Here is a 56,948-nt window from a genome sequence, read left to right as displayed (position 1 = left end):
GAAGATCGCACCGCATGTTTTTGTGCGCCCCGGCGAGCTTCGCCACGGCGAGTGGCACGAGATTGACTGGGACAAAGCCACCTGGACAATTCCGGAAGGCAAGATGAAGGCGCGCCGGGCCCATGTAGTGCCGCTATCACGCCAGGTGTTGGAACTGTTTCGCGAGCTGAGATCGATTACCGGCAGCAAGGGCTACATCTTCCCAGCGTTCCATACGAGCCAACGTCCCATGAGCGAGAACACGGTCAATGCAGCATTTCGTCGCATGGGCTTCACCAAGGACGAAGTGACAGCACATGGTCTGCGTTCGACTGCATCGACCATGCTCAACGAGAGCGGACTTTGGCACCCCGACGCGATCGAGCGCGCTTTGGCTCACGGAGATAGCAACGCGATTCGAGGGGTCTACAATCGCGGGAACTACTGGGATGAACGCGTAAAGATGGCTCAGTGGTGGAGCGACTACCTCGATGCACTTCGGCAAGGTCGTACGCTTTATGTCTCACCATCGGCTTGAGGAATTCCGGTAATGCTACGGCGATCAACCTCTATGACCTTCTTCAAATCGGCCAGATGGGTCTTTGTGAAATAGATCGTTTCGTCATTTTGCGCCAAGATTACCTCAAGCTCTTCGCCATCCAGATTGACGTGACCCCCTGATTTTCCTCCAATTTGGATTAGAGTCCGGCCCTTACAGAAGGACGGACGAGATGAAGAGAACGAGGTTTTCCGAAGAGCAGATCATCGGTGTGCTGAAGGAGGCTGAGGCGGGTGCGAAGACCGCTGACCTGGCCCGGCGACACGGAGTGTCGGAAGCGACGATCTACAACTGGAAGTCGAAGTATGGCGGGCTGGAGGTGTCCGATGCCCGCCGACTGAAGGAGCTCGAGAGCGAGAACGCGAAGCTGAAGCGGTTGCTCGCCGATGCCATGTTGGACCAGGCCGCGTTGAAGGATCTTCTGGCAAAAAAGTTCTGACGCCCGCCGCCAAGCGGGAAGCTGTCGCTCATCTCCAGGCCTGCCACGGGATGAGCGAGCGGCGGGCGTGCCGTGTCATCGATGCTGATCGCAAGAGCGTGCGTTACCGTTCCACCCGGGACGATGACGCCGATCTGCGTGAGAAGCTGCGCGAGCTGGCCAACCAGCGTCGGCGGTTCGGCTATCGCCGTCTGCACATCCTGCTGCGCCGGGAGGGGATCATGATCAACCGGAAGAAGACCCAGAGGCTCTACCGTGAGGAAGGGTTGGCGGTCAGACGACGACGCAGTCGCAGGCGTGCTGTGGGCACGAGAGCACCTGCTCCGGTGCTGGCGCTGCCGAACCAGCGCTGGAGCCTGGACTTTGTTCACGACCAGATGGCTTCGGGAAGACGATTCCGGGTGCTCAACGTGGTCGATGATGTGACGAGGGAGTGCCTGGCAGCGGTGCCGGATACGTCGATCTCCGGGCGCCGTGTCGTGCGCGAACTGACTGAGCTGATCGCGCAGCGTGGCAAGCCCGGCATGATCGTCAGCGACAATGGCACCGAGCTCACCAGCAATGCGGTGCTGGCATGGTGTGGGGAGATCGGTGTGGAGTGGCATTACATCGCACCGGGAAGGCCAATGCAAAACGCTTACGTCGAGAGCTTTAATGGCCGCATGCGGGACGAACTGCTCAATGAGACTTTGTTCCTCAGCATGGCTCACGCCCGCGTCGAGATCGCTGCCTGGGTGGAGGACTACAACCGGGAGAGGCCGCATTCTTCCCTCGACTACGACACCCCGGCGGCGTTCGCCGCCAAACTGGATAAGCAATGGCCAGCTTCGCTACGCCCTACGGGCTCCGCTACGCAGCCCATTGCTTCAACCGCGCTCATGCGCAACAACGCGGTCCGGCTCTAATCCCAGCTGGGGGAAAGCTGGGGGTCACGTCAATCGGCATCAAATTGCCCCCTTCACAATTACTCTGCCGACAGCCCGGTTAAGAGTCGATAACTATAGCATAATCTTCTTAGGAAAATTCTCGATTGTTTCACAAGCTTCGTTAGCTGAGCTGCGACGGGAGAGTTCCAAATTAACGCCACCTTCAATGTCTCGCCACCTTCCTTGGAAGTTCGAAAGACCGCCACATAGTGGTCAGAAACCTGTGCTCGTACCAAGGTCAGTTGGTAAGTACCCGCAACATCAAATGAATCCAGCAGCGCCTAAATTAGCAGTTAGGGGAGAAGTCCACCCTTGACCTCGATGTGGCGTTCGAAAACGAGGAAAATGGGGAGCAGCGCGCAACTTCATGGATCTCCTGGCGACATCGGCAGGCGAAGGTGAAGTCTGATTAGAAGTGCCGGTCACGGCACCTTCAGACCCGCACCCGATACCCATCCGGCCTTTGTCGCGAACAGTCCTGAATCAGGTCAGCTGAGGACAGCAACCCGTTCCTTTCCGGCCGTGTTGTCGCGCTTCGCGCGCCTGCCCGCACCACCCGTCATGAACAGGTTTCCCTTGGAGCTTTGCTCCTGCGGTGCAGTCCTCCCATGCCCTGCTTCTTCTGGATGTTCGCAAGCCGGAGATGGTCTCCGGTTTGAGGAACTGAAGGACTACCATCATGACCAATATCGCAATCCTCACCGGCCGCATCGCTCGCGATCCCGACACCCGCGAGACCAAGGGCGGCACCAATGTCACCGGGATCACTGTCGTCACCGATCGCCCCGCACGCGACAAGGATGGCAAGACCTACAAGGACGAGAACGGCTACACCGCCAAGGAAAGCGAGTTCCACCGGGTGACCTGCTTCAACGGCCTCGCCAAGACCGTCGGCCAGTACTGCACCAAGGGTCAGCTCGTCAGCGTCCAGGGACGTATCCACTACACCCAGTGGGAGGACAAGGACGGGGTAACGCGCTACGGCACCGAGATCCTCGCCGACAAGGTCGACTTCCTCTCGCGTGGCAACGGCTCTGGCGACGAGAACGACAACCAAGACGCTCCCGAGATCGACTGACCTCTCACGTCCATCTCGCTCCCGAAGGGGTCCCGTCCCAGGCGGACAGGGCCCCTTTCTGGCGAAGGAAGCGCCCGAGATCTTTCAGTAATCGTTTGCAAAAGCGGTGCTACGAACAGCGCCATGACTGACCATGCGACCGCTTGCTATCCGGGTGAGGCCGCGACTGCTGCCGAGGTGGTGGCGCTTGCCGATGAGTATCGGATCGCGGCCCACCTTCTCGTGCAGAATGGACGGTCCGGAGAACCCAGGTCGCGGTCACCGTTTCGCATGGTCGCAATCCACGCGGTCGAACTATACCTGAACGCATTCCTTCTCCACTCAGGTCACAGCGCGGGCCAGGTCCGGGGGCTCCAGCACAACCTCGCGGCAAGGGCGGACCTAGCGGTGCAGCTTGGGCTGGTGCTGCGGAAGCGGACGCGGGAACACCTGCACGCCATGTCGCAGTCACGCGAATTCCTTGTGACGCGCTACGTGCCGAGCGGGACCAGCCTATCGGAAATCAATCGGCTGCAGGCGACGCTGACAGAAGTCGCACAGAAGGTCTCGGCAGCGATCTAGCTCGGGACCAGAGGGGAGGGGGGCCTGTCTCACGTTCTCCCATTCTGATGGCCGTGCAACCGGCGCGTCAAGGACGGCAGGGTCCCACCATTTTGCCGCCCCTTCGCTGCGCTACGGTCCGACAAAATCGTTACCCCTACCGCCGCTTCGCGGTCGCCCTTCGGGGCGATCCCTGACGCGCCGGCCGCACGACCATCCGTCCTGCTCCTGCCGTCAACGGCAGACATCAGGAGGATACAATGGCTTCAATTGCTCGGATAAATTCGAACTCAGAACGTTACTTTGCCGCGCTGGCAGTGGCAGAGCTGCGAGCGCTGCACAGCTTCTTCGATCAGCACATCGTTGAGGACCGCGAACTGGGCTACTTTGCTCTGGATGAAGGCGACTACAACGCACTTCCGGCGCACCTTGCAGCGTGCGTTGTGCACACGGTGCATGGGGCAATGCTCGATGAGTTCTGACCGGACAAGCAGGGCAGGGACCGGGAACGGTTCCTGCCCCTTTCTTTTCGTTCGCAGGGGTTGAGTTCCTGCCAAGACAGGCGGCTGGGCAACTCCACTTTGGAGCCGCAACACGCTCCTGAAACTCCCGCGCAGTTTGGCGTTCTCAAATGGCTATTGGTTACCAAACTGGTCCCCAATGAGAACAAACTGGTTTGTTTGCATCTTGCCCTCAAGCCCGGTTTGGGCTAGAAAATCCGCGTGAAACCAGTGCCTTTTCCGACATTGAACGGTCGGGGCGGTGGTGGATCAGACCATGTACAATTGGGGAACAACTTCGTGCACACCGTACGCAGCGGTAGCTGCATGAAATGTCAAAAAAGCGAGAAGAAACAGAGATATTGCTTGCTCAAAGGGATGAGCAATCAAGTGGTAGCCAAGGCACAGGAGTATCCCGTCGCAGGCAGTCGCACCGTCTAAAACTGACCGGCCATCTTGCCCGGCGAAAGTCGCTTCCTGTCGGCATCACTTGGGATACCGAGCTACCCGGCTTCGGACTTCGCAAGCGCAAGTCGGGACACCTCACTTGGATTTTGAAGCACAGGCCGAGAGGCGTTCAGCGAATGGTGACGCTGGGAAGCGCGGGAGTGACGGCAGGCGCGCTGAGCGCTCCCGCCGCGCGCGCTGCCGCGCGCAGATTGCTCATCAAGGCGACGCTTGCCGATCTTCCTACCGCTCCGGAGAAGCTAAAAGCTCCACTCTTCGCGGAGTACGCTGAGGAGTTTTGGCTCGACTATTCGCCGCATTGGAAGCCTTCGACGCGCGATGCATCGCGGGCCTATATCGACAAGCGGCTGATCCCAAGGTTTGGAACACTCTCTGTCGACGCGATTGAAAGGGCTGACATCAATTGCTGGCGAGATAGCATGGCTGATGTGGGAGGAGCCTTTAACCGCAGCATCCCGATCATGTCGGTTATGATGCAATATGCCGAGAAGCTCGGCTATCGCGAGAAGAACACCAACCCGTGTCGCGGCGTTTCTCGCTTCAAGCGGGACCTGCCGGAACGCTATCTCTCAGCCGATGAATATCGAAGGCTCGGTAAGGTGCTGGCAGAGCACGACGGTGCCAATGAGTTCGTGGTCCCAGCTCTCCGGATGCTGATCTATACAGGCGCAAGGGTTTCAGAGATTGCGACATTGCGCTGGCGCTACGTCCAGATACCCCGCCTCGCATTGCCTGACAGCAAGACCGGCCCGAAGACGATCTACCTCAACCCGCAGGCAATCGCTGTACTCGCTGGGCTGCAACGGCGCGGAGACGATCAACTCGTTTTCCCGGCGATGTATCGCGAGGTGCCGATCAACCTAGGTCAGCACTGGGAGAAGATCAGGCGCAAGGCAGCTCTGCCCGATGTGCGCTTGCACGATTTGCGTCACAGCTTCGCGTCGGTCGCCATCGCGAAAGGCATACCGCTTGCGACGATTGGCAAGCTGCTCGGTCATGCGCTTCCCGAAACAACGGCGCGGTACGCGCACCTCGCCGACGAGGTGATTTCGGAAAGCGCCGACCGCATCTGTTCCAGCCTCGCAAACTCAATGGGGATGACCGCATGACCAGCTATGACCTCAAGCGCATCCTTGCCGAGGAGCTGGCGCGCATCGTTCCGGGTGATGCCGGAAAGCGCCGCACGAGATTCGATTACGTCCTTCCCGGTTTTGGCGAGCGTATCCATCCGTCTGGCAGGAAGAGCTACGTCTTGCAGCGCACCATGGGTGGCCAGCAGAGACTCATCACCATAGGCGATGCGGCTATTCTAACCGAGCGGATCGCCAAGGATGTTGCGCGCCGCCTCATCTTGAGGATCGAACTGGGCCAGAATCCTGCGGACAAGAAGCAACGCGGGAAGAAGACGCCGACCTACACCTCCTTTCTCCGGCACTATTGGGAGGTGGCGTCTCCGACCTGGAAGCCATCCACTCTTGAGATTCATGACATCTACCGGCGAACGCATCTGAACCATGCGTTCGCCGGAAAGTTCATCGACGAGATCAGCCATGCTGATGCCGTGCGCTGGCACGCAACGCTGACGCGCTCGGCAGGACCGGGCGCGGCCAACCGCGCTATGGAAATCTTAAAAGCGATGTTCGGTAAGGCAGAGGCATGGGGCTATCTCCCAGAGCACTCAAATCCCTTCCGTGGCGTGAAGCGCAACAAAGGGCGGAAGATTGAGCGCTTCCTGAGCCACGCTGAAATGGCTCGACTTGGAGAAGCGCTAGCACGGCATCGCGCGGACAAGCCCAACGAGGTGGCGGTAATTTCGCTTCTCGCTTTGACAGGATGTCGGCGCGGCGAAATCCTTAACCTCACTTGGGGCGAGGTTCAGGGCCGGAAATTGAAGCTGACCGACTCCAAAACCGGGCCGCGTGTCGTTTGGCTTGGTGAGGAGGCAAGGGCAGTCATTGATTGCTTGCCACGCAGAAGGAGCGATGAGCGCGTCTTCCAGTTCGATGTGCTGCCCGTGTCTGCAATCGAATGGTTCTGGCGCATGCTGAGGGTCGAAGCGGGCATCGAGGATGTGAGATTGCACGATCTGCGGCACAACTATGCGAGCCTCGCTGCTCGTTCATCCGAGACACTGCCCATGATTGGGAACCTGCTCGGCCATAGGAACTCTTCAACAACCGCACGTTACGCCCATTTAGATGACGGTCTTATGTTTGCAGATATGGCGCGGATAGGTAGTTGGATTGAGCGCGATCTTGGTATGATCTAAATGCCAATGTTGACAGAAATCGCGGGTGACATTTTGAGGCGTTCGCTTTCTAGCCACTCAACCGCTCCCATCTTTTTTGACTGCCTTGACCATTGCACCGCTCTCACCGGCTTTCCAATTGAGGCGAATAGGGTTTGACTCTGGGTGGTCTCGGCTGATTGGCCGAGGCGGCCATATGTCAGGATGAAAACCGTGGATGATCTTTGCTAAGCTCTGGCATCAGCGCCACAGCGGCAAGACACTGCAGCCTGCACCAACAACTGTGTCCGGCCTCATGCTGGTGCTGACGTTCGGCTAGTGACGGTCGGCGAGGAGGCGTCTCTTGTGTCTATGCGAAATGGCATTGTAAGAAGCGAAACTGCGATACCGTAGAGATTGATGAAGTGAGCAAAAGTCATTTCTCATGATCTTTGATCTATAATCGCTCGAAAATATGAATAATTGGAGCATCGCCAGAATGTCTTTTCGGTACATCGGTTCAAAAGCGCGAGTGGTTGAAGCGATTATTGAAAATATCGGGTCTCCCGATGGGGGCATGCTTATTGATGCATTCAGTGGGACGGGCGCGGTTGCCGATGCTGCTTCTCGAGCCGGGTGGCCGGTTCATGTCAATGACCATCTCTTCAGTTCTGCAATCATGTCTTACGCGCGAGTCATTTCGTCTGCGCAAGCAGCGTTTGCGAATGTTGGCGGATATCATGGCGCAATCGAGAGCCTGAACGCCGCCGAGCCTCGCCGCGGATTTATCTGGAAGGAATATAGCCCCGCCTCTTCAGCCCGTTGCAGCATTGAACGGATGTACTTCACTGAGCAGAACGCGCAGAAAATTGATGGGGTTCGACACCTCATCGCCGAGATGGCCGGAAGCAACTTAGTAACTGACGTTGAAGAAAAAATCCTTCTCGCGGACTTGCTTTTAGCCGCGAACCGGGTCGCTAACACCGCAGGGACTTACGGTTGCTTTCTTTCAAAGTGGCAAAGGCAGTCCCTTGAAGTCGTTTCCCTCGTGCCCAGGCAAATTCCCGATAACCTTCCCAAAGCGAAGATGTCGCATTGCGACGTGCTGGATGTGAAGTGCTCGGAAGAAGACACAGTTTACCTCGATCCGCCGTACACGAAGCGTCAGTACGCGGCCTATTATCACATTCTTGAAACCATTGCCCTTGGTGACGAGCCTACTGTTGAAGGCGTATGCGGCATACGTCCCTGGCAACACATCGCGTCGGATTATTGCTACAAAGTTCGGGCGGCTAACGCCCTTGAGCGCTTGGTTGCGGAGATTCCAGCTCGGCGGATTTTCTTGTCTTACAGCACTGAGGGGCACGTGCCCTTGTCCATTTTGAACGAAGCATTTCAAGGCTTGGGGGAAGTGGTAATGCATCATCTTGATGCGATAGGTCGATATAGGCCCAACCGTGCCGCAAGCGCAGCGGGATCGGAAGTTGGCGAGGTGCTTTTCTCCATCGAAAAACCGGCTGTCGAAAGCAAGGAGGCAGCATGAGGCCGTCAAACACCGTCGAGGCGAAACGCCTTGCCAAGACGGACACCGTTATCGAACGAGCAATTGGAAAATCTCGCTCAAACCGTGTCGAGCTGCGTTTCCAATTATTGGAAGCTGCGGCCTCCCGCTTTGGTGGCTTTGATCTCGCGGAGTATCATAGCCGTTTCGGTGTACGCACCCGAAAATCCGCCGCTCGTCTCGTAGCCGACGCGCGAGCTATTGCTCAGTCGATTGATGAGTCTGGCATTCATCCAGCTCTCGCCCTTAGCGCCTTGGCAAGGGAGGCGCTCGATGAGTCTGATCGCAGAAGCAGCGGCGCATACCATACTGATTTCCGGCTTGCTCTTCATCTTGCCCGCAGCGTCGAGGATCGTCTCGTGCCCGACATGAGGGTAGTTGATCCAGCTTGCGGTGCCGGAATTCTTCTTGCTGCGGTTTCTTTGACTGCCTGTGGCTCCGATAGGATCCTCGCCAATGAATGGCTGCGAAATTGCGTTTTCGCCGCCGATCTGTCGCCACTCGCACTCCGTGGAACACTGCTGTCGCTTGCCGTTCTGACCGACGATCTCGACGCCCTCTCCCAGATGCGTGCAAAATGGCGCGTTCAGGACAGTTTGCTCGCCCCTACAAAGGAATGGAAAGCGCTCGCTCCCGAAGGCTTCGATCTCGTGGTAGCTAACCCACCTTGGGAGAAGGTCAAACTTTCCCGGCATGAGTACATCAAGGCAAGCGGCGAGAGCCGCACTTATGGCTCAAGCTACAAGATGGACACTCTGCGCGGCTATGAAGATGCGAAAATGGAGAAAGCCGCGACGGCTGCGCGCTTGGTCGAGAAATTCCCCGCATTGGCGCACGGCGAGCCCGACCTCTACGTGGCCTTTGCCGAGCTATTGCTCCAACTGACTCGTCCGGATGGAAGCGGTGCTTTACTTGTTCCAGCTGGCTTGATCCGGTCTTTGAATACCAAGTATCTAAGGCAAGAGCTGATCTCTTCAACAAAGGAGCTTGCCTTCACAGTAATGGAGAATCGAGCGCGACACTTCGCGATCGATACGCGGTTCAAATTCCTTCTCGTAGACTATGTGAAATCGTCAAAGACCGATAAGGGAAGCAAGGCGATTGGCATTTCTCATGCCACCTCAGATGACGAGCGTGTCAACGTCGCGAAGCAAGTAAAGCTGAACGTTGACGAACTCCAAAAGCTACGTCCTGACCTCACATTGCCCGAAGTACGTACGACAGCCGAATGGAAGCTGTTCAAAAAAATGCAGGCCAACGGCGTCTCCCCGGAATATGAAAACTCACCATGGCAAACTGATTTTTGCCGCGAAGTGGATATGACCCACGGACGTCCCCATTTCCGGAGCACTCCAGAACCGAAATGCCTCCCTCTTATCGAGGGGCGAATGGTCCAGCCCCACAGGTTAGGCTGCAAATCATATGTTTCAGGTGAGGGCCGTAGTGCAGTCTGGCGCAATCTTGCTCCGGGCACGAGCGCGATCCGCCCCCAATTCTGGATGCCACTTCGCACTCTATCCGCAGAGGCTCTGAAAAGGTCAAAGATGCCTCGGGTAGGTTTTTGCGATATTACTGGTCAGACCAACGAACGTTCGATGATGGCTGCCATGATTCCCGATGGCGTCGTCTGCGGCAATAAGGTGCCAACGGTCACATTCCCGAACGACCCCACCCAAGAGAGAGCGCTTCTGTGGCTGTCGATTGTCAACTCTCTGCCCTTTGACTGGCTTCTCCGTCGCGTCGTCACAACGACCGTAAATTACTTCGTGTTGTTATCAGTCTGGCTACCTGACATCGAACCTGACAGCCTCCCTGGACGCAGACTGGTGGAAATTTCCCGTAAACTTGCCGAACTGGACAAACGTGGCCGCGTTTCTTTTGACGTATGCTGGCAGATCACAGAGTTGAGGGCCGAAGCCGACGTATTGGTTGCGACCGCCTATGGCTGCACCGAAGCCGATCTTCGGTTGATGCTAAGGGATTTTCCGTTGCTTGATCGCGGCCAGCCCAGTTTGCCGGGAGAGGAACGGTCAACCGTGACTTCCGACCTTCTTCTCAGCACTTGGGCGCGTCGCAAGAGAAGGCAGTCCGAGAATGCGGAGCGCGTTTCTGCCGCCATGCAGCTTGGAGCTATCGCATACCTGAGCTCGGAATTTGCGGGAACCATTAGCGAAGTGAGGGAGGCCGCATATGGCTGATGACGGCCTCAATGTTGTTCGCGTTCTCTTCCAAAATATCGAAGACGGCGACCGGCTAAAATTCGTAGCCCAATCCAACATTTCCGATACAGGTGGTGGAGCTCGCGATCTTCGGTTCCGTCCGGAGACCGAGTTTCTGCCGTTTTTTAAGAAGATGTTTTCGGGTCGGAGGATTCAGCGACGTAAGTCGAAAGGTGTTTCTTCAGAGATTGAGGTGCTCACCGACAAAGTCGTCTGGAATGAGGGCGGCAAGGAAGTGAGTGCAACTATGGAAATCTGGCCATCAACGAATGCGCGGCCTAATGAGTGCAGGATTGCCAGGATTTCCAGTTTCGGCCTCGACGGACTTATCCAGAACGACCCCAAGGGCGGAAAGTCCGTCTTTATGATGTTTCAACAACAGGACGGTACAATCCGCCTCCACTTCACGACGGAGACAAGTCTGAAGGTGGATAATTGGGACCCCACGATAAAGAAATTTGCCGCCGACTGGTTAAGTGAAGGGACAAAGGCAGCGTTCCTCGATTTGAAGTCAAAGGAGCGTTACCCTCATGTCTGACGCCAACGAAATACTAAAACTGTTGGAAGAAAGGCGTAATGTCTTGCTTTCCGGGCCACCCGGCACGGGGAAGTCCATGCTCCTCACAGAGATTGCCCATCTGTTCGAGAACAAGGGAAGCGGCAGCACGCCGCGCTATAAGCCCGAGAGTAACGTGCCTATCCCGCCTGCACCCACTTCGAGCCTGCCAGGCGATATTGGAAAGGCGACCAACAGGAGGGTCTTCCAAAGCGTCCTCCATCAATCGAGCAAATACCGCGATTTCCTGACAGGCGTCATGCCGGATTTGAGAGAGGGTAAGGCACCCGGCACGTTTCGCATCACCGAAGGCATTTTATATCGCGCTAGCGAATATGCGAAGCAGCCAGATAATGCGGCTCTTCTCATTATTGACGAGATTAATCGCGGTCCAACCGTGCAGGTCTTTGGCGGTGCGATTGTCGCTATGGAAGCCGACAAGCGGCTCGGCGGAGACGGAAGTCGCACGAGCACCACCCAATTCTTTGACTTGCTCAACCCTGCCGACGGTGAATTGGTCGAGTATGCATTTCCGTCCCGGCTCTACATTCTCGCTGCTATGAATCAGGCCGACGTTTCAGTCGAGCCACTCGACGTTGCATTTTTGCGGCGATGGGCACCATTCAATCTCGAACCTTCTACAAAAGTTCTACGAGAATACTTTGGCCTGTCTGCCAGTAGTTCGGACGAGCTACCTGTCACTCCAGCTTCGAACAAAGACGTTTTTGAAGCCACGGTTCGAGCGTTTGAAGCGGTCAACCGAAGAATTGCTCTAGGCCGAGGTCCCGAATTCCAGATCGGTCATGGCGTACTCATGCAAACAGGCGACACGCCGAGCTCAACCGACGACGCGCTCGACCATGTCACGACCTGCTGGCGACTAATAAAGAACCATATCGACGAGGCATTCTTCGGCGACGTACGCGGGACAGCCATCGTACTCAATGCCGACCGGGGCATTGATGGGAATCCATATAGCCTTGAAGAAACATCCTTCGGTGATGCGCCCAGGGCACAAATAAATGGTCCCACCACAGTCGCACGCGAACAGCTTTATGGTCTCCTAAAAGCGCTTGCTGAAACAGGGGAGTAGTCCCCATGCGAGCGTGGCAGCGATATACCGCCATTGAGTACGCCAAACCGACAGCGCTTGCGGAAGAGATCGCGAAGACAAGTGACATCTCGATATCCAGAGCCCGCGAGCTGCTCCTAAATGCCGGAAGCCGCGTGCGCGGCATGCTCGGCTTGGAGTCCTCACCGGTTGCACTGAATTCAGAACGCTTCCAGTTCCAGAATTTCGCGGGTCTGCTTGTGCTCGCGCCTGGGCTTGAATTGGAAGTCGCTCCGAAGTTTTTGGGCAGCGCCCCAGGCTGGCGCGAAGATTTTTTCCTTCTGGCCACACTTTCCCATCATGGCCGACTACTGGATCAGGAGGGTCTCAAATCATCCTCGGACGCTACTTCTGACCTAGCCACACTAATCGGCCGGTCGCTTGTGGAAATGTACTGGCGCAATCAGCGCCGTCCCCTTCGCACCTATCGCCGCCTGCATCAGAAAGAGTTCTCAATTGAGGGTGATTTCGAACCCGAAGACCTGGTCAATCCGGGCGAAGAGGGCTTTGACCAGCAGGTAACCTCATTTACCCGCTGTAATCCCTACAATGCCGTAATCGCCGCCGCCGCAGCTCAGTTAGCACCGGTTGTACCAGATGCAGAGACGCGCGCACGACTAGAACGGGTTGCACAACACCTTCCCCGTCAATCCACACCCTCCCGCTTAAAGGATCAGCGGCTTCCAAGCAGAACGCGTGGCTGGCAACCAACCTTCGATCTGTCGCTTGATATACTACGTGGACTTGGCGGTGCGTATGACCCCAGAAATGCACTAGCACCGGGATTTGTCATGCAAACATGGCAGGTCTGGGAGCATCTTGTGACGATTTCAATTCGCTCTGGTTTGGGCGGAAAGAATGTTTCCGCTCAGTCAGGCAGTGTACTCGGCAAACGGTATGCGGGCAGCAACTCAACGGAATTGAATGTCTATCCTGATATCGTTGGCTTGATCGAATCCAACGAAGGTTCGCGGGAAATCATTATCGATGCTAAATACAAAGGCCACATCGAGCGGGGGCGCCTATCTGTCTCGAATGCTGACATTTATGAAGCGCTAGCTTTTTCCCGCGCCACTTCGATCAAGGACGTGGTTCTCGCCTATCCGTGTATTGCTTGGGAAGAGCAAGCTGCCGCGAAAGGCGTCGGGTACGCTGCCGAGTTTTCTCGCATCGACGTCGAGGACGTTACGATCCGAGCCCTCGAATTAGGCGTTCGCGGAATTTCCCAACGAGGTGGTCTGAAGGAGTTTTCGTCCGCTCTTTGCTCGTTCCTTTAGGAACTATTCGAGGCCATGGGTTCTTGTACGTTACCCTCAGTTTGATCGATCAACCAGCCACTCGAAGAGTCCAGACTTTATTGCAGCAAGTGCCAAGCTGGACCCGGATAAAAAATGAACGTGGTCCATCTCAGGGATTTTCAGCGACCCCGAGGGGGAGTGGCAGACGAAAAAGAACCTCTGAAACCCGCTTGCTTCGAAACGCTCTAGGTAATCATCAAACGTCGCCTGATTGGCTTTCGACTTCACTTGGACGAAAGCCTGTTCGTTTGTTGTCGGTTGTTCCAGAATGATATCAACGTCGCTCAATCCCGTTCCGACTTTGCTCATACGTTGCCAGCCCGAGCGAGCGAAAATCAGGTCAACCAAGGTCTCGAAGTCTGCCCAATGAAGTGCCTTGATCATGCGCGCTGCAACGGCAACCATCTGATCATTCAGTGCGCGCGCCTCGACGACTATCGGCTCATCGATCGCCTGAATCTTCCGCAATAGATACGGCTCATCTTCTACCGTGCAGATCGTTCCACGGAAGTTCGCCACCTTGGTAAGCTTCGAGCTGAGTTGTGAGACGATCAAGGGCTCGCCTTTGGCATCCAATTTCGACCAACCGCCAATCATTGGTCGTATTCGCGAAGGTCCACCGTCGGGGTGACCACCGAGCCAAATCACCTCGCGTTCCGCGAAGCCCCACCACATATGTCCCTGTGCAAATGTAACCCATAAGCAGTCAGCCGGTTGCTCATAGAACGCGGCAACCTCGTTCACGCCAGCGGTGATTGCTCCTTCCGATTTTCGGTCGGATAGGAGCGATCTGACCTTGTCCCAGTCAGCTGCTTGGCAAACCTCATTGGGGATCGAATGGTACCCGAAAGACAGGTAACCCTCGGCCAAGGATTCGTCTGCCCAAGCTCCGCCTCTGCCTAGCTTGATGTATCGAATCTCCGAGACATCCTGCCCGTTGATCTTTCGCGATAAACTCATCGGCAGGGTAATGCGGGGGTTCTTGGCGAGTTTCAATCACCCTCGACAATTGCGGCCCCTGATTCATCTCGAACCAGCAATTGCCCCAACCATAAGCTTTTTCAAAATCAGCACGTTTGCCCCGACTATTCGCTTCTCTGGCTTGCGCCATTCAAGCGCAATTCCAGCGAGCTTCGCCGACTGTCCGGGGAGAACAACTCGCCCCGAACTTCTCATCGAGAATATCGCTCCTCCGCTTTTTCCGAAGGGGTCTTTCGGGATGGTATGGCCTTCCGATCCCAACCCTCCTTCCTTCTTATTGAATGCAATGCTGAGCCTTCCGTTCGGCTCGACTTCTCCAAAATGCGACATTATTTCGAGCGGTGTCTCTAGCGAAATTCTGTCGTGCCGTTTCGCAGCCGATGATGGATATCCCACGATGCTGGCATAGAATATGTCGCCGAGATCTTCTGGCTGAGCGAGATCGTCTTCATCCAAAAAGTTCACATGGCGCAGGCTTTCAACGTCCTTGTCAGGTAGTAACTTTATCGCGAGGTCATCGAGCTCAGACACATGAAACTCGCCAGCCAATGGCCTCGTCCAACCGTCGAAAGCGAAGTACCCAACTGCACCGTCAAAGCGTTCCAATACATGCTCTGCGGTTACCAGAAAGCTTGCGCCGCGAAAGCGGATCGCGACCGCGCTACCAGCAACGCAAGGTCTACCTTTTTCTTCCGCAACAAGCGGAACAACGGACTGTGACACCCGTCGCACTTCGGCATCCACAACTGCCCTAGAGTTTCGATCAATGGGGAACTTGAATGTGAAGCTTTTAGTGCGAGCATAGCGGCGATTTGGTTTGTCCATTTCGATCCTCTAGCCGGACATGTCCGTCACTACCTTCCTTGCGAATGTCTCGCCAATCAAGATTCAGTGTGGGCTTTAATAGATCGAACCAGATGAGCGAATTTTGCCCAACCAAGGCCAGTTGGTATCCCAGCCTTATTTCCAGCCTGAGTATTGCGCGCTTGCAAAATACCGTCTTGCTCACGCTCCGGAAATAGTGACGTCAATTCAGCCGATTGAACGAAACTCAGGAGCTACTGGAGCCATCCGCGCGCATCGGGACTTGACAGCACACCGTACGCAGCGGTGCTGCCGGAATTTCCTGTTAAATATCATTGTGTTGCAGACGATTTTCAGGGCGTGCATCAACCGATTTGACCGCAAATCACGATTTGGATTCGCAAATTGGAGACAATTTACCGGAGCATAGTTCGCTGAAATCATTGGCGAATTTTTCGTTTTCCTACATGCCCCTAGTGAATTACTGTGATCCTCGCCTTCCGCAGGTCGAACCAGGTTTCTTTGAGAAGAAGGAACTTGGAAAAATGAAGAGAAACCGGTCTATCCAGACCTATGTCACTCCCCTGATTGAGGAGTGGATCAAGGCCCAGGCGCGAGAGCGCGGGGTTAGCTCCAGCATCGTCGTTGGCGACTGTATTCATGATGCCTGGCATCGCGAGATGGAGGCGGATATTCGAACGCCTGGTACCGATCCGGTGCGTCAGAACATCTTCATTACGGTCGCTCTGGATGCGCTACTGACATACCATTCCGACGCTGATCTGCGTGAGCGAACGATCGCAGCCTATCATCGTCGACTGGTCCGCCTTGGCCTTGTTGCTCCCCGTCCTGAGGGAGGCGAATATGGCGAATGACGCGAGGCAATTGTCCATGCCATTCCTTGACAAGGGCGACGACGATCTGACCTCTGGTCAGAAGGTCGGGCGCGTTATTCGGCTGAAGGAAGTTATCCATCGCACCGGTCTGGGTAGGTCCACAATCTACCGCTGGATGCGTGAGGGGAAGTTCCCAAAGGCGATTAAGCTCGGCGGACATTCCGTCGCTTGGGTAGAGCAGGAGATCGACCGCTGGCTGACGGAACGCTGCAGATAGGAGGGCGGAACCTACAGGCTTCTCGGACGGAAATCCCTATCATCATCATGGCCAAACAGGTTCAGTTCGGAGAAGCGTTCTTCAAGGCCAGTTGGTGTCAGCAGGGCGCGGGTTTGATTGACCTGACCCTGCAACCAATGCCTGAACTCGTGGACACGGCTATCGAATTTGTCTCCCGGTTCATCGTGCGCCAACGCCAGCAGCGTTTCCAGTTTCTCGAGGCGTGACTGGGTGTCGAGAAGTATGGTGAGTTCATCGGACCGGCGCTCCTCGATGTACTTGTGTCTTGCTTCCCTCTCCCGGCGTTGGCGCTGCTCTTCGTACAGCCTCGCCTGCTCATCATCTTTCCGCTTCCGCTCGGCCTTCGCAGCCGCAACGACCGCGATTCCGATCGCAATTCTGTCCACCAGGTCTTCAAGGCGCTGGCGCTTGCCGTCATTGAAGGAACGGCGCGGTGTGGGCTGGCGATAGTACCAGACGGGCTCAAACGAGATCGAGAGTCGACCAGTCGGATTGTAGTCCCAATCTGCGAATATGGGGGGAGGGTCGCCATGCACATAGCGCCAACCACGCCTCTCACTCCGCTTCTCCCAGGCGGCCCGTTCAGCTTTCTCTTTGCGGGTAAGTTCGTGCTTCTCGCGTGTGTACCCCTCCGTGATCTCGAATTGGACCGTCTGCGTTCCGTCCGAGAAGCGACTGGGCTGATCGTCCGCCATGAGTGTGAATCCCTGGACCTCGGCCGCCATCTCAAGTCTCGGCAGGAATTCAGCGACGCGGCCTATCGATTGCTTCGCTATGCTGCATGGCACCAGCCCGGCCGCGCGAATGCAGATCAGCCCCTGCTCATTCGCCTTTCCGCGTCGCAAGGCAGCCAGCGTATTTCGCACAATAACGCTGCCCCGTTTCGGTATTTCTGTCGATGATTGCGGCGCAAACTTGGCCTTTCCCTCGGCCACCTCGATCGCCTGTGTTTTCCAGTCTGCTGCAGGCGCATTCCGAATGTAGATCGCGTCGGGCCGGTCGCTCTCAACCTCAGGCAAGGGGATCTGCTCAACGGCCTTTCCCGCAGCCTTCTTGGCCCACCAGCCGAGCGGAGGGTTGGGGATGTCGTGCTTTCGGCAGATCTTGTGGAGCGCGACATCGGAGACACCGAGTTCCTTGGCGAGATGGATCATGGGTTTCGACCAGACGAGGTCGTAGAACTCGCGGCGGGTGAAGCTCAGGCTCATCAGTTTCCTTCAGTTGTCTTGTAGTTTTGCCTCGCTGGCGTCCCTCATTGCTCTGAAGCGCAGCGGTTTATCCCGCATTTTTCGATTTTCCGGATTTGCGGGATAAAACCGGCCAGGTCGGCTCAAATCTCGATGACGAGGTCTTCCTTAAATTGGTCGTTTTCGATGCAACCAAGGGCATTCTTGGAACCGCATGAGATCCCCGTATGGTGTCGAATCGAAGGCCCTAGCAGAAAGAGCGAATTTGAGTTTCGAGTCCTCAAAAAGGCATCAAACCAATGCATTAAACGGTATTTGCGGGCCTTTTGCGGGCTTTTCGGGTAAGCCGAATTATCTAAACCTTTGAGAATACAATGGAAAATGGCCCGAATGCGATGCCTCTTCTGGCACCATTTTACTAACATACTGAATTGTTTAGCGAAGCGTCGCACGGACGATCTACTTGTCCGCACGCGCAAAAAGGCCGGACGTTTCCGCCCGGCCCTTGCAAAGTCGTCAGGCGATTGGCGGCTGCTTCACCCTGCCGTAACCGATCCGGCTGCCGTCAGCGTGCCTTCCGCGGTGGCGGTGATCTGGTCGACCGGCAGGGTCTGCAGACCGCCCGCCGTGTCGAGCACGACCTGTTCGACCATGCCGGTATCGTCGGCGATAACTTGGTCAACTTGGCCCAGCACGTCGCCTTCGTGAGTCAGGACGTCCATGCCGGGGCTGACCGACAGGGCACCGGTGGCAGAGGCGGCGGCGCTGCCCGCTGCGGCCAGCATCAGGTTGGCCGAGGCTTGCGCGGCACCCGCAATTTCGGTCGCGCCCATCAGCGTTCCGGCGGCGGTCGCCTCTGCCGTGGTGGGCAGCGATCCGGCGGTTGCGGTCACTTGGCCCACGGCGCCCTCGGCCTGTCCGGCCACGCCCCCGACAACGCCATCTACGGTCTGGCCCACCGCGTCGGTGCCGATCAGCTGGGCGCTGGCGCTGCCCGAACCGGAAGCGCTTCCCGAAAGCGTCGCGCCGACCGATCCGAGCGGGCCTTCGGCCAGTTGCGAGGCATCGAGCGATCCGCTGGCATCCGCGCTTCGGTCAGCCGAAACCGCACCCGATCCGGTATCGACCGACTGGCTGCCATTGGTGCCGACCGCACCGTCGGCGGCGGCCGTGGTGGTGGATGAAACGCTGTCGGTCGCACCGCTGATCGAACCGCCGATCGAGCTCGCGCCGCCCAGCGTGCCGCCGATCGACCCGGTCGCACCGCCGATGGTGCCGCCCAATCCACCGCCTAGGCCGCCGAGCCCGCCGCCGCCCAGCAGCTGGGCATGGGCAGGCATCGCGACGAGGGCGAGAGTGCTGGCGGCAACAAGAAGCTTTTTCATTGGGTCATCCCTTTCTTCAATCCGTTCAACGGGCTTCTTGCCCGCTCGGGAAAGGAGACGACCCATCGCGGCGATTTAATCCGCAATCTGGGTCAAAAAGTCTCTATACCATTGAACATACGCGCATATTTTTAGCGTCTCCCTGCACATTTGTCGCAGACCAGGCCGCGCCCATAGGTCGCATCGTTGCCTTTCGGACCAAGGTCACGCGCCTCTTCGTCCAGCTTTGCCCGCCAGCTGCCGCCCTTCGCCAAGACACTCGCGATCCGCGCAGCCGCCAATGGGGTTGCGAAGGACGTCCCGCGCAGCCTCATCCGCTTGCCCCGCCTGTCGGTGCCGTAAATGTCCGCCCCTGGCGCGGCGTAGTCGAGATGCGTCGCCCGTCCCGCCTCGATCAACGCGCGGTCGTGCCGGTCAACCGCCGTAACCGCGACGACGCCATTATAGGATGCGGGATAGGAGGGCGGCGCTGCGGGGCCGTCGTTGCCGACCGCCGCGACCACCACCACGCCCTGCCGCTGGGCCGATGCGATGGCGCGTGACAGAACCGGGTTTTCCGGGCCTACCAGGCTGATCGTCACCACCCGGCTGCCGCCCTTGACCAGCCAGCCCAGCCCGCGCGCAATGGCCAGCGCGTTACCGCCCCCCGGGTCGGTGCCATAGACATCGGCGACGCGAACCGACGCGACCCCCGCCGATTTCAGCAAGGACGCCACCGCGCTGCCGTGGTCGCTTGCAATAGGCGCGCCCTCGGCAAAGCCGCGCTGCGCATCGATGCCGATCCCGCCGCCGACCGCTCCGTCGATCATGCCGACCGGGACGGATGCCTTTGGATCGGCCGCCACCGCGACAGCGGTCGCCATACCCGGAGCGCCTGCGGTGAAGTGCAGGGCATCGGACGATACCTTTATATCCGGCACCTGTTCAGCCAGACGGTCCTGCGCCTGTGCCAATGTCATGCCGTCCGGCACCGCTATGCGAGTGATGGTCAGGTCGAGCCCCTCTACCGTCTCCGTGCCGATTGGGTCGAACCCGGCCTTGCGCAAAGCCTCAAACCCCGCTGCATCGACGTCCAGCGCCAGCAAGGCATCGCGCCGGGCCGGGTGGCCGGTGTTGTCGAATGCCAGCACTGCGGAATTGTCGCGCACCAGATCGCGCAACCGGTCGGTCCGATTGCGCACCAGCCGTTCCGCCGTGCGCCGCGTCCGCGCGGTCAGGTCGTCGAGCCCATCGCGAACGTCATCAAGCGTACCGGTAACCGGATCCAGCACCCCGCCCAGTGAATCGCCGCCGCCCCCTAAGCCATCTAAGCTGCCGTCCAGCGTTTGCCCGACACCGGGCAAAACCCCGCCCAGCCCCGCAAGCGCCGGACTAGCGATCAAGATCAGGACGAGGGGAACGGTCAGGAGAATTTTGCGCATCTATCCGGCTGAATATGGTTTTTCGATGAAGCACGGATTAAACGCGCCGCCGCATCCGTTTAATCCGGGCAAGGCAGAAAGACACTGACTCGACCGCCTTCGGGCCGATCCTTCGATAGCGGGCTGCTGGCCCTGCTTCCCCGTCTGCGTCGTTTCGCGGCCGGATTGATGGGCAACGCGGCGGACGGGGACGATCTTTGCCAGATGACGATCGAGCGCGCGCTCGACAACCGCGACAAGTGGCGCGGCGGGTCGCGGCTCGACAGCTGGGTGTATACGATCATGCGCAACATACGCATCGACGAAGCGCGCGCCGGTCAGCGGCGGCAGCAGACGTTCGTGGCCGAAGACGCCGGTTTCGCGGTGGGCAGCGATGGCGCGCAGGAAGCGACCGTCGAACTGTCGAACGTGGATCGCGCATTGGCCCGGCTGCCGGATGAACAGCGCGAGGCGGTGTTGTTGGTGATGGTCGAAGGCTATTCGCACAAAGAGGCGGCGGCGATCGTCGGTTGCCCGGTCGGCACGCTGAATTCGCGGCTGGTTCGCGGACGCGATGCGCTGCTCGATTTGCTGGAGGACGCACGATGAGGCCGACGCCCGAGGAAATCGCCGCCTTTGCCGATGGCGAGCTGGAAGCTGTGCGCAAGGACGAGATCGCCGCGCTGGTAGAGGCAGATCCCGAACTCGCTGCCGAAGTCGCGCGGCATCACGCGCTGCGTCAGACGCTGGCGGGTCACTTCGCGCCGATCCTTGACGCGCCGGTGCCCGACCGGTTGAGCGAGCGCCTGATGGAAGGCCGCGAAGGCGTGGCCAGCATCGCGGCCGCGCGCGAGAAACGTGCGGCGTCGCGCCGGATTCCGCGCTGGGTCTGGGCCGCCGGTCCCGCCATTGCGGCGGTGCTGGTGCTGGCCGTGATGGCCCCGCGCGATGGGGGCACGCCGCCCGGCTATGCCGAACCCCAGCTGGCCGGTTTGCTGGAGGAGGGGTCGAGCTATGACCAGTTGGCCGATGCCGATCCGCGCCTGCTGTTCTCGCTGAAGGACCGAAAGGGCCGCTATTGCCGGGTGTTCCAGGGATCGGATGCCAGCGGCATCGCCTGTCGCGACAATACCGGATGGAAGCTGGAAGCCGATGGCCCCAGCGACCCCGCGCAACAGGCCCAGTACAGACAGGCCGGTTCGGGCAGCGCCGCGCTGATGGAACAGGCGCAGGCGATGGCCGACGGTCCTGCGTTGGATGCGGGGGCCGAAGACGCGGCCCGCGCAGCGGGGTGGCAGGCGCGCTGATCCGCGCGCCCGCCAACCCTGCCAGATCAGATCATGCCGAGCGCGGCCATATAGGTTTCCAGGATGGCTTCCTCGTGCTCGAAGTCTTCTTTCTTCTGCTTGCGGATACGCACGATCTTGCGCATCGCCTTGGGATCGTAACCGCGGGCCTTGGCCTCTGCAAAGACGTCCTTGATGTCGTCGGCGATGCCCTTTTTCTCTTCTTCCAGCCGCTCGACCCGTTCGATCAACAGGCGCAGTTCTTCGGCGGCAACGTTGCCCTGTCCGCCCATGGCTTCGTCATCGGCCATTTCAATATCTCCAGTTTGGTCTCGGAAGACGGTGGCTGATTCGAATGGGGCCAGTCCCCAAAGGTCCGCCACCGCACGATCCGCAAGAATCGCGTCGGCGCGCTGATAGCGGGCGGTGGCTGGCAGGTGAAGGTGGGGTTTTGCAATGTCCCCGATGCTGCACTGCAAAAAAGAAGTTGAATATAAGCTGCACTGCAAAAAAGGAGTTGAATATAATAAGGGTGCTTATTAATAACGCGCTTATGGCAGAACGACTCGGATATGTGGTCACCGATTTCGCCCGGCAGATCCGGCGCGTCTTCGATCAACGTGTGCGCGCTATCGGCGTGACCGGCCCGCAGGCCCGGCTGCTGCTGCGCATTCAGATGCATCCCGGCCGCAATCAGGCGCAGTACGCCGACGATCTGGACATCGAAGCGATTACCGTGTGCCGCATGATCGACCGGTTGGAGGAAGCGGGCTTTGTCGAACGCGTGCCCGATCCGGCGGACCGCCGCGCCCGCTTGATTCAGCTCACCCCGCGCGGGGACGAAGAAATGAAGGCCATCGCGGCAAAGGCCGATGCGTTGGAAGCGCAGATTCTGGAAGGTTTTACCAGCAGCCAGATATCCGACTACATCGTCATCACGAAGGCCATGCGCACCAATCTTGCAAAGGCGGCGGAGTGCTCGCCTGACAGAGTCAGATCATGATCGAGAACCAGAAAATCGTCGCCGACGATCAGGAAGATGCAGCGCCCGCGCGCAAGTCGCGGCTAAAACGCCATGCCCTGATGGCGTTGGTTCCGCTGCTGCTGCTGGCGGGCGGGATCTGGTACTGGACCAGTCTGCAGGGCAAGGTGTCGACCGACAATGCCTACCTGAAGCTGGACAAGGTCGCGATCAGCGCCGACGTCGGCGGGCGGATCGTCGATGTGCAGGTGCATGACGGTGAGACGGTGGAGCCCGGCGCTTTGCTGTTCCGCGTCGATCCCGAACCCTATCGCCTGCGTCTGGCCGAGGCCGACGCCGCGATTGCGACTGCGCAGGCCAATGTCACCGCGCTCAGCAATTCGACAGACCTTTCGGGCGTAGACATCGGCGCGGCCCGCGAAAGCATCGCTTTCGCCCAGTCGACCCTCTCGCGTCAGGAAGCGCTGTGGAAACGCGGGTTCACCACCAAGGCCGACTACGAGGCCGCGCAGCACGCGGTCGAACAGGCCCGCGAAAGCCTGCGTCAGGCGCAGGCGCGGCAGCAGGAGGCAAGGGCCAAGCTGGCGACCGGCCCCGCCGTTCCCGGCCAGAACCCGCAAGTGGCCGCGGCCAAGGCCCAGCGCGAGGAAGCCCAGCTGAACCTGACCCGCACCGAAGTGCGCGCCCCGTCGGGCGGCCGCGTGGCAGAGGCGGATCGGTTGCAGGTCGGGCAGCAGGTGATGAACGGCCTGCCGGTGCTGACCATCGTCGCCGACAACGCGGCCTATGTAGAGGCGAACTTCAAGGAAACCGAACTGGACGAGATCCGCGTGGGCCAGCCCGCCGACATCCACTTCGATGCCTATCCCGATCTTGTCCTGCGTGGCCACGTCAAGTCGATCGGTGCCGGAACGGGCTCCGAATTCTCGGTCCTGCCCGCGCAGAACGCCACCGGCAACTGGGTGAAAGTGACGCAGCGCGTGCCGGTTCGCATCGCCATCGACCAGAAGAGCACACGCCCACTGATCGCCGGGCTGTCGGTGGACGTCACCGTATATACCGACGGTCGCCGGTAACCCTATGGCCACAGCCGTCGCCAGAAACGGGCCGCAGCGGCGCGATGTCGCGGCGGTTCCCGTCAACAATCCGAACCTGCTGATCGCAGGCGTCATGCTGGCGTCGTTGATCCAGGTGCTCGACACCACGATCGCCAACGTCGCCATTCCCCACATGCAGACATCGCTGGGGGCCACGTCGGAATCGGTCACGTGGGTGCTGACCAGCTATATCATCGCCGCTGCCGTGGCGATGCCACTAACCGGGTGGCTGGCCAACAAGATCGGGGCGCGCGAGCTATTTCTGGCGTCGGTGGTCGGCTTCATCATCAGCTCGATGCTCTGCGGATTGTCGCAGAACTTGGCCGAGATGGTGATTTTCCGCGCCATGCAGGGCGTCAGCGGCGCATTCATCGCACCGCTCAGCCAGAGCTTCATGCTCGATTCCACGCCGCCCAGCAAACACCCGCAAATGATGTCGATCTGGGGCATGGGCGTGATCATCGGGCCGGTGATCGGCCCGGTTCTCGGCGGCTGGCTGACCGAAAACTGGGACTGGCGGTTCGTGTTCTATGTGAACCTGCCGCTGGGCCTGATCGCGCTGGCGCTGATGTACATGACCCTGCCTCAACGACCGAAAGAGACGCGGCGGTTCGACATGTTCGGATTCATCGCCGTGGCCGTCGGGCTGACATCCATGCAGATGATGCTGGATCGCGGTCAACATGCCGACTGGTTCGATTCGCTGGAAATCTGGATTTATGCGGGCATTATGGCCTCTGCCGTGTGGATCGCGATCATCCACCTCACCACCAGCGAAAGGCCGCTTTTTCCCAGAGCGCTATTCGCCGATCGCAACTATGTGATCGCCCTGTTTTTCATGCTGCTCATGGGCCTGATCATCTTTGCGACGATGGCCCTGTTGCCGCCGATGCTACAGCACCTGTTCGGCTATTCTGTGATCGACACCGGCATGGTCCTGATGCCGCGCGGGATCGGGGTGATGTTGATGATGCCGCTTGCTGGCTACCTTGTCCGGTCGAGGGTGGATGCCCGCCTGATCGTTGCGACCGGCTTTGCCATCGTCTGTGGCTCGCTATGGGAAATGGCGCACTGGTCGCTGGCGGTAGATACGTTCCACATCGTGGTATCGGGCGTCTTGCAGGGGTTGGGCATCGGGCTGGTCTTTCTTCCGCTCAATACGATTGCCTTCGCCACGCTTGCCCCGCGCCTGCGGACCGACGGGTCCAGCCTGTTGAACCTGTCGCGCTCCATCGGTTCGTCGGTGGGCATCTCGGCGGTGACGGTCATGATCACCCGCAACAGCCAGATCAGCCATTCCGACCTTGCCTCCCAGATCACCGCATCGGACGGGATCGGTTTCATCGACCTATCGTCCGCAGACCGGTTCCAGGGCATGGGCGATACCGTGATGGCGATGCTGAACGGAGAGATCACGCGTCAGGCTTCGATGATTTCCTATATCGACGTGTTCTACGCGATGCTGTGGGTGACAGCGATGGCCGTACCGTTCCTTCTGTTCATGAAGCCGAGCAGCGCCGATACCGAACCGGCGCAGATGGGGCACTGACGGCCCCGCCCTGCCCGGCCAACCGCTTCGTCAGCGGTTCTTAACCACGCTTGCTTCCATCCGCGCCAGTTGCTCGGGCGTGGCGGGGGTCTGGTAGCGGTCTTTCCATTCGTCCATCGGCATGCCGTGGATCACGGCGCGCGCCTCTGCCTTGTCGCCTTCGTACCCGGCATCGCGGATCCAGTCGGCAAGGCAGTTCCGGCAAAAGCCCGACAGGCCCATCAGGTCGATGTTCTGCGCATCGTGGCGATGTTGAAGGTGCTTGACCAACCGGCGGAATGCGGCGGCGGCGACTGCGTCGGACAGGTCGTCGACAGTTGTTTCGGGCATGGGCTAATTCTCCGTCTGCAAATGCGGCAATGCGGTTGCCTTGGCTGCGACAAGCCAATAGGCCCGCAATCGTGTTCCCTCAACACAGGCGTCTGCCCACTGTGACCAAGTTCGATCCGCGCGACCGCAAGATCAAGATTCTCGCCACCCTTGGCCCCGCCAGCCGCGATCCCGACATGATCGCGCGGCTCGTAAAGTCCGGCGCAGATGCGTTCCGCGTTAACATGAGCCACGGCGAGCATGAAGCGCACGCCGAAACCATCGCAGAAATCCGCAAGCTGGAGGCGAAGATCGGACGCCCGATCGGCATCCTGTGCGACCTGCAGGGACCGAAGCTGCGCGTGGGTAAGTTCAAAGACGGCAAGGCGGTTATCCCGCACGGTCGCCACTTCACGCTGGACCGGCGGGACGAGCCTGGGGACGAGACCCGCGTGCAATTGCCGCACCCCGAACTGTTCGGCCTGTTGGAAAAGGGCCAGCGCCTGCTGGTCGACGACGGCAAGATCCGCCTTCGCGTGATCCGCGCCGGTGAAGACGAAATCCTGTGCAGCGCCGAAGTCGGCGGCGTCATCTCGGACCGCAAGGGCGTGAACGTGCCCGATGCGGAAATCCCGATTCCGGCACTGACCGAAAAAGACCGCCGCGATCTGGCATTCGCGGTTGAGCACAAGGCCGACTGGATCGCGCTGTCGTTCGTGCAGCGGCCAGAGGACGTGGCAGAGGCGCGCCGGTTGATGGGCGGATATGGCGCGCTGATGGCCAAGATCGAAAAGCCGATGGCGATCCGGCACCTCGACGCGATCCTTGAACTTTCGGACGGGATCATGGTCGCGCGCGGGGACCTGGGCGTCGAACTGAACCCCGAAGAAGTCCCGCCGCTGCAGAAACGTATCGTCGAACAGGCACGCGCGGCGGGCAAGCCGGTCGTCGTCGCGACGCAGATGCTGGAATCGATGATCGAAAGCCCGGCACCCACACGGGCCGAAGTGTCCGACGTCGCCAACGCGGTCTACGACGGGGCCGATGCGGTCATGCTGAGCGCCGAAACAGCCGCGGGCCAGTGGCCGCAGGAAGCGGTGACGATCATGGACCGCATCGCCAATCAGGTTGAGAAAGACCCCGGCTATGTCCGGCGCATCCGCCTGACCGGGGTAGAGCCTGACGCGACGACATCCGATGCATTGGCCGCCGCCTGCTCCTCCATCGCCAGCACGCTGCGCATTGCGGCGATCACGGTGTTCACTGCATCGGGTAGCAGCGCGCGGCGTGTCGCGCGCGAACGGCCCAGCGTGCCGCTGCTGGTCCTCACACCGTCGACGACGACGGCACGACGGCTCGCCCTGCTGTGGGGCGTGCATGCCGTGCGGACGAAGGACATCGGCAGTTTCGAAGAGATGATCGGCAAGGGCAAGCGCATGACCCTGCGCCATGGCATGGGCAAGGCCGGGGGCCGGATCGTCGTGCTGGCGGGCGTGCCGTTCGGAACGCCGGGCGCGACGAACCTGCTGCATGTCGTGAACCTGCAAGGGAACGAACTGGACGGGTACGAGGATCCGTCTTCGGACGACTGATGCTCGATCGCACGTTGGCGATACAAAGGTTGCACGCGTAACCGGCTTGACGCGCGCGTGGGCCGGTCGCAAGGCCCGGTACATGTCCACGCCCATGCTTTTCGTTTCCGACAACACCGCCCCCGTTCACCCGCAGGTCTGGGACGCGATGCGCGCCGCCGACGCGCCCGACGCACCCTATGACGGCGACGCGCTCAGCCAGCGGCTAGACGCGGCGTTTTCCGCGCTGTTCGATCGCGAATGCGCGGTGGTGTGGACCAGCACCGGCACGGCGGCAAACTGCCTTGCGCTGGCAACGCTGGTGCCGCCCTATGGCGGAGTGGTCTGCCACGACGACGCGCATATCGAACAGGACGAGGCAGGCGCGCCCGAATTCTATACCCACGGCGCAAAGCTGATGCTGGCCCATGGCCCGCATGCAAAGCTTACGCCCGAAAACATCGCCGCCGTCGTCGATCCGATCCGCGACGACGTGCACCGGGTGCAGCCCTGCACAATCGCGATCACGCAGGCGACAGAGCAAGGGTGCACTTATACGCCAGGCGAGCTGGCCACACTGACCGCCTATGCCCGTGCCAAGGGCTTTAGCGTGCACATGGACGGCGCGCGCTTCGCCAATGCGGTCGCGCATCTTGGCTGCTCTGCGGCAGAGGCCGGTCCTGCGCATGGCATCGACACGCTGACATTCGGGATGATCAAGAACGGCGCGATGGGGGCAGAGGCGCTGATCCTGTTCGACCCCGCCAAGGCCGCCGAGGCCAAGCGTCGCCACAAGCGCGCCGGGCAGTTGCAGTCGAAAGGCCGCTTCCTTGCCGCCCAATTGCTGGCGATGCTGGACGGCGACCTTTGGCTGGCCAACGCCCGCGCCGCCAATGCTGCCGCCACAGCGATCGCGGGCGCGGCGGTGCATCGCCTGCTCTATCCGTGCGAGGCGAACGAGGTTTTCGTACGCTGCACCGCAGAGGAGCGCGCCAACCTGCGCGATCAGGGCTTCGTGTTCTATGACTGGGGTCCGGACGCCGCCCGTTTCGTCGCCGCGTGGAACACGCCTGCCGAGGCGGCACAAGCACTGGCGAAAGCCATCGCATCGTTATGAGCGACGTTCCCACCGCGCCGGTCGCAGGCCGCCATCGCCTGCCGTTCAGCGACCCCCGGGTCTTTGCGCCGTTCATCCTCGTCGCGCTGATCTGGGGGTCGACATGGCTGGTCATCAAGGACCAGATCAGCGACGTTCCGCCCAGTTGGAGCATCGCCTATCGCTTCATGCTGGCCTGTGTCGCGATGCTGGTCCTGCTGGCCGTTAGGGGCGAGAAATTGCGGGTCAGCCGCGCCGGAATACCGGTCGTGATCCTGATTGGATTGTCGCAATTCGTGCTGAACTTCCACTTCGTCTACCGGGCGGAACTGGCGCTGACATCGGGCATCGTCGCGCTGTTCTTCGCGCTGATCATGATCCCGAACTCGATTTTTGCCTGGTTCGTTCTGCGCGAACGGGTTTCTTGGGGTTTTGTCGCCGGATCGGCCGTCGCCATCGTCGGCGTGTCGCTGCTGCTGGTCCACGAATACCGCGCGGCGGGCGTTCGCGAAGGGGTGACGCTGGGCGTCGTGCTGGCGGCGCTGGCCACGATGTCCGCATCGGTTGCCAACATCACGCAGGCGACCGACCGTGCCCATGCGCAGCCGTTCCTGCCGATGCTGGCGCTGGCCATGATCGTCGGCACCGCGATCAACGTCGTTATCGCGCTGGTTCTGGACGGGCCGCCCGTGTGGGACCCACGCCCAACATACCTGATGGGCATCGCCTATCTCGGTATCGTGGGATCGGTCGTGACCTTCCCGCTATATTTCACGCTGATCCGCCACATGGGCGCGGGACGCGCGGCCTATGTCGGAGTGGCGACGCCGATCCTTGCCATGCTGCTGTCCACCATGTTCGAAGGGTTCGGGTGGACGATCATCACGGTCTGCGGCGCGGCGCTAGCCTTCGTCGGTCTGATCATCGCGCTCAAGGCACGCCGCTAACCCCTCGCGATAGGTGGGATAGATCGGCGCCCAGCCCAGCACCCGCTTCGCCTTGCCGTTCGCGACACGGCGGTTTTCCGCATAGAATCCGCGCGCCATCGGCGACAGGTTCGCCTCCTCCAGCGTCTGAATCGGCGGAACCGGCACGCGCAGCATCTGGCAGGCGTGTTCGATCAACTCGTTCTGCGAACAAGGGTAATCGTCGGCGAGGTTATAGGCCCCCGCCGGAGCATCCAGCCCCAGCGCCACGCCCTGCGCAATGTCCTCGACATGGACGCGGCTGAACACCTGCCCCGGAATGTCGATCCGATGCGCCCGCCCCTTGCGCACCCGGTCCAGCGCCGAGCGGCCCTTCCCGTCTGAATTGGGTCCGTAAATGCCGGGCAAACGAAACACGCGCGCGCCCAGCGCCAACCAGCGCGCATCCGATTCTGTCCGCGCGCTGCGCCGTCCGGTGCCGACCGGCGAACTCTCGTCCACCCACGCCCCGCCCGCATCGCCATAGACGCCGGTGGAGGACAAGTACCCGATCCACCCACGAAACCCCGCCAGCGCCGCGCCATAGGTATCGAGCACCGGCTCTGCCCCATCGCGCGCGGGCGGCACCGAGGACAGCACCGCATCCGCCTCTGCCAGTGCGGCATCAACCGCCGCCGCATCGCCAAACACGATGTCGCCGTCGCTGCCCGTCGCCCGCACCGACCAGCCACCCTGCGCCAGTCGCGCCGCAATGTGCTTTGCCGAATAGCCGAGGCCGAAGATCAGGACGCGCATGAAACGGGCGCATAAACCCCACATCCGGGCCAATGCCATGCTTTTTTACGTATCTTGGCCACGGCTTGCATCATTTGATCTTGAGAATGCCGGACAGAAGCGCATCTATCTGGCCATGGATATCGCGACGAACCCCTCAAACCCCGCCGGAAACCCCGAGATGGCCGATGCCGCCGTAGAGCCGCACGATCCGGCCACGATCTTCCGCAACAATTACACCCCGCCTTCGTGGCTCGTGCCCGAGATCAGTCTCGACTTCGACCTCGGCACCGAACTGACCAAGTGCGTCGCAACGCTGAAGGTAGAGCGCAATCCCGACGGCGATGGCGACCAGACGCTGCACCTGTGCGGCGACAATATCGCGGTCATGACCCTGAAGGTCGACGGCAACGATGCCGAGGGTTGGTCGATGAGCGGCTCCAACCTGCTGCTCCCCCTGCCCGGCAGCGCGCACGAAGTGACGATCGAAACACACCTTCACCCGGCAACGAACAGCCAGCTGATGGGCCTGTACGCCAGCGGCGGGATGCTCTGCACCCAGTGTGAGGCCGAAGGGTTCCGCCGCATCACCTTCTTCCCCGACCGGCCCGACGTCCTGTCGCGCTATACCGTGCGGATGGAAGGGCCGAAGGACCAGTTCCCGGTGCTGCTCTCCAACGGCAACCTTGCCGACAGCGGAGACGGGGCCGACGGTCGCCACTGGGCGGTCTGGGACGATCCGTGGCCAAAGCCGAGCTATCTTTTCGCGCTCGTCGCCGGGCAGCTTGTCGCCAACCGCGATACCTTTACCACTTGTGGCGGCCGCAAGGTCGATCTGGCCGTCTGGGTCCGCGAAGGCGATCTTGAGCGTACCGACCACGCGATGCGCAGCCTGATCGCATCGATGAAGTGGGACGAGGAAACGTTCGGCCGCGAATACGATCTGGACCAGTTCAACATCGTCGCCGTGTCCGATTTCAACATGGGCGCGATGGAGAACAAGGGGCTGAACATCTTCAACACCCGCTACGTTCTCGCCGATCCGGAAACGGCGACCGACGGCGACTATGACGGTGTCGAAGGCGTGGTCGGCCACGAATACTTCCACAACTGGTCGGGCAACCGTATCACCTGCCGCGACTGGTTCCAGCTGAGCCTCAAGGAAGGCTTCACCGTGCTGCGCGACCAATTGTTCAGCGCCGACATGGGCAGCGAGCCGGTCAAGCGGATCGAAGACGTACGCATCCTGCGCGCCGCGCAGTTCCCGGAAGACAGCGGGCCGCTCGCACACCCGATCCGGCCAGATTCCTATCAGGAAATCAGCAACTTCTACACCGCCACCGTCTATAACAAGGGTGCCGAAGTCATCCGCATGATGAAGACGCTGGCGGGTGACGATGCGTTCCGCAAGGGCACCGATCTCTATTTCGACCGGCACGATGGAGAGGCCGCGACTTGCGAGGATTTCATCAAGTCGATGGAAGACGGCGCGGGTCTGGACCTGACGCAGTTCCGCCGCTGGTACGAACAGGCAGGCACGCCGCGCGTGACGATGCAGTCGGAATTCGACCAGTCGACCGGCACGGTCACGCTGCACTTCACGCAGAAGGTTCCGGCCACCCCCGGCCAGCCCAACAAGCAGCCGGTGCCGATCCCGCTGAAGGTCGCGCTGTTCGACCGTGACAGCGGCACCCATACTGGCGAGAAGCTGCTGGTGCTCGACAAGGCCAGGCAGGACTTCACCTTCGACGGTTTCGCCAAGCCGCCGGTGGTCAGCGTCAATCGCGCCTTCACTGCGCCAATCCAGCTGGATGCAGAGGCGCATGACGACGACCTCGTCTTCCTTGCAGCAAACGACGACGACGCCTTCGCCCGGTACGAGGCGCTGCAACAGCTCGTCACCCGCGAACTGCTGGGCACGATCGAGCATGGCCCCGACGAAAAGCGTCGCGGTGCGATTGCCGAGGCGATGGGCAAGGTTCTGGACGACGACCAGATCGACGACCTGATGCGCGGCGAGCTGATGATGCTGCCCTCCATCGCCTTCCTGCTGGAACTGGCCGCACCCGCCAACCCGGTGGCGCTGCACGAAGCACGCGAGCGGCTGAAGGGCCACATAGGCACCCGCCTGCGCGACAAGCTGATCGCGCTGCACGAACGCGCCAGTGCCGTGCCCTATGGCCTCGACGCCGATGCCCGCGGTGCGCGCAAGGTGAAAACGCAGGCGCTGGTCATGCTGGCCGCCGCCGACCAGAAGGAAGCCGCCGCCCGCGCCGCAGCGCAGTATCGCACCGCTACGAACATGACCGACCGACAGGGCGCGATGATGGTGCTGGCCGGGATCGATTGCCCCGAACGCAGCGAACTGGTGGCCGATTTCCACAAGCGGTTCGAAGGCAATGCCCTTGTCATCGACAAGTGGTTCTCGCTTCAGGCCAATGCACTTGATCCCAAGGTTCTGGACACGGTCGAGGCGCTGGCGAAGCATCCCGACTTCACGATCAAGAACCCGAACCGCGTGCGCAGCCTCTACATGACGATGGCGGGCAATGCCGCCGCGTTCCATGACGAGAGCGGGCGCGGCTATCGCATGATCGCCGATCTCGTCCTCGCGCTCGACCCGATCAACGCGCAGACCGCCGCGCGCTTCATCCCGGCGCTGGGCCGCTGGCGCAAGATAGAGCCGGGTCGTGCCGCGCTGATGCGGGCAGAGCTGGAGCGGATCGCCGCCGCCCCGAACCTGTCGAAAGACACGCGTGAGCAGGTGAGCAAGAGCCTCGACGGCTGATGGTCGACAGGATTGAGACGAAATCGCTGAACGGTGTTGCGCACGGCTTCCTCGGGCGGCGCGGCGGGGTATCGACCGGGCAATATGCCGGGCTGAACGTCGGCACCGGGTCCGACGACCTGCCCCGCGCGGTCGAAGCCAATCGCACCATTGCTGCAGAGGCCGTGCTCCCCGGCGCGGAACTGGCGACCGTCTATCAGGTCCACTCCGCCGAGGTGGTGCGGATCGACACGCCCTTCCCGCTGGACGCGCGGCCAGAGGCGGACGCGATGGTCACCGACCGGCCCGGCGTCTTGCTGGGCATCCTCACCGCCGATTGCGCGCCGGTGCTGTTGGCCGATACGCAGGCGGGCGTGATCGGCGCGGCCCATGCGGGCTGGCGCGGAGCCTTTGCGGGCGTGTGCGACCATACCGCCGCCGCGATGGAAGAATTGGGCGCCGACCGCAGCCGCATCGCCGCCGCCATCGGCCCCTGCATCGCTCAGGCAAGTTACGAAGTGGACGAAGGGTTCTACCTGCGCTTTCTGGCCGAGGACGAGGCGTTTGACCGTTTCTTCAAGCCGGGGCGCGTGGGCCATCACCAGTTCGACCTCGCTTCGTTTGTCGCCGCCGATCTGGCCAAGGCAGGCGTTACCCGCGTGGAGATCACCGGACACGATACCTATGCGGACGAAACGCGCTTCTTCTCCTACCGCCGCGCGACGCAGGCGGGGGAAAGCGGATACGGTCGCCAGATCAGCCTGATCGGGCTGCCTGCGTGACCGATCCTGTCGGCATTCGCGCATGGCAAAGGCTGGATGCGCGGACGACGACTTCGGGTGCCCCGACTGCCGACGACATAGCCGCTCTGGCCGGCATCTGCGTGCGGCACGTGATCAATCTGGCCCTGCCCGGCCACCCTGAAATCCTCCCGGACGAGGGCAAGGTCTGCGGCGAACACGGCATCGCCTATACCGCGATCCCGATCCCTTTCGACCACCCGACCGAGCAACACTATCGCCAGTTCCGCGCCGCCATTGCTGGGAACGATCCCGTACATGTGCATTGCGTGATGAACTGGCGCGTCTCGGCCCTGTTCTATCGCAGCAATGTCGAGAACGGCATGGATCGGGACAAGGCGCTGGCCATGCTTACCCGGCAATGGGATCCACGCACTGCAGACAACCCCGCCGCCCGGGCGTGGGCCAGCCTGATCGGGCTCTAGTGCGCGATGGGCAGCAGCATCCGGCCCAAACAAGAGATCGACAGCACCAGCGTATAGACGATCCGCACCCGCAGCAGTTGCTGCGCCAGTTCGCGCGCGGAACTGACGCCGACGATGCTGAGCAGATAGAGCGCGGCCATCAGCAGCGGCAGAGCCGGAAGGCTTCGCACGAAACTGGCCAGCAATGCGTTCATTGGTGCGCTCCCCCCGACAGGGCAGTGACTATCGGGGCGGCGCGTTAAGGTTTGCGCCGTGGACAGCGCGGAACACTACCTATCGGGTTACATCGCCTTGACCAGCGACAGGAACGCGGCATAGGCGCGCTCCGCCTCCGGCTTGTCATAGGCGGGGCTGTCGGGAACGGTCCAGCCGTGGTTTCCGGCATAGACATCGACCGTGCCGGATGCCCCCGCCTCTGCCAACGCGGTCTTCAGCGCCGGCTCCGCGCCCGGTTCCTTGGCCGCATCGTCCTGCGCGATGGCGATCAGGTAGCTGGCGGTCGGCACGATCATCTTGTGCGGGCTTGTCGCCGCATCGGTCACCAGCCCGCCGCCGTGCATCGATCCGGCAACCTTGACCCGTTCGGGCGAGCCGTGTGCGGCGTAGATCGTCCACGATCCGGTCATGCAATGCCCGCGCGCGCCGATCCCGCGTGAGGTATCAACCACGTCCTGATCGTCCAGCCATGCGACGATGCTGGCGGTATCGGCCATCACGGTGTCGGCGCTGAACCGGTCGCGCCAGGGGGTCACGGTCTGAAAGCCCCCGTTCTGCGCGAAGTCGGCGAAATCCTGGAACATCGCATGGCCTTCGTCGCGCCAATAGGGATCGGGTACGATGACGGCGAAACCTTCGGCGGCCAGCCGTTCGCCCATCGCCTTGCTGGCGGGGCGCACGCCCGCGATGTCGGGCCACATGATGACGGCCGGATGATTGCCCGACGCAGGGTGATAGAACCAGCCGCCCATCGTGCCGGTCGCAGTCGGGATCGCCACTTCGCCGCCCAGCACGCCGCCGCCCGTGACCGCCGCGACAGAGGGATCGGCATCGACGCCCGCGTCAGTCGCGTTACAGGCGGCAAGGATCGCGCTGCCCCCCGCCGCGGCAATCACGCCGGAAAAGTCGCGGCGGCTGTAGCCACGCGCAAATCGGGCTAGCTGTTCCTGGTCACACATCGATCGTCTGCTCCTGCCTGCCCATCCGGGGGCGGAGGATAAGACCCTGATTGCAGGGCGCAAGCCCCCTCGGATCAGCGCCCTATCAACTCAGCGACGAGTCAGCGCGCTCTCACTCTCGGCCAGCAGTTCGGCGATGATGTCGGCAACCGGCTCTTCCTTTTTCACCATGCCGACCGACTGCCCGGCCATCAGCGATCCGTTCTCGACATCGCCGTCGATCACCGCGCGGCGCAGGGCACCGGCCCAGTAATGCTCGATCTGCAATTGCGCCTCGCCCATGTCGATGCCTTCGCCGTCCAGCAGGTTGGCGACTTCGCGCTGCTTCGCGGTGAACAGTTCGGTGCCCTTGTTCTTCAACGCGCGCACGGGGATGACCGGCAGGCGCGGATCGACCTGCACGCTGGCCACCGCATCGCGGGCCCCGGCGCGAAAGAACGCCTTCTTGAAATCGGGGTGCGCGATGGATTCGGTCGCACAGGCAAAGCGCGTTCCCAGCTGCACGCCCGCCGCGCCCATTTCCAGGTATCCGGCAATCGCCTCACCCCGGCCGATGCCGCCTGCCACGAAGACAAGGTGATCTTCGGCCAGTTCAGGCAGGAATTCCTGCGCCAGCACGCTGGTCGCGACCGGTCCGATATGGCCGCCCGCCTCCATCCCTTCGATAACCATCGCATCCGCGCCCGAACGCAGCAGCTTCTTCGCCAGCGCCAGCGTCGGCGCGAAGCAAATCACCTTGGCTCCGCTTTCCTTGATCCGGTCAACGCTGCCCTTCGGCGGCAGTCCGCCCGCCAGCACCACGTGGCCCACGCCATGTTTCGTGCAGACGTCGATCAGGTCCATGATCTGCGGGTGCATGGTGATCAGGTTTACGCCGAACGGCCTGTCGGTGCGCTTCTTCGTCTCGGCAATTTCGTTGTCGAGCAGGTCCGGCGTCATCGCTCCGCAGGCGATCACGCCAAATCCGCCCGCGTTGCTGATCGCGGAAACGAGGTTGCGTTCCGATACCCAGCTCATCGCCCCGCAAAGGATCGCGTGGTCGCTGCCAAGGAATTCGGCGCCGCGCCGCATCAGGGCGCTTGTCTTGGAATAGGTGGTCATGGCTTTGCCGATTAGTGCGCGGCGAAGCGGGCGGCAAGTGCGACGGGTCCGTTCGGTGGATGGAGTCGCCCCGTTGACAGCGTTTTTGCGCAGCATCGTTTGCAGCACAAATGTAGCATTGATCGAAAAAGCCACTGTCAGTGTGCGGGATAGATCGTTTCAACTATTCAAGGCAGAGGCGTAGCCTTCGCAAATCTTGGATGGTGATGGTGCAAAGCAATCCCGCAAGGAGGATGTCAAAATGGACGTAGCGACTGGATCGATGCCCGGGGGCGGTTGCCCCTTCAACCACGGTGACGGCGGTGTTCGCGGCCTGTTGGGCCGGACCAACCGGGATTGGTGGCCCGACGCTCTCCAGCTTGAAATCCTGCACCAGGGCGGCGTTTCGCCCGACCCGATGGGCGACGATTTCGATTACAAGGAAGCCTTCAACGCGCTGGATTACACCGCGCTGAAGAAAGACCTGACCGACCTGATGACCGATTCGAAGCCGTGGTGGCCGGCGGACTATGGGCATTACGGCCCGTTCTTCATCCGCATGGCATGGCACGCCGCAGGCACCTATCGCACCGCAGACGGTCGCGGCGGGGCCAACAGCGGTCAGCAGCGGTTCGCCCCGCTCAATTCCTGGCCGGATAACGCCAACCTCGACAAGGCACGCCGCCTGTTGTGGCCGATCAAGCAGAAGTACGGCAAGCACATCAGTTGGGCCGACCTGTTCGTGCTGACAGGCAATGTAGCCATCGAATCGATGGGCGGGCCGGTGTTCGGCTTCGGCGGCGGCCGGGCCGACGTTTATGAGCCCGAGACCGACGTATACTGGGGCACAGAGGAAGAGTGGGTGAACACGGGTGCCGAAACCCGCATTCAGCCCGACAAGGAAATGGCGCTGGAAAACCCGCTGGCCGCGATCCAGATGGGCCTGATCTACGTAAATCCCGAAGGTCCGGGTGGCGTTCCTGATGTCGAAGGCTCTGCCCGCGACATTCGTGAAACGTTCAAGCGCATGGCGATGAACGATGAGGAAACCGTTGCGCTGACCGCCGGTGGTCATACCTTCGGCAAGTGCCACGGCGCTGGCGATGCCAGCCTGATCGGCGCAGACCCCGAAGGCGCGGACATCGCGTTTCAGGGCCTTGGCTGGACCAGCGGTTTCGAAAGCGGAATGGGGGAGCACACCATCACCAGCGGCATTGAGGGTCCGTGGACCAACACGCCGTTCGAATGGTCGCAGAACTATTTCCGCCTGTTGTTCAAGTACGATTACGAGCTGACGAAGTCGCCCGCAGGCGCGAACCAGTGGACGCCGAAGAACCCGGAAGAGGCGGACATGGCGCCCGACGCGCACGATCCGTCGAAGAAGGTGCCGACGATCATGACCACCGCCGACATGGCGATGAAGGTCGACCCGGCATACCGCAAGATCAGCGAACGGTTCCGCGACAATCCGGACGAATTCGCCGATGCCTTTGCCCGCGCGTGGTTCAAGCTGACCCACCGCGACATGGGGCCAAAGTCGCGCTACCTTGGCCCCGAAGTGCCGGAGGAAGACCTGATCTGGCAGGATCCGATCCCCGCCGGATACAACCCCAGCGCCAACGAAGTCGCCGATCTGAAGAAAAAGATCGCGGACAGCGGGCTGACCATCAGCCAGCTGGTCAAGACCGCGTGGGCGAGCGCCAGCACGTTCCGCAAGTCCGACCATCGCGGCGGCGCGAACGGCGCACGCATCCGGCTGGCCCCGCAAAGCGACTGGGCCGTCAACGAGCCGAAGGAACTGCAAAAGGTTCTGGAGGTCTATGACGACATCAAGGGAACGACCAAGGTTTCCATCGCTGACCTGATCGTGCTTGGCGGTTGCGTCGGCGTGGAGCAGGCGGCGAAGGCCGCGGGCTTCAACGTCGAGGTGCCGTTCACCGGCGGTCGCGGCGATGCGAGCGAGGAGTGGACCGATGCCGAAAGCTTCGAACCGCTGGAACCGCAGGCCGATGCCTTCCGCAACTACCTGTCCACCAAGATGAGCGTGAAGACCGAAGAACTGATGCTCGACCGCGCGCAATTGCTGGGCCTGTCGGCGCCGCAGATGACGGTGCTGATCGGCGGCTTGCGCGTGCTGGGTGCCAATCACGGGGGCAGCAAGAACGGCGTGCTGACCGAGCGAGAGGGCCAGTTGACCAACGACTTCTTCGTCAACCTGCTTGACATGGACACCGCGTGGAAGGTGGTGGACGAAAGCGGGGACGAGGAATTCGTCGGGTCCGACCGGGCCAGCGGCAAGGAACGCTGGCGCGCCACGCGAACCGACCTGATCTTCGGGTCGAATTCGCAGCTTCGCGCGCTTGCAGAAGTCTATGCAGAAAACGGGAACGAGCAGAAGTTCGTAAACGATTTTGTGGCAGCATGGACGAAAGTGATGAACGCCGATCGGTGCGATCTGGATTAACCGGATCGGCCGTCGACCGAACCCGATGGCCATCTCCTCAAGGCCGGGCCCCCGATCCCCCAACATGACGGGGTTCGGCCACCCCAAGACGGAGAAGAGGCCGCCTCCCCGGACCTTGCGTTAAGCATGGTCCGGGGAGGTTCTCTTTTCATAAGCCCCTGAAAACGCATGTGTAACGCGGTAAGTGTGCGATTCACCACGTTTCGCAATCGAATCCCAACCATGATGACCGCATGATTCGCCCTTCAAACGAAAGGAGGAGGGCGATGCTGACATTGTTCATCCTGACGATTGCCGCTGGTGCGTTTCTGCTTTGGTACCTGCCGGTGCCGAAAGACCGGACGCGGCGCATGGCGACGCAAGTCGGCGGAACCACGTTGTTCGGAATCGGCCTGTGCGGGCTGGTGCTGCAATTGATGGGGCCGGTAAGCGCCTGACAGGGCAAAATTTTACTGACGGCTGATGGCACCGGGCATGGCCGCGGACCCGGTATTTGGCCGCGCGCTCAATAAGTGAGCGACGTGCGGCAATCGCCGGTTGTTTGGCGATAGCGTTCGCACAAACCTCTTGACGCTGGATCGCAGGCGTTTACTTGGCGAGATATGTTATATCATGCAAGACGCTCGGCACTGGCCGTTTCCGCGCTCACCGTCTCTACCCTGGCCCTCTGCACCGCGACTGCGGCCCATGCGCAGGATGCCGCGTCACCGTCCAAAGAGGCGGCGGGCAATGCCGATGACGATTACCACGACACCATCGTCGTGACCGCGCAAGGCATCGGACGGATCGATTTCCTTGCGGGAACCACGGTCGTCGGCGGCACCGACTTGCAGCGCAGCCTGGACGGGCAGATCGGCGAAGTGCTGGAAGGCCTGCCCGGCGTGACCGCATCGGGCTTTGCCCCCGGCGCGTCGCGACCGATCCTGCGCGGGTTTTCGGGCGACCGCGTCCGCGTGTTGATCGACGGCATCGGCGCCATAGACGCATCGAACACCAGCGCCGACCATGCCGTCAGCCTCGACCCACTGACAGCCCAACGTATCGAGGTGCTGCGCGGCCCCGCCACGCTTCTTTACGGCAGCAGCGCCATCGGCGGCGCGGTCAACGTCATCGACAAGCGCATCCCCCTGAAAGTGCCGGAAGAGCCGCTACACCTCGACGCCCTCGCCTCAATAGACAGCGCAGCCAATGCGCGAGAGGCCGGCGCGTCGGTCGATCTGCCGCTGGGTGGGAATTTCGTGATCCACGCTGACGGATCGTGGCGCGAGACTGACGACCTGCACGTTGCCGGTCGCCTGCTGTCCGACGATTTGCGCGCCGAAGTTCTGGCCGAAGCGGCAGAGGATGAGGCCGAAGACCCGGTACACGCCGCCGAACTGCGCGAAATGGCCAATGCCCGCGACGTCCTGCCGAACAGCAGCACGCGCACCAAATCCGCCGGTCTGGGCGCGGCGTGGATTGGCGACCGCGCGAACTTTGGCGTTTCGGTTTCGCTGTATGACACGCTTTACGGCGTGCCCACCGGCCCCGGCGTGGAACACGCGCACGGCGAAGAAGGTGAAGGCGAGGAAGCCGCAGAGGAAGAAGGCCCCGTCTCCATCGACCTTCAGCAGAAACGCGCCGACCTGCGCGCGGGGCTGCGATTCGACGGCGGCCCCTTTGCAGAGATCAACACCCGCTGGGGCGTCAGCGATTACGAACATGTCGAACTGGAGGGGGATGAGGTCGGCACGCGCTTCCTTGTCGACGGTGTGGAAGGGCGCGTCGAACTGGTGCAGCGCGAACGCGGCACGTGGTCCGGCACGCTGGGCGGACAGTTCTTTCGCCGCGATCTGGAGGCGATCGGCAACGAGGCTTTCGTCCCCGCCAACCACACCGAGCAGTACGGCCTCTTCGCCTTGCAGGAAGTCGGTCTGAGCTTCGCGAACCTAGAATTCGCGGGCCGGTTCGAACATGGCAAGGCGGACGCGCCCGGCGTTTCGCTCCACCGTACATTCGATGCGTGGTCGGGCGCGCTCGGCCTCTATCGCGAAAGCGACAGCGGCTTGCGTTATGGCGTGAACGTCAGCCGCACCGCGCGCATCCCGACATCGGAAGAACTGTTCGCCAACGGCCCTCACGCCGCGACCCAGCAGTTCGAGATCGGCGACCCCGACCTGAAACTGGAAACCGCCCTGGGCGGCGAAGTCTATCTGCGCGGGCGGGTCGGGCCGGTCGACCTGTCGCTGACCGGATATGCCAGCTGGTTCGACGATTTCATCTACCTAAGCCCGACCGGCGGCGAGGAAGACGGCTTGCCGATCTATCGCCAGCAACAGCAGGACGCGACGTACAAGGGGTTCGAGGCAGAAGCGACATTGCCGCTGGGCAATGCGGGCGGGTTCGATCTGTCGACCAAGTTGCAGGGCAGCTATACCCGCGCGACGCTGGGCGATGGATCACCGGTACCGCAAATCCCGCCGCTGTCGCTGGGCGGCGCGTTGATCGCCGCGTCGGATCGGATTGAAGGCCGCATCTCGCTCGACTGGAACGCGGCACAGAACCGCACCGCCGCTTTCGAGAGCGAGACCGATGGCTTCACCATGGTCGACGCCGCGCTGACTTGGAAACCGATGCGCGGGAACGAGAACCTGACCGTGATCGCTGCGGTCGAGAATTTGTTTGACGCCGAAGGCCGCCGCCATGCCAGCGTAACCAAGGATTTCGTGCCGCTGGCCGGTCGCAATTTCAAGCTGAGTGCGCGGCTCAGCCTGTAAACTTGAACCGACGTTTCCTTTCGCGCATCCTGGGCGCGAAGGGGGAATGCCAAATGGCGGATAAGAGCGAACCGGATACCGAAAAGGGCCTGCTAACCGGCCTTGTCCTGTGTTCGGCACTGATGGTGGTAAATAGCAGCGGCTTTCTCGACCTCGGCCACTTCGGAATCGGGGTCGCGCTGATGGCGCTGGTCTGCGCGATCGTCCTGCTATCGCGGCACAGCAGACGCTGACCCTTCGCTGTCCTACATCGGTGTGCGCGGGCAAAGTGGCCGGATGGCCACCTTCCCGCACCTTACCTTGAAATCGGCGCAGTCGATCAATCTGCCCGAAGTGATCGAGCGGATTTATCAAAGCTGTGTGTCAACTTTGTCAACTTCCAGCGCGCCGGGCGGCTGGAAGCGGCGCGAATCAGGCCGCTTCGTCTTTCGCGTCGAGGTCGTAGGCGGTGTGCAACACGCGCACGGCCAGTTCGGTCTCATCCTCGTCGATCAGGACAGAAACCTTGATCTCGCTGGTGGTGATCGCCTGAATGTTGATCCCCCGGTCGGCCAGCGCGCTGAACATCGTGCTGGCAACACCTGCATGGCTGCGCATGCCGACGCCGACGACGCTGATCTTCGCGACCTTGCTGTCGGTGATCACGCGGTTGAAGCCGATCGTTTCCTTGTGCTCTTCCAGCAGGGCCTGCGTGCGGACGAGGTCCGCGCCAGGCACCGTGAAGGTCACGTCGGTCTCACCCTTTTCGCGTCCGACATTCTGGATGATCATGTCGACGTTGATGCTGGCGGCGGCAAGCGGGCCAAAAATGTGCGCGACCGCACCGGGCTTATCGGGCACGCGGGTCAGGATGACCTTCGCCTCGTTCTTGTCGGCGGCGATGCCGGTGATCAGCTGGCTTTCCATTTCGGATCCTTCCAATTCGTCCTCACCCACGATCATCGTGCCGGGCAGGCTGTCGGCGGGGGGCGCATCATCGTCGATAAAGCTGGACAGAACCTGCACCCGCACGCCTTCCTTCATGGCCAGCGAAACGGATCGGGTCTGCAAAACCTTGGAACCGACCGAGGCCAGTTCCAGCATTTCTTCGTAAGTCACGGCCTTCAGCTTGCGCGCCTTGGCAACGATGCGCGGGTCGGTCGTGTAGACGCCGTCGACGTCGGTATAGATGTCGCAGCGGTCGGCCTTTACCGCGGCGGCCACCGCCACGGCGCTGGTGTCGGACCCGCCGCGGCCCAGCGTCGCCACGCGGCCATCGTCGCCGATGCCCTGGAAACCGGGAATCACCGCGATTTCACCTGCCTGCATGCTGGCGATAACGGTATCCGCCTCGATATGGCCGATGCGCGCCTTGGCATGGGCGTTGTCGGTGTGGATCGGCAACTGCCAGCCCAGCCACGACCGCGCCTTGCAGCCAAGCGCCTGCAGCGTCAGCGCGAGCAGACCCGATGTCACCTGTTCGCCAGCGGCAACGACGACGTCGTATTCGGCCGGGTCGTAAAGCGGGTTCGCCTCACGGCAGAAACCCACCAGCCGATCGGTCTCACCCGCCATCGCCGAAACGACGACGGCGACTTCATGGCCAGCGGCCTGCTGGCGGCGCACGATGTTGGCGACGCGGCGTATCCGCTCCGTCCCCGCCATCGAGGTGCCACCAAATTTCATCACGATGCGGGCCAAGGCCGCTACCCCTTTGTTCCGGTTCAACTGGAATCGATGTGGGCGCGCTGTTAGGGAATGGGCATGAGCAACGCAACTGTAACACGTGCAACCGGAACCGGCGCGACGATCCGGCCTGAAGAGGCCGCCCACTTTGCGGCCCACGCGGCGGACTGGTGGAACCCCAAGGGGTCGTCGGCCATGCTCCACCGGCTGAACCCCGTGCGGCTGACTTTTATCCGCGATGCGCTGGATACCCACTGGGGCAGCGATGTTGCGGGGCTGACGCCGTTGACGGGCAAGCGCGTGCTCGATGTCGGGTGCGGTGCCGGGCTGTTGTGCGAACCTTTGGCAAGGCTGGGCGCGGAGGTGACCGGCGTCGATGCCGCAAACGAGTCTATCGAGGTGGCGCGGGCGCACGCGGCGGGGATGGGATTGGACGTGACCTATCACGCCGGGGAACTGGCGGGGCTGGATGCCGCGCCGTTCGACCTCGTCACCGCGATGGAAGTGATCGAGCACGTGGCCGACAAGCCTGCTTTTGTCGCGGCTTTGGCGGATCGGTTGGCCCACGGGGGCCTGATGGTGCTGTCCACGCCGAACCGGACGGGTGCGTCGAAGCTGCTGCTGGTCGAGGCAGCGGAACGGCTTGGCCAGGTGCCGCGCGGCACGCACGACTGGGACGATTTCGTCACGCCGGAAGAACTGGGCGAACTGCTGGCCGATGCGGGGCTGGTGATGGGCACGCCGCGCGGAATCGGGTTCTCGCCGGTGAAGGGCCTGCACCTCTCCGACGATAGGAAGCTCAACTATATCGTCACGGCAACCCGGCGGTAACCATGGCACGCTAATCCATTCGCGGACATAATGATTGGGGGATCGGCATCATGGGCGCATGGGGCGCAGGTAGTTTTGAAAATGACACGGCGCTGGACTGGGCCGACGAGGTTGAGAGCGTCGGCGATGTCGAGGCCGTCTTTACCGGATTGCCGGAATATGACGGCAAGACCGATCTGGAGGCGGACGACGCCAGCCGCGTGATCGCCGCCGCCGAAGCGGTCGCGACGATGATGGGCCGCGTGGCAGAGGATGTGCCCGAAGAATTGCAGGAATTGCTGGCGGGCGCAGAACCGTCAGGCCCGCTGATCGAGATGGCCCGCAACGCCGTATCGCGCGTGATGAGTAGGTCCGAACTGCTCGACCTATGGGCAGAGGACGAAGAAGGCAGCGAGGCGTTCGGCAAGGCGATCACCGCGCTGGTCGACCGGCTGAACCCGGACATGAGCTGGGACCGGCCCACGAAGGAAGAGGTTGAGCAACAGGCTGGCCCGATCATGCCCTGCGTCTTTTGCGACGAGGGCATGACCGAGGACAACATGTTCTACCTCGGCTTTCGCGATTACACCGACCGCAATGGACTGTTCGGCGAACAGGGCATCTACTGCCACCTCACCTGCCTGAACGCGAAATTGCACCCTCGGCACATGGTACAGAACTGGAAGTTCGACCTGCGCTAGGGGTCTGCGGGCTCAGTCTGCGCCGGCCAGGTCCATCAACTGCTTGCGCTCGGCTTCGGACAGGTCCTCTGGCTTGCGCGGTTTGGGCAGGTGTGCGGTCGCTTCCTGCGCCTTGCCGATCAGGGCGGGCATGGCCTCCATGATCCTGGGCATCGACTCCTGCATCTTCGCCATCATCTTCGGGTCCATGAAGATCATCATTGAATTCGCGGCATACTTGCCGCCTGTGGGCGTGGCGAAGAACGCGGTCAACTCGTTCAATTCCGCGGCGCTAAAGCGATCGGCATAGGCCTCTGCCAGCCCCTCGCGCATCGCGGGTTCCATCGTGGTCATCACGTCGACCATGCCGTTCATGATGACCCCGTTGGTCAGTTGCATCCGTTCCATGAAAGCGGGGTCGAGGATCGCCATCATCTCTCGCAAGGTACCCTTGCCCAGCTTGTCCAGATCCTCCTTCGGAACGCCCATCTGACCGACAATGTCGCGCATCGGCATGTCGACCATGGCGTCCATCATCTGCCCGGTCATCTGCTCCATCGTGCCGCGCATCATGCGTTCGTACGTGCCTTTTGGGAACACGTAGTCGACCGTGGCTTCCGCCGCTTCCAACCGCGCGGCATCGCCTGCGTCCTGCGCCAGCGCGGGCGGAGCAAAAACGGCGAGTGTGAGCGCCGAAACGGCAGCGGCAAAAAATTTCATGAGTAAGCTCCCCTACATGATCCTTGCCCAAACCCTAGGCAGCAAGTGCATCAGAGGAAAGGATAAAGTTACCCGGCCAGCGCCCCGTCGACCTGCTTGGCGGCGCGATGCCCGGCATCGTCCTCACCATATTTCCAATAGCTGGAGATATAGAGGTGATCGCGATCCAACCCGCGCTCGTCGCGCAGATATGCGCGCAGGCCTTGCATCGAACCGAACTCCGCTGCGGCCCAGCCATATGTCGTGCCGTCAGACCATCCGCCATCGCGCAAAGCATCGGCGAGTAGGTCCGGCTGCGTACCGGGTTCGGGATTGACCAGCCAGCGCACCTCTACGCCTGCCGGATGGATCAGGTCTTGCTTGTCATCTTCGGACTGGACTTCGATCACAGCCAGTCCCTTGGCCTTGGCGGTCAGAGCGGCGAGGTTCACGCCAATCGCGGGCAGAGCGGTCATATCGCCCGCGATCAGATAACGATCCATATCGGGCCGCAACTGCTTGGCGGGACCGGGTCCGCCCGCCTCTATCGTGAAGCCGACTTCGACGGACAGCGCCCACTCAACGGCGGGTCCGGCATGGCCGCCCTCACCGTGAACAACGAAATCGACATCGACCGAATCCGCGCGCTGGTGCCGGATCGTGTACGACCGCACCGCCGGTTTTTCGCCATCGCCCGCAAAGCGCAGCTTGAAATAGCCACCCTCCGCATCAGGCCGCAGCGTCGCCATTCCATCTCCGCCTAGTGTCACGCGCATCATGTTCGGCGTGATCCTCTGCTTGCCGAGGACGGTGTACCTCTGCGGAGCGGGATGCTTGGGTTCGGAAATAGCGGGGCGGGCGGTGCCTTCGATCATGTTCATATTACCGCAAGATAAGAAACTGAGAATCGTTCGCAAGAGAAGCTTTGTCGTTTATTGTAACGCGATCGCCCATTCGGCAGCGTCAAAGCCGACCAGCAAGCCGCCGCCATGCTCCACCACCGGGCGCTTGATCATGGACGGGTGCGCCAGCATCAGCGCAATCGCCTTCTCCGCGTCGATGTCGGCCTTGTCCGACTCGTCCAGCTTGCGGAACGTCGTGCCTCGCCGGTTGAGCAGGAGTTCCCAGCCCTTGGTCTCGACCCACCGGCGCAGGTTTGCTTCTGGCACGTCCTGTTTCTTGTAGTCGTGGAAGGCATAGTCGATGCCCTCTGCCTCCAACCATTTGCGCGCTTTCTTCACGGAGTCGCAGTTGGGAATTCCGTACAGGGTCACGCTCATGCCTTGGCCATCCGATTGTCTTGGGTTGGGATGGACACCTCTCTAGCAACTGGACATTTGCCCGCAATCCGCCAAAGAGGCGCGCGAAAGGCTGCGACATGAGTTTCAATACCTTTGGCCGGGCACTCCGGTTCACGACATGGGGTGAAAGCCACGGCCCCGCGCTGGGCGCGGTGGTTGACGGGTGCCCACCGGGAATCGCCCTGACCGAAACCGACATCCAGCCGTTTCTTGACGCGCGCAAACCGGGCACCAGCCGCTTTACCACGCAGCGGCGCGAGCCCGACGAGGTCCGCATCCTGTCCGGCGTTTTCGAAGGCAAGACCACGGGCACGCCGATCAGCCTGATGATCGAGAATACCGATCAGCGGTCCAAAGACTATTCAGAGGTCGCGAAAAGCTATCGCCCCGGCCACGCCGACTATGCCTATGACGCCAAGTACGGTTTCCGCGATTATCGTGGCGGCGGACGAAGTTCGGCCCGCGAAACTGCAGCACGCGTCGCGGCGGGCGCGGTCGCAAGGCTGATCGTGCCCAGCGTGTCGATCCGCGGGTGGGTCAGCGCCATCGGCGGCGATGTCATCGACGAAGCGAACTTCGACGCCGAGCAGATCGGCCAAAACCCGTTCTTCTGCCCCGACGCACAGGCCGCAGCCCGCTGGGAATCGCTTGTCGACAAGGCGCGCAAGGATGGCTCCTCGCTCGGCGCAGTCGTCACGTGCGAAGCAACCGGGGTTCCCGCCGGTTGGGGTGCGCCGATCTATGCCAAGCTCGACGCAGACCTTGCCGCCGGAATGATGGGCATCAACGCGGTCAAGGGCGTTGAGATCGGCGACGGGTTCGAAGCCGCCACCCTGCGCGGCGAGCAAAACGCAGATCCGATGCGCCCCGGCGCGAACGGCCCCGATTTCGAGGCGAACCACGCAGGCGGCATTGCGGGCGGCATCTCCACCGGTCAGCCGGTGCGTGTGCGCGTGGCGTTCAAGCCGACCAGCTCGATCCTGATCCCCGTCCCCACCGTCACGCGCGAAGGCGAGGCGGGCGAAATCGTCACCAAGGGCCGCCACGATCCCTGCGTCGGCATTCGCGGCGTTCCGGTGGTCGAGGCGATGATGGCGCTGATATTGGCCGATCATTTCATGCTGCACCGCGCCCAATGCGGCGGCTAATCGAGAAAATCTTCTGATTTTTCCGCGATTGATCGGTTTTCTCGATCTTCGCCATCGCAACATTGCGCTTCAATCGTGCGATCCATCCCCTATCTGGAGCAGGCAAACACAACGCCTGTTTTAGGAGACAGATTCGCATGGGTATCATCGGCAGCAAAATTCAGCCGTTCACCGCCACCGCCTTTCAGGCCGGTCAGGACTTTTTCGACGTTTCGGACGCCGACCTTTCCGGCAAGTGGTCCGTGTTCTTCTTCTACCCGGCGGACTTCACTTTCGTGTGCCCGACCGAGCTGGAAGACATGGCCGACCAGTACGAAACGCTGAAGGGCATGGGCGTCGAGGTTTACGGCGTGTCGACTGACACCCACTTCAGCCACAAGGCATGGCACGACACCTCGGAAAAGATCGCAAAGATCAAGTTCCCGATGCTGGGCGACCAGCTGCACACCGTTTCGAAGAACTTCGGCGTGCTGCGTGAGGAAATGGGCCTGGCCGATCGCGCAACCTTCGTCGTCGATCCCGATGGCGTGATCCAGATCATGGAAATCACCTGCGAAGGCGTCGGCCGGAATGCCGTCGAACTCGTCCGCAAGATCAAGGCCGCGCAGTACGTGCGCAACAACCCCGGCCAGGTCTGCCCGGCGAAGTGGGAAGAAGGTAGCGATACCCTTGCCCCGTCGCTGGATCTTGTCGGCAAGATCTAAAGAGCCGGAGCGCCTCTCCACCCTCCCCCCAACCTTTGGAGGGGCACCGTCTCATCATGCGGCCCGGGGCACCATTTTCCGGAGCCCCGGGCCGTTTTGTCTTTTTTCACGGAGTTAACCGATGCTCGACGCCAACCTGAAACAGCAGCTGCAACAGTACCTCGGCATGCTGCGCGAGCCGATCGAACTCGTCGCCTCGCTTGGTGACGGGCAGAAATCGGACGAGACCCGCGAACTGCTGACCATGATCGCCGACATGTCGGACAAGGTCACCGCCAGCTTCGACGGCGATAATGTGAGGCTGCCCAGCTTCCTGATCCGCCGCGCCGGTGACCACGATGTTGCCGTGACCTTCGCGGGCCTTCCGCTGGGCCACGAATTCACCTCGCTCGTCCTCGCCCTGCTCTGGGCCGGTGGGCATCCGCCAAAGGTAGACGAAAGGCTGGTCGAACAGGCGAAGGCACTGGGCGGCACGCACAATTTCGAGATGTATTTCTCGCTATCCTGCCACAACTGCCCCGACGTTGTGCAGGCACTGACGCTGCTCAGCCTGTTCAACAAGGGCGTGTCCGCGACCCTGATCGAAGGCGGCACGTTCAAGGACGAGGTCGAGGAACGCGGTGTTCTGGCTGTTCCCGCCGTCTTCAAGGAAGGCGAAATGTGGGCCAGCGGGCGCATGGGTCTGGAAGAGATTCTGGCCAAGGTAGACACCGGCGCCGCCGATCGCGTGGCCGAAGAAATGCAGGGCATGGCCCCGTTCGAAACGTTGGTCGTCGGCGGCGGTCCCGCCGGATCGGCTGCGTCGATCTATATGGCGCGCAAGGGCTTTCGCACGGGCATCGCCGCCGACCGCATCGGTGGGCAGGTGCTGGACACGATGGGGATCGAGAACTTCATCTCCACCATCTACACCGAGGGTCCCAAGCTCTCGGCACAGATGGAGGCGCATATTAGCGAATACGACATCGACGTCGTGAAGCCGGTGCGTGCCAGCAAGCTGATCCCGGCGGACAAGCCCGGCGAATACCACACCGTCGAGTTTGAGAACGGCGGCACGCTGAGTGCACGCAGCATCGTGCTGTCGACGGGCGCCCGCTGGCGTTCGCTGGGCGTGCCCGGAGAGGCTGAGTACCAGACGAAGGGCGTGGCCTATTGCCCGCACTGCGACGGCCCGCTGTTCAAGGGCAAGCGCGTTGCGGTGATCGGCGGGGGAAACTCCGGCGTCGAAGCGGCGATCGACCTTGCCAACATCGTCGGCCACGTCACGCTGATCGAGTTCGACAGCAAGCTGCGCGCCGATCAGGTGCTGGTCGACAAGTTGAAGAGCTTTGCCAACGTCGACATCCACGTCTCGGCCCAGACGACCGAGATTACCGGCGACGGCAGCAAGGTGAATGGCCTGATCTACAAGAACCGCGAGAGCGGCGATGAGCACACGATCCCGCTGGAAGGCGTGTTCGTGCAGATCGGCCTTGTTCCCAATACCGAGTGGTTGAAAGACAGCGGCATCGCCTTGTCGAAGCACGGCGAGATCGAGATCGACGACCGTGCGGCGACCAACCTGCCGGGCATTTTCGCGGCGGGCGATGCGACGACGGTGCCTTACAAACAGATCATCATCGCAATGGGCGAAGGATCGAAGGCGGCACTTTCGGCGTTCGACTACTTGATCCGCACCGAACCGGCTGCGGAAATCGCGCAGGCCGCGGCGACGCATGAGGCGCAGGTGGCGTGATTTGATGTGTGTCCTAGCCATTTGGGCGAGGCCCCAGCAAGCGCCGGGCGCGGGCCATCCGGTCCGCTTGGCTACGCGCCAATTAGGAACGGCGGCTGTTCGGCCTCGCGGGGAATCACTTTCGGTGCCCCGGTCTTCATAGCGATCTCAGGTCTGGTTGGGTCCGATCAACGGCCAGACCTCGCTTACGCCCAATGCAACGGCGCAGGGTGACTTGGCGATCATGGCGATGGCAGCTTCCAAATCGTCGGCTTTGATTACAGCATGGCCCGGATCGGCAGGTCGGTGCGCATTTAAGCACCCTTGCGTACCTCCGTTCGGGCGGCGTCGTGGTTGCGGATCTGCATTGCTTAACCCGCTAAGTCCATGATCGCGCCCTGTCGCACCAGTCCGGCATCGTTGGCGCGCGCGCACTTTAGAACTTTGTCGTCGGTCGCGTTATATCCAGCCTGGTCGCCGTATCCTATCGCCACGAAGGGCGGCATCGGTCTTTTCTTTCACGGCTGCCCCCTCCGCAAAATCAGGTAGAGCGCGCCTTCCCCGCCATGGCGGCGCTGCGCATTGCGCACGGCGGCGATGTCGGACCCGTGCGGGCCTGCCGCCAGCCAGTCGAGCACCTTTGCCCGGATCACGCCGCGCCGTTCGCCGCGGTCCGCAGCCTCCACCGGACGCGGGCGGCCCGTCACCAACAGCACCACCCGCGCGCCCATCGCCTTGGCCTGCGCCAGCCCCATATCCAGCCGCCGATGCGCCTGATCCAGCGTATGACCATGCAGGTCGAGCGTGAAATCAGGCTGAAGCTGACGGCCCGACAGGCGCCGCTCCCAATGCGAATCGAGGCCCGGCGGCGCAGGTGGCGGTGGCGGAGCCGGGGCTGGTTTGGCGGTCGGTATGCGGCCTTTCGGCAGCTTTTTGGGCGGCGCGATAACGACAGGTGCTGCCTTCACCACGACCGGAGCAGGCCGCGTCATCCGCTCTTTCAGCGGCGTGACCGTGCTGGCGACTTTGGCCCAGAGCGTCGCCTCTTCCTCACTCAGACCTCTCGGCGTGCGAGGGCGTGGCGGTGTTTGGGGGCCCCTCACCGGGCCAGCCGCGTCAGCGTTCCCTTCGGCAGCAGGATCAGGGCAGTGGCGTCGCTGCTCATCCCGCCCGCGATGCGTTTCGCATCCTCGCCCGCGCCCCAGAACGTGTCGAACCGGTTTGCGCCCTTGATCGCGCCGCCGGTGTCCTGCGCGATCCACAGCCCGTCGGCCACGTCATGCACGGCATCGATAAAGACGGGCGCGCCCAACGGCACAAATCGCGGATCGGCGGCGACACTGGCATGCGCGCGCACCGGCACGCCAAGCGCGCCCAGCGGCCCGTCGCCGGTCAGCTCGTTAAAAAACACCCACGACTTGTTCTCGTTCATCACCACATCGGCCTGATCGGGATTGGCATGGAGCCAGTCCACGATCCCCTGCATCGTCGCTTCACCCGGGGCGAAGACGCCGCGTTCGCGCAGCACCCGTCCGATAGCGACATATTCGCGCCCGTTCTGCCCGGCATAGCCAATGCGCAGGACCTGTCCGTCCGGCCCGATCAACTGGCCCGAACCCTGAATCTGCAGAAAGAAGAAGTCGATCGGGTCCTTGGCCCAGCCGATGACCGGGGCGCTACCGTCAAGGGCGCCGGAAACAATTTCGGCACGCTCATAGTACGGCACGAATTTTCCGGTTTCGTCGAGACGGCCAAGCGGTCCGCGCCCCTCACCCGTCCACGATGGATCGCGGATCAGGTCGGACGGCATGCCATAGACCGGCACGTCGTAGCCCGCCGTTCGCGTCCTCACGCCCGCAATCTGCGGCTCGAAATACCCGGTCAGGAACGCCGCGCCATCACCAACCCGCGCGGTTTCGAAATACCGCGTAAAAAAGCGAACCGGATCGCCGCCCCAATCAGGCGCAGCATCGCAGACCGTCGTCCAGTAGGCCGCGATCCCGCTGGCGTCGTTGCGCGCCAGCAGCGTGGGGCAAGATTCCATGAAGGACAGGCGCGCCGCCTCTGCGTCATCGCGGCTTAGTCCAAGCGTCGCGACCGAAGGCCCGGCCACGACCCCGGCTTCGACTGCATTGGTCGCATCGGGCGGCGGGGGCGCCTCTTCCGGAGGTGTTGGCGCACAAGCGGCCAATGCGGCCACGCCGGAAAAAATCGCGATCCGGCGCAGCAGACGCTTGGTCATGATGGGAAGATCAGCCCTCGTCGGTTTCGTCGAGCAGCCAGTCGGGCCGCATCGCGGTAACCTTGCGGCTAAAGGTCCAGACATCGTGGATTTCCACTGCATCGTCCAGCGAACCGGCGATCATGTTGCCGTCCTTGTCCTTCGTCATCGCCGCGATGTCGGCGTCGAATCGGACGGTGATGCGGGCCATCGGCGAATCGAAGTCGGCGCTGGCGATCTCTGCCTGGTTAATGCGGATCAGGCGGTTCTCGACCACTTCGCCCGCTTCCTCGCGCGCGTCGATAGCACTGGCGAAACTGGCGTAGACGTCGTCGTCGCATAGTTCGTTCAGCGTTTCCTTGTCGCCCTTCCAGAACGCCTCAAGGATCATGCCATAAGCAGCCTTCGCCCCTTCGGTGAAGGCAGCGGGCGTAAAGCGGCGGTCCGACGCGGCAATCTCGCGCAGCGCGCGGTGCGCACCCATCGGCACGTCGGCCAGAGCACGGTCCATCGCCGCACCTGCCGGATCGTTGGTGCGGGCGGGGCCGGACTCTACGCCCCCCTGCGCAGGCTGACGCGGTTCGGCGGCACGGGGCAGGTGCCCCATCAGTGTCTCTTCTTCATGTTCGGCGCGCCGGCCCAGCACCGAATAGAGGCGCAGGCCCAGAAAGGCGGCGATCATGGCGAGGATGACGATTTCAACTATCACTGGGATCTGTCCCGTTTGCGTGCGTGTGAAGTCATTATGACAGATAAAGGTGAACCTGCCCCAAATAGGAAGGAAACACAAATCGACAACAGTCTAACACACAGGCGGGTTCCAGATGATCGTTCACCGGTGCATGGGCCGCAAGGCGCGGTTGCGAGGGGCGGCGACCGGTGCTAGGCGCGGCGGCAATGGCCGCGTGCACTTCCCGGCGGGAAAAACGCGGACGCACCACCCGATTTTCTTGCACGATTCGAATCAGGCGAAACGACACATGGCCGACGAAGGCAACATCATCACCGATCTTGGCGGAAACACCGACGGGGCGAACAACGATCCCAAGCCGAACGGTGCCGACAACCAGCCCGCGATCGGGCTGATTTCGCAGTATATCAAGGACCTGTCGGTCGAAAACCCGAACGCGCCCAAAAGCTATCAGTGGCAGGGGCAGCCGAACATCGACGTGCAGTTCAACATCAATGCCACCCCGGTGGACGGCGAAGTGCACGAAGTGACGCTGAAGATCACCGTCTCCGCCAAGGGCGATCAGGGCACGATTTACATCGTCGACCTCGATTATTGCGGGCTGATCGGCATGCGCAATGTCGCGCCGGAACAGGGACACATGTTCCTGTATTCCGAAGCGCCGCGCATCCTGTTCCCCTTCGCCCGCCGGATCATCGGCGATGCGGTGCGCGATGCCGGTTTCCCGCCGATGCTGCTCGACCCCATCGATTTCCAGGGCATCTACATTCAGCAGCTTCAGCAGCGCCAGGCAGAGGGCAAGGACCCCGCCGCCGATTTCGGCACGACGCCGACGGGCGAAGCCTGAGCGTTGAGCCGCTGATCGGCGCGGGCGCACGATGAGCCTCGTCCGCAACGTCGGCACGATCGGCGGGCTTACGGCGCTTAGCCGCGTTTTCGGCTTCGCGCGCGACATGTTGCTGGCCCGCGTGCTGGGCGCGGGGCTTGCGGCTGACGCGTTTCAGCTGGCCTTCATTCTGCCCAACACTTTCCGGCGGCTTTTTGCCGAGGGTGCGTTTTCCGTCGCTTTCGTGCCGATGTATTCGCGGCGGTTGCACGACGGGGATCAGGGCCCAAACGGCGGGGAGGCCGGCGCAAACCATTTCGCGCAGGACGTGCTGTCGATCTTCGTCTGGGTGCTGCTGGGCTTTACCGCGCTCTGCCTGCTGGCGATGCCGGGGATCGTCTGGCTGCTCGCGCGCGATTATCAGGATGTGCCCGGCAAGTTCGAGCTGTCGGTAAAGCTTGCGCAGATCACGTTTCCCTATCTGGGGCTGGTCAGTCTGGTCGCGATGCTGTCGGGGCTTTTGAACGCCCGCTCGAAGTTCGCACCCGGGGCCTTTGTGCCGGTGCTACTCAATATCGTGCTGATCGCCGGACTGGGCGTGGGGTACTGGGTCGGCCATCACGGAGGCAGCGATCTCGATATCGCAACCGTACTCGCCATTTCCATCCCGGTCGCCGGGGCGGTGCAGCTGGCCTATATGTGGTGGGCGACGCGACGCGCCGGGGTTCGGTTGCGCATCACGACGCCCAGGATCACGCCAGAGATCAAGCGGCTTGGCATGTTGATTCTGCCCGCCACGTTCGGCGCGGGCGTTTACCAGATCAGCCAGTTCGTCGACACGTTCTTCGCCACGACCCTGCCGCAGGGTTCGCTGACCCTGTTGAAGCTGGCCGACCGGTTGAACCAGATGCCGCTGGGCATCGTCGGCATTGCGCTGGGCACCGCAATCCTGCCGATGCTGGCCCGCCATATCCAGACCGGCGACGACCTGGAAGCGCAGCGGTTGCAAACGAACGCTGTGGAGATGGCGACGCTGCTGACCTTGCCCGCCGCAGTTGCGTTGGCGATCTGTGCCCCGGCCTTTACCACGGCGTTCTTCGTCGGCGGCAAGATGACGGGTCAGGACGGGTTGATCATGGGCGACATCGTCATCGCACTGGTCATCGGCCTGCCCGCCTATGTGCTGGTCAAGGTGTTCCAGCCCGCGTTCTTCAGCCGGGAGGATACCAAGACCCCGGTCTTCGTCGCTGCCGCCGTGCTGGCGATCAACATCGCGATCAATTTTTACGTCGTGCCACGTTACGGCATCGTCGGACTGGCCGCAGCGACCGCCTTTACCGCCACGTTGAACGTACTGACGCTCTACACGATTCTACAGGCACGTGGGTGGTTCCGCTTTACCGCCAAGCTGGGCGGCCGGATCGCACGGCAGGTCCTAGCCAGCGCGGCGATGGGCGCGGCACTTTGGTTCCTCGTTCCCCTGATGGCGGATCGCTATGGCGGCAATGTGATCGAACGAATCTGGTCGCTGGCCGCGCTGGTGCTGACAGGCATGGCCGTGTTCTTTGCCGTGGCGTGGATCGTAGGCGCTCTCGACAAAGACCTGATCGCGCAGCTTAGGCGCCGCCGTTCGTCCGCCAAGTAGAGGGTTCACACCTCGTCCTGCTGTGTTAATACCCGCCGCCATGGACAAGGCGATGATCTATGCTGGCCCCAGCGCCGCGCCGCGCCGCTTTGCGGTGCGCGGCCGGGCGGCCTGGAAGTGGCGGGGCTGCACAGCCTTCGCGCATTAAGGCGCACGCCTGCCCCCATGCGGCGGGCCCATCCCCGATTTTCCAGAATTTCAGCGAAAGCCAATAGCCATGCGTATCGTTTCGGGCATCCAGCCCACTGGCAACCTCCACCTCGGCAACTACCTCGGCGCGATCCGTAACTGGGTAAAGATGCAGGATGAGGTGGCGCAGACCGGGGGCGAATGCTTCTTTTTCCTTGCCGACCTCCACGCAATTTCCATGCCGCACGATCCGGCAGAGCTTTCGGCCAATACTCGCACGATGGCCGCCGCGCTGCTGGCCTGCGGTGTCGATACGACCAAGTCGGTCCTGTTCAACCAGGCCCGCGTTCCCGCCCATGCAGAGCTCCAATGGCTGCTCAACGGCACGGCGCGCATGGGCTGGTTGAACCGCATGACGCAGTTCAAGGACAAGTCGGGCAAGAACCGCGAAGGGGCCAGCGTCGCCCTGTTCACCTATCCGGTCCTGCAGGCCGCCGACGTTCTGCTCTATCAGGCAACGCACGTTCCGGTGGGCGACGACCAGAAGCAGCATCTGGAACTGGCCCGCGACATCGCGCAGAAGTTCAACAACGATTTCTGTGAGGAAGAGGCACCGGTCTTCACCTTGCCTGAACCGTTTATCCCGCCCGAGGCGGCGCGGATCATGTCGCTGCGCGACGGCACAGCCAAGATGAGCAAGTCCGACCCCTCGGAGATGAGCCGGGTCAACCTGTCCGACGATGCCGACACGGTGATGAAGAAGATCAAAAAGGCCAAGACCGACCCCGAACCGCTACCCGGCGAGGAGAAGGGTCTGGAAGGCCGGGCAGAGGCGCTGAACCTTGTCTCGATCTTCGGCGCACTGACCGGCAAGAGCGTGGCGGATGTGCTGTCCGAATATGGCGGGCAGGGTTTCGGCGCGTTCAAGCCTGCGCTGGGCGAATTGCTGGTCGAAACGCTGCGCCCGATCAGCGAACGGTTCAATGCCCTGCGCGTCGATACGCCAGAGCTCGACCGGCAATTGGCAACCGGCGCGGCAAAGGCGCGCGATGCGGCCAGCGCGACTCTGGCCTCGACCTACGACGCGCTCGGCCTGCTACGGTAAATGAGCATAATGGGATGCGGCGCCAAGCGCTTCATTTGGTGCCGCATTCATCACATTTGTTAAGTGCGTCATTCAAAGAGGGTTCATTGCCCCTCTGCCATAAGACGTGCATTATTTGCGTTGCCCCGCAATCAAGGGGACATTCTTTCACGCCGTGGCAGCGCTGCTTTTTTTTGGAGGGTATGCAATGAAGTTCAACGC

General features: G+C 61.6%; 56 protein-coding genes (2 of these 56 running past the window's edge). 38 read left to right on the top strand and 18 right to left on the bottom strand.

Going from position 1 to position 56,948, the window contains the following annotated elements; translation table 11 throughout:
* From AB433_RS02355 to AB433_RS19800, 12 genes are all read left to right on the top strand, one after another.
* Positions 1-517, top strand: the 3' end of a protein-coding gene (locus AB433_RS02355; RefSeq protein ID WP_047819761.1) for a tyrosine-type recombinase/integrase. 701 nt of this gene lie to the left of the window's left edge; the window shows 517 of its 1,218 coding nt (coding positions 702-1,218); the start codon falls outside the window, past its left edge; its stop codon occupies positions 515-517.
* Between the two features lie 193 nt (positions 518-710).
* A protein-coding gene (locus AB433_RS02345) for an IS3 family transposase (RefSeq protein ID WP_156170623.1) occupies positions 711-1,882 on the top strand; the annotation gives its coding sequence in 2 pieces (ribosomal slippage) (positions 711-963 and positions 963-1,882; 1,173 coding nt in all).
* A gap of 700 nt (positions 1,883-2,582) precedes the next feature.
* Complete coding sequence (locus AB433_RS02340) at positions 2,583-2,981, top strand: single-stranded DNA-binding protein (RefSeq protein WP_047819760.1); 399 nt, start codon at positions 2,583-2,585, stop codon at positions 2,979-2,981.
* A 123-nt stretch (positions 2,982-3,104) separates the two neighbouring features.
* Positions 3,105-3,542, top strand: a complete 438-nt coding sequence (locus AB433_RS02335; protein ID WP_047819759.1) for a hypothetical protein — start codon at positions 3,105-3,107, stop codon at positions 3,540-3,542.
* A 239-nt stretch (positions 3,543-3,781) separates the two neighbouring features.
* The gene (locus tag AB433_RS02330; protein ID WP_047819758.1) at positions 3,782-4,003 is read left to right on the top strand and encodes a hypothetical protein; all 222 of its coding nucleotides are present in this window, start codon (positions 3,782-3,784) and stop codon (positions 4,001-4,003) included.
* A 677-nt stretch (positions 4,004-4,680) separates the two neighbouring features.
* Positions 4,681-5,598: a tyrosine-type recombinase/integrase gene (locus AB433_RS02325; RefSeq protein WP_245626560.1), complete on the top strand. Its 918-nt coding sequence runs from the start codon at positions 4,681-4,683 to the stop codon at positions 5,596-5,598.
* Entirely contained in the window at positions 5,595-6,758 is a 1,164-nt protein-coding gene (locus tag AB433_RS02320; protein ID WP_047819756.1) for a site-specific integrase, read from the top strand. The genes AB433_RS02325 and AB433_RS02320 overlap by 4 nt, the downstream gene beginning before the upstream one ends.
* 433 nt (positions 6,759-7,191) lie before the next feature.
* A complete protein-coding gene (locus AB433_RS02315) occupies positions 7,192-8,259 on the top strand; it encodes a DNA adenine methylase (protein ID WP_218916911.1) in 1,068 nt (355 codons plus the stop codon).
* Positions 8,256-10,475 (top strand): Eco57I restriction-modification methylase domain-containing protein, encoded by a 2,220-nt coding sequence (locus AB433_RS02310; protein WP_047819755.1) that lies wholly within the window; start codon positions 8,256-8,258, stop codon positions 10,473-10,475. Before AB433_RS02315 ends, AB433_RS02310 begins: the two co-directional genes overlap by 4 nt.
* Positions 10,468-11,034, top strand: a complete 567-nt coding sequence (locus AB433_RS19295) for a hypothetical protein (protein WP_053058941.1) — start codon at positions 10,468-10,470, stop codon at positions 11,032-11,034. Before AB433_RS02310 ends, AB433_RS19295 begins: the two co-directional genes overlap by 8 nt.
* Entirely contained in the window at positions 11,027-12,145 is a 1,119-nt protein-coding gene (locus AB433_RS02300) for an AAA family ATPase (RefSeq protein ID WP_047819754.1), read from the top strand. Before AB433_RS19295 ends, AB433_RS02300 begins: the two co-directional genes overlap by 8 nt.
* Before the next feature lie 5 nt (positions 12,146-12,150).
* Positions 12,151-13,440 carry a 5-methylcytosine restriction system specificity protein McrC gene (locus AB433_RS19800; protein WP_047819753.1) on the top strand — a complete coding sequence of 430 codons (1,290 nt, stop codon included), beginning with the start codon at positions 12,151-12,153 and terminating at the stop codon, positions 13,438-13,440.
* Positions 13,441-13,476: 36 nt separating this feature from the next.
* Here AB433_RS19800 and AB433_RS02290 read toward each other — a convergent pair whose 3' ends face one another.
* Together AB433_RS02290 and AB433_RS02285 are read right to left on the bottom strand one after the other, a co-directional pair.
* Positions 13,477-14,457, bottom strand: a complete 981-nt coding sequence (locus tag AB433_RS02290; RefSeq protein ID WP_156170649.1) for a restriction endonuclease — start codon at positions 14,455-14,457, stop codon at positions 13,477-13,479.
* A 27-nt stretch (positions 14,458-14,484) separates the two neighbouring features.
* Positions 14,485-15,267: a hypothetical protein gene (locus AB433_RS02285; protein ID WP_156170648.1), complete on the bottom strand. Its 783-nt coding sequence runs from the start codon at positions 15,265-15,267 to the stop codon at positions 14,485-14,487.
* Positions 15,268-15,791: 524 nt separating this feature from the next.
* Between AB433_RS02285 and AB433_RS02280 the strand changes: the two genes are divergently transcribed.
* Both AB433_RS02280 and AB433_RS02275 read left to right on the top strand, forming a co-directional pair.
* Entirely contained in the window at positions 15,792-16,121 is a 330-nt protein-coding gene (locus AB433_RS02280) for a hypothetical protein (RefSeq protein WP_047823123.1), read from the top strand.
* 16 nt (positions 16,122-16,137) lie between these two features.
* The gene (locus tag AB433_RS02275; protein ID WP_047823121.1) at positions 16,138-16,359 is read left to right on the top strand and encodes an AlpA family transcriptional regulator; all 222 of its coding nucleotides are present in this window, start codon (positions 16,138-16,140) and stop codon (positions 16,357-16,359) included.
* Between the two features lie 11 nt (positions 16,360-16,370).
* Here AB433_RS02275 and AB433_RS02270 read toward each other — a convergent pair whose 3' ends face one another.
* From AB433_RS02270 to AB433_RS02260, 3 genes are all read right to left on the bottom strand, one after another.
* The gene (locus AB433_RS02270; protein ID WP_047819751.1) at positions 16,371-17,588 is read right to left on the bottom strand and encodes a hypothetical protein; all 1,218 of its coding nucleotides are present in this window, start codon (positions 17,586-17,588) and stop codon (positions 16,371-16,373) included.
* A gap of 515 nt (positions 17,589-18,103) precedes the next feature.
* The gene (locus AB433_RS02265) at positions 18,104-18,952 is read right to left on the bottom strand and encodes a hypothetical protein (protein WP_053058938.1); all 849 of its coding nucleotides are present in this window, start codon (positions 18,950-18,952) and stop codon (positions 18,104-18,106) included.
* A 131-nt stretch (positions 18,953-19,083) separates the two neighbouring features.
* On the bottom strand, positions 19,084-20,373 hold the full coding sequence (locus tag AB433_RS02260; protein WP_047819750.1) for a S8 family serine peptidase: 1,290 nt from the start codon (positions 20,371-20,373) through the stop codon (positions 19,084-19,086).
* Positions 20,374-20,457: 84 nt separating this feature from the next.
* On the opposite strand from AB433_RS02260, the gene AB433_RS02255 reads away from it, so the two are divergent.
* Together AB433_RS02255 and AB433_RS02250 are read left to right on the top strand one after the other, a co-directional pair.
* A complete protein-coding gene (locus AB433_RS02255; RefSeq protein ID WP_047819749.1) occupies positions 20,458-20,961 on the top strand; it encodes an RNA polymerase sigma factor in 504 nt (167 codons plus the stop codon).
* A complete protein-coding gene (locus tag AB433_RS02250; protein ID WP_047819748.1) occupies positions 20,958-21,659 on the top strand; it encodes an anti-sigma factor family protein in 702 nt (233 codons plus the stop codon). The genes AB433_RS02255 and AB433_RS02250 overlap by 4 nt, the downstream gene beginning before the upstream one ends.
* A gap of 26 nt (positions 21,660-21,685) precedes the next feature.
* On the opposite strand, the gene AB433_RS02245 is transcribed toward AB433_RS02250, so the two are convergent.
* The gene (locus tag AB433_RS02245) at positions 21,686-21,949 is read right to left on the bottom strand and encodes a DUF2312 domain-containing protein (RefSeq protein ID WP_047823117.1); all 264 of its coding nucleotides are present in this window, start codon (positions 21,947-21,949) and stop codon (positions 21,686-21,688) included.
* A 242-nt stretch (positions 21,950-22,191) separates the two neighbouring features.
* Between AB433_RS02245 and AB433_RS02240 the strand changes: the two genes are divergently transcribed.
* The 3 genes from AB433_RS02240 to AB433_RS02230 are packed head-to-tail and all read left to right on the top strand — an operon-like array spanning position 22,192 to position 25,266.
* Positions 22,192-22,641, top strand: a complete 450-nt coding sequence (locus tag AB433_RS02240) for a MarR family winged helix-turn-helix transcriptional regulator (RefSeq protein WP_047819747.1) — start codon at positions 22,192-22,194, stop codon at positions 22,639-22,641.
* Complete coding sequence (locus AB433_RS02235; RefSeq protein ID WP_047819746.1) at positions 22,638-23,696, top strand: HlyD family secretion protein; 1,059 nt, start codon at positions 22,638-22,640, stop codon at positions 23,694-23,696. Before AB433_RS02240 ends, AB433_RS02235 begins: the two co-directional genes overlap by 4 nt.
* A gap of 4 nt (positions 23,697-23,700) precedes the next feature.
* Positions 23,701-25,266 carry a DHA2 family efflux MFS transporter permease subunit gene (locus AB433_RS02230; RefSeq protein WP_047819745.1) on the top strand — a complete coding sequence of 522 codons (1,566 nt, stop codon included), beginning with the start codon at positions 23,701-23,703 and terminating at the stop codon, positions 25,264-25,266.
* Between the two features lie 30 nt (positions 25,267-25,296).
* Here AB433_RS02230 and AB433_RS02225 read toward each other — a convergent pair whose 3' ends face one another.
* Positions 25,297-25,596, bottom strand: coding sequence for a DUF1244 domain-containing protein (locus AB433_RS02225; RefSeq protein WP_047819744.1), 300 nt, complete (start codon positions 25,594-25,596; stop codon positions 25,297-25,299).
* 101 nt (positions 25,597-25,697) lie between these two features.
* On the opposite strand from AB433_RS02225, the gene pyk reads away from it, so the two are divergent.
* The 3 genes from pyk (at position 25,698) to AB433_RS02210 (ending at position 29,189) form a co-directional block, all read left to right on the top strand.
* The gene (pyk, locus tag AB433_RS02220; protein WP_245626559.1) at positions 25,698-27,167 is read left to right on the top strand and encodes a pyruvate kinase; all 1,470 of its coding nucleotides are present in this window, start codon (positions 25,698-25,700) and stop codon (positions 27,165-27,167) included.
* 94 nt (positions 27,168-27,261) lie between these two features.
* Complete coding sequence (locus tag AB433_RS02215; RefSeq protein WP_047823113.1) at positions 27,262-28,263, top strand: threonine aldolase family protein; 1,002 nt, start codon at positions 27,262-27,264, stop codon at positions 28,261-28,263.
* Positions 28,260-29,189, top strand: coding sequence for a DMT family transporter (locus AB433_RS02210; protein WP_082134755.1), 930 nt, complete (start codon positions 28,260-28,262; stop codon positions 29,187-29,189). The genes AB433_RS02215 and AB433_RS02210 overlap by 4 nt, the downstream gene beginning before the upstream one ends.
* On the opposite strand, the gene AB433_RS02205 is transcribed toward AB433_RS02210, so the two are convergent.
* On the bottom strand, positions 29,145-29,963 hold the full coding sequence (locus AB433_RS02205; protein ID WP_047819743.1) for a Rossmann-fold NAD(P)-binding domain-containing protein: 819 nt from the start codon (positions 29,961-29,963) through the stop codon (positions 29,145-29,147). The genes AB433_RS02210 and AB433_RS02205 overlap by 45 nt on opposite strands.
* A gap of 115 nt (positions 29,964-30,078) precedes the next feature.
* Here AB433_RS02205 and pepN point away from each other — a divergent pair, with 115 nt between their 5' ends.
* From pepN to AB433_RS02190, 3 genes are read left to right on the top strand one after another with little or no spacing between them, the layout of a single operon-like run.
* Positions 30,079-32,730 (top strand): aminopeptidase N, encoded by a 2,652-nt coding sequence (gene pepN / locus AB433_RS02200; protein ID WP_047823110.1) that lies wholly within the window; start codon positions 30,079-30,081, stop codon positions 32,728-32,730.
* The gene (pgeF, locus tag AB433_RS02195) at positions 32,730-33,491 is read left to right on the top strand and encodes a peptidoglycan editing factor PgeF (protein WP_047819742.1); all 762 of its coding nucleotides are present in this window, start codon (positions 32,730-32,732) and stop codon (positions 33,489-33,491) included. Before pepN ends, pgeF begins: the two co-directional genes overlap by 1 nt.
* Positions 33,488-33,934 carry a protein-tyrosine phosphatase family protein gene (locus AB433_RS02190; protein WP_047819741.1) on the top strand — a complete coding sequence of 149 codons (447 nt, stop codon included), beginning with the start codon at positions 33,488-33,490 and terminating at the stop codon, positions 33,932-33,934. The genes pgeF and AB433_RS02190 overlap by 4 nt, the downstream gene beginning before the upstream one ends.
* On the opposite strand, the gene AB433_RS02185 is transcribed toward AB433_RS02190, so the two are convergent.
* From AB433_RS02185 to AB433_RS02175, 3 genes are all read right to left on the bottom strand, one after another.
* A complete protein-coding gene (locus AB433_RS02185; protein ID WP_047819740.1) occupies positions 33,931-34,128 on the bottom strand; it encodes a hypothetical protein in 198 nt (65 codons plus the stop codon). The genes AB433_RS02190 and AB433_RS02185 overlap by 4 nt on opposite strands.
* An 87-nt stretch (positions 34,129-34,215) precedes the next feature.
* On the bottom strand, positions 34,216-35,109 hold the full coding sequence (locus AB433_RS02180) for a dienelactone hydrolase family protein (RefSeq protein WP_047819739.1): 894 nt from the start codon (positions 35,107-35,109) through the stop codon (positions 34,216-34,218).
* 90 nt (positions 35,110-35,199) lie between these two features.
* A complete protein-coding gene (locus AB433_RS02175; RefSeq protein WP_047823108.1) occupies positions 35,200-36,210 on the bottom strand; it encodes an NAD(P)H-dependent flavin oxidoreductase in 1,011 nt (336 codons plus the stop codon).
* Positions 36,211-36,451: 241 nt separating this feature from the next.
* On the opposite strand from AB433_RS02175, the gene katG reads away from it, so the two are divergent.
* The 4 genes from katG (at position 36,452) to AB433_RS02160 (ending at position 41,642) form a co-directional block, all read left to right on the top strand.
* Positions 36,452-38,653 carry a catalase/peroxidase HPI gene (gene katG / locus AB433_RS02170; protein ID WP_047823106.1) on the top strand — a complete coding sequence of 734 codons (2,202 nt, stop codon included), beginning with the start codon at positions 36,452-36,454 and terminating at the stop codon, positions 38,651-38,653.
* Between the two features lie 266 nt (positions 38,654-38,919).
* Complete coding sequence (locus tag AB433_RS20315; RefSeq protein WP_156170646.1) at positions 38,920-39,090, top strand: hypothetical protein; 171 nt, start codon at positions 38,920-38,922, stop codon at positions 39,088-39,090.
* A gap of 165 nt (positions 39,091-39,255) precedes the next feature.
* Positions 39,256-41,409 (top strand): TonB-dependent receptor, encoded by a 2,154-nt coding sequence (locus tag AB433_RS02165; RefSeq protein WP_047819738.1) that lies wholly within the window; start codon positions 39,256-39,258, stop codon positions 41,407-41,409.
* A gap of 53 nt (positions 41,410-41,462) precedes the next feature.
* The gene (locus AB433_RS02160) at positions 41,463-41,642 is read left to right on the top strand and encodes a hypothetical protein (RefSeq protein WP_156170645.1); all 180 of its coding nucleotides are present in this window, start codon (positions 41,463-41,465) and stop codon (positions 41,640-41,642) included.
* A 178-nt stretch (positions 41,643-41,820) separates the two neighbouring features.
* On the opposite strand, the gene AB433_RS02155 is transcribed toward AB433_RS02160, so the two are convergent.
* A complete protein-coding gene (locus AB433_RS02155; protein WP_047819736.1) occupies positions 41,821-43,089 on the bottom strand; it encodes an aspartate kinase in 1,269 nt (422 codons plus the stop codon).
* Between the two features lie 63 nt (positions 43,090-43,152).
* Between AB433_RS02155 and ubiG the strand changes: the two genes are divergently transcribed.
* Both ubiG and AB433_RS19285 read left to right on the top strand, forming a co-directional pair.
* Positions 43,153-43,905, top strand: a complete 753-nt coding sequence (ubiG, locus tag AB433_RS02150; protein ID WP_047823103.1) for a bifunctional 2-polyprenyl-6-hydroxyphenol methylase/3-demethylubiquinol 3-O-methyltransferase UbiG — start codon at positions 43,153-43,155, stop codon at positions 43,903-43,905.
* A gap of 50 nt (positions 43,906-43,955) precedes the next feature.
* The gene (locus tag AB433_RS19285; protein ID WP_053058936.1) at positions 43,956-44,585 is read left to right on the top strand and encodes a DUF4259 domain-containing protein; all 630 of its coding nucleotides are present in this window, start codon (positions 43,956-43,958) and stop codon (positions 44,583-44,585) included.
* A 12-nt stretch (positions 44,586-44,597) separates the two neighbouring features.
* Here AB433_RS19285 and AB433_RS02140 read toward each other — a convergent pair whose 3' ends face one another.
* The 3 genes from AB433_RS02140 to AB433_RS02130 all read right to left on the bottom strand — a co-directional run bounded on the left by AB433_RS02140 (position 44,598) and on the right by AB433_RS02130 (position 46,543).
* A complete protein-coding gene (locus AB433_RS02140; RefSeq protein WP_047819735.1) occupies positions 44,598-45,284 on the bottom strand; it encodes a DUF2059 domain-containing protein in 687 nt (228 codons plus the stop codon).
* Positions 45,285-45,352: 68 nt separating this feature from the next.
* Positions 45,353-46,144 carry a siderophore-interacting protein gene (locus tag AB433_RS02135; protein WP_245626558.1) on the bottom strand — a complete coding sequence of 264 codons (792 nt, stop codon included), beginning with the start codon at positions 46,142-46,144 and terminating at the stop codon, positions 45,353-45,355.
* Positions 46,145-46,195: 51 nt separating this feature from the next.
* On the bottom strand, positions 46,196-46,543 hold the full coding sequence (locus AB433_RS02130) for an ArsC family reductase (RefSeq protein ID WP_047819734.1): 348 nt from the start codon (positions 46,541-46,543) through the stop codon (positions 46,196-46,198).
* A 98-nt stretch (positions 46,544-46,641) separates the two neighbouring features.
* On the opposite strand from AB433_RS02130, the gene aroC reads away from it, so the two are divergent.
* From aroC to ahpF, 3 genes are all read left to right on the top strand, one after another.
* Positions 46,642-47,712: a chorismate synthase gene (gene aroC / locus AB433_RS02125; RefSeq protein WP_047819733.1), complete on the top strand. Its 1,071-nt coding sequence runs from the start codon at positions 46,642-46,644 to the stop codon at positions 47,710-47,712.
* A gap of 137 nt (positions 47,713-47,849) precedes the next feature.
* A complete protein-coding gene (gene ahpC / locus AB433_RS02120) occupies positions 47,850-48,416 on the top strand; it encodes an alkyl hydroperoxide reductase subunit C (RefSeq protein ID WP_047819732.1) in 567 nt (188 codons plus the stop codon).
* A gap of 121 nt (positions 48,417-48,537) precedes the next feature.
* The gene (ahpF, locus tag AB433_RS02115) at positions 48,538-50,151 is read left to right on the top strand and encodes an alkyl hydroperoxide reductase subunit F (RefSeq protein ID WP_047819731.1); all 1,614 of its coding nucleotides are present in this window, start codon (positions 48,538-48,540) and stop codon (positions 50,149-50,151) included.
* Between the two features lie 497 nt (positions 50,152-50,648).
* Here ahpF and AB433_RS02105 read toward each other — a convergent pair whose 3' ends face one another.
* The 3 genes from AB433_RS02105 to AB433_RS02095 are packed head-to-tail and all read right to left on the bottom strand — an operon-like array spanning position 50,649 to position 53,060.
* Complete coding sequence (locus tag AB433_RS02105; RefSeq protein WP_047819730.1) at positions 50,649-51,233, bottom strand: Smr/MutS family protein; 585 nt, start codon at positions 51,231-51,233, stop codon at positions 50,649-50,651.
* Positions 51,230-52,372: a murein transglycosylase A gene (gene mltA / locus AB433_RS02100; protein ID WP_053058935.1), complete on the bottom strand. Its 1,143-nt coding sequence runs from the start codon at positions 52,370-52,372 to the stop codon at positions 51,230-51,232. The genes AB433_RS02105 and mltA overlap by 4 nt, the downstream gene beginning before the upstream one ends.
* A 10-nt stretch (positions 52,373-52,382) precedes the next feature.
* A complete protein-coding gene (locus AB433_RS02095; protein ID WP_047819729.1) occupies positions 52,383-53,060 on the bottom strand; it encodes a Tim44/TimA family putative adaptor protein in 678 nt (225 codons plus the stop codon).
* Between the two features lie 271 nt (positions 53,061-53,331).
* Here AB433_RS02095 and secB point away from each other — a divergent pair, with 271 nt between their 5' ends.
* From secB to AB433_RS02075, 4 genes are all read left to right on the top strand, one after another.
* A complete protein-coding gene (gene secB, locus AB433_RS02090) occupies positions 53,332-53,889 on the top strand; it encodes a protein-export chaperone SecB (protein WP_047823094.1) in 558 nt (185 codons plus the stop codon).
* 31 nt (positions 53,890-53,920) lie between these two features.
* Positions 53,921-55,513, top strand: coding sequence for a murein biosynthesis integral membrane protein MurJ (gene murJ, locus AB433_RS02085; protein ID WP_047819728.1), 1,593 nt, complete (start codon positions 53,921-53,923; stop codon positions 55,511-55,513).
* A gap of 217 nt (positions 55,514-55,730) precedes the next feature.
* The gene (gene trpS, locus AB433_RS02080) at positions 55,731-56,747 is read left to right on the top strand and encodes a tryptophan--tRNA ligase (RefSeq protein WP_047819727.1); all 1,017 of its coding nucleotides are present in this window, start codon (positions 55,731-55,733) and stop codon (positions 56,745-56,747) included.
* Positions 56,748-56,934: 187 nt separating this feature from the next.
* Positions 56,935-56,948 carry the beginning of a DUF4136 domain-containing protein gene (locus tag AB433_RS02075; RefSeq protein ID WP_047823092.1) on the top strand. Its footprint extends 673 nt past the window's final position, so only the first 14 of its 687 coding nucleotides appear in the window; the start codon lies at positions 56,935-56,937; the stop codon falls past the right edge of the window.

The organism is Croceicoccus naphthovorans, assembly GCF_001028705.1.
GTDB lineage: Bacteria > Pseudomonadota > Alphaproteobacteria > Sphingomonadales > Sphingomonadaceae > Croceicoccus > Croceicoccus naphthovorans.
Note: the sequence above shows the minus strand (reverse complement) of the source record. Positions and strands in the feature narration are given on the sequence as shown.

Coding starts and splice junctions, on each gene's coding strand:
- AB433_RS02240 (WP_047819747.1), top strand. CDS start 22,192: ATGGCAGAACGACTCGGATATGTGGTCACCGATTTCGCCCGGCAGATC.
- ubiG (WP_047823103.1), top strand. CDS start 43,153: ATGAGCAACGCAACTGTAACACGTGCAACCGGAACCGGCGCGACGATC.
- AB433_RS02250 (WP_047819748.1), top strand. CDS start 20,958: ATGAGGCCGACGCCCGAGGAAATCGCCGCCTTTGCCGATGGCGAGCTG.
- AB433_RS02230 (WP_047819745.1), top strand. CDS start 23,701: ATGGCCACAGCCGTCGCCAGAAACGGGCCGCAGCGGCGCGATGTCGCG.
- ahpC (WP_047819732.1), top strand. CDS start 47,850: ATGGGTATCATCGGCAGCAAAATTCAGCCGTTCACCGCCACCGCCTTT.
- trpS (WP_047819727.1), top strand. CDS start 55,731: ATGCGTATCGTTTCGGGCATCCAGCCCACTGGCAACCTCCACCTCGGC.
- AB433_RS02320 (WP_047819756.1), top strand. CDS start 5,595: ATGACCAGCTATGACCTCAAGCGCATCCTTGCCGAGGAGCTGGCGCGC.
- AB433_RS02235 (WP_047819746.1), top strand. CDS start 22,638: ATGATCGAGAACCAGAAAATCGTCGCCGACGATCAGGAAGATGCAGCG.
- AB433_RS02215 (WP_047823113.1), top strand. CDS start 27,262: ATGCTTTTCGTTTCCGACAACACCGCCCCCGTTCACCCGCAGGTCTGG.
- AB433_RS02285 (WP_156170648.1), bottom strand. CDS start 15,267: ATGGACAAACCAAATCGCCGCTATGCTCGCACTAAAAGCTTCACATTC.
- AB433_RS19285 (WP_053058936.1), top strand. CDS start 43,956: ATGGGCGCATGGGGCGCAGGTAGTTTTGAAAATGACACGGCGCTGGAC.
- AB433_RS02335 (WP_047819759.1), top strand. CDS start 3,105: ATGACTGACCATGCGACCGCTTGCTATCCGGGTGAGGCCGCGACTGCT.
- AB433_RS02330 (WP_047819758.1), top strand. CDS start 3,782: ATGGCTTCAATTGCTCGGATAAATTCGAACTCAGAACGTTACTTTGCC.
- murJ (WP_047819728.1), top strand. CDS start 53,921: ATGAGCCTCGTCCGCAACGTCGGCACGATCGGCGGGCTTACGGCGCTT.
- AB433_RS02140 (WP_047819735.1), bottom strand. CDS start 45,284: ATGAAATTTTTTGCCGCTGCCGTTTCGGCGCTCACACTCGCCGTTTTT.
- secB (WP_047823094.1), top strand. CDS start 53,332: ATGGCCGACGAAGGCAACATCATCACCGATCTTGGCGGAAACACCGAC.
- AB433_RS02130 (WP_047819734.1), bottom strand. CDS start 46,543: ATGAGCGTGACCCTGTACGGAATTCCCAACTGCGACTCCGTGAAGAAA.
- AB433_RS02165 (WP_047819738.1), top strand. CDS start 39,256: ATGTTATATCATGCAAGACGCTCGGCACTGGCCGTTTCCGCGCTCACC.
- AB433_RS02160 (WP_156170645.1), top strand. CDS start 41,463: ATGGCGGATAAGAGCGAACCGGATACCGAAAAGGGCCTGCTAACCGGC.
- mltA (WP_053058935.1), bottom strand. CDS start 52,372: ATGACCAAGCGTCTGCTGCGCCGGATCGCGATTTTTTCCGGCGTGGCC.
- AB433_RS02265 (WP_053058938.1), bottom strand. CDS start 18,952: ATGAAAAAGCTTCTTGTTGCCGCCAGCACTCTCGCCCTCGTCGCGATG.
- AB433_RS02260 (WP_047819750.1), bottom strand. CDS start 20,373: ATGCGCAAAATTCTCCTGACCGTTCCCCTCGTCCTGATCTTGATCGCT.
- ahpF (WP_047819731.1), top strand. CDS start 48,538: ATGCTCGACGCCAACCTGAAACAGCAGCTGCAACAGTACCTCGGCATG.
- AB433_RS02310 (WP_047819755.1), top strand. CDS start 8,256: ATGAGGCCGTCAAACACCGTCGAGGCGAAACGCCTTGCCAAGACGGAC.
- AB433_RS02315 (WP_218916911.1), top strand. CDS start 7,192: ATGAATAATTGGAGCATCGCCAGAATGTCTTTTCGGTACATCGGTTCA.
- AB433_RS02185 (WP_047819740.1), bottom strand. CDS start 34,128: ATGAACGCATTGCTGGCCAGTTTCGTGCGAAGCCTTCCGGCTCTGCCG.
- AB433_RS02245 (WP_047823117.1), bottom strand. CDS start 21,949: ATGGCCGATGACGAAGCCATGGGCGGACAGGGCAACGTTGCCGCCGAA.
- AB433_RS19800 (WP_047819753.1), top strand. CDS start 12,151: ATGCGAGCGTGGCAGCGATATACCGCCATTGAGTACGCCAAACCGACA.
- AB433_RS02180 (WP_047819739.1), bottom strand. CDS start 35,109: ATGTGTGACCAGGAACAGCTAGCCCGATTTGCGCGTGGCTACAGCCGC.
- aroC (WP_047819733.1), top strand. CDS start 46,642: ATGAGTTTCAATACCTTTGGCCGGGCACTCCGGTTCACGACATGGGGT.
- AB433_RS20315 (WP_156170646.1), top strand. CDS start 38,920: ATGCTGACATTGTTCATCCTGACGATTGCCGCTGGTGCGTTTCTGCTT.
- AB433_RS02300 (WP_047819754.1), top strand. CDS start 11,027: ATGTCTGACGCCAACGAAATACTAAAACTGTTGGAAGAAAGGCGTAAT.
- AB433_RS02225 (WP_047819744.1), bottom strand. CDS start 25,596: ATGCCCGAAACAACTGTCGACGACCTGTCCGACGCAGTCGCCGCCGCC.
- pepN (WP_047823110.1), top strand. CDS start 30,079: ATGGATATCGCGACGAACCCCTCAAACCCCGCCGGAAACCCCGAGATG.
- AB433_RS02340 (WP_047819760.1), top strand. CDS start 2,583: ATGACCAATATCGCAATCCTCACCGGCCGCATCGCTCGCGATCCCGAC.
- AB433_RS02205 (WP_047819743.1), bottom strand. CDS start 29,963: ATGCGCGTCCTGATCTTCGGCCTCGGCTATTCGGCAAAGCACATTGCG.
- AB433_RS02280 (WP_047823123.1), top strand. CDS start 15,792: ATGAAGAGAAACCGGTCTATCCAGACCTATGTCACTCCCCTGATTGAG.
- katG (WP_047823106.1), top strand. CDS start 36,452: ATGGACGTAGCGACTGGATCGATGCCCGGGGGCGGTTGCCCCTTCAAC.
- AB433_RS02210 (WP_082134755.1), top strand. CDS start 28,260: ATGAGCGACGTTCCCACCGCGCCGGTCGCAGGCCGCCATCGCCTGCCG.
- AB433_RS02275 (WP_047823121.1), top strand. CDS start 16,138: ATGCCATTCCTTGACAAGGGCGACGACGATCTGACCTCTGGTCAGAAG.
- pgeF (WP_047819742.1), top strand. CDS start 32,730: ATGGTCGACAGGATTGAGACGAAATCGCTGAACGGTGTTGCGCACGGC.
- AB433_RS02135 (WP_245626558.1), bottom strand. CDS start 46,144: ATGAACATGATCGAAGGCACCGCCCGCCCCGCTATTTCCGAACCCAAG.
- AB433_RS02175 (WP_047823108.1), bottom strand. CDS start 36,210: ATGACCACCTATTCCAAGACAAGCGCCCTGATGCGGCGCGGCGCCGAA.
- AB433_RS02270 (WP_047819751.1), bottom strand. CDS start 17,588: ATGAGCCTGAGCTTCACCCGCCGCGAGTTCTACGACCTCGTCTGGTCG.
- AB433_RS19295 (WP_053058941.1), top strand. CDS start 10,468: ATGGCTGATGACGGCCTCAATGTTGTTCGCGTTCTCTTCCAAAATATC.